We start from the raw sequence: 55,231 nt of genomic DNA on the forward strand, positions 1-55,231 counted from the left end.
CTGCCTGTCCGAATGAGCGTGGAACAGGTGTCCGGATCAGCGTGGGCTGAGTGTCCGAATGGCGTGGAATCCGCACTCAAAGTGACTTTCTGGACGAGCACCCGAACTATAATATCGTCTGGCACAGGATGCTCGTCGAGAATCCTGGCACCAAGGTTGTTGTAGAAGACCTCATTGACTTATCTCGCGTGGGTAACTCGTTCACCAGAAAGGACATTTTTCAATATATAACGATTGGAATGAACAGTTCTAAAATGTATCGGGCCACGGCAAGGGACATTGAACTGCCAGATTTTCCTTTGCTGGATTACTTTGCAAACGTCGAGCAGGTTGGACAAGGCTATGCAGGGTTCGTCAGCGCCAAGCCTTTGGGTGTTTATCGTACAGGTATCGGTATTGCCTCCTCGGGAAACAAGACAAAAGTTTTGCTGGTGAAGTCGTTTGATTACTTTTTGGAAAAGTACAAAGGTAGTGCCGCAGATATATCGGTGTCTATCAGCTTCTTGTTTATTGCCGCACTGAAAAACAGGCGTTTTGAAGACTGTAAACTGTTTTTCCCAATATTCGTTCGCGCTTTTAGACTGACGACTATACCCAAAGTATGGCGTGCCAGTAAGATGCTTTCAATGCTCAGAATCCCCGATGCGGTCAAGAGTAAATGAGGTTTTTATGTCGTTAACCTATTTGATCCAGGACCTACGCTCAATCGCAGGTAGTGAGCGGGCGTCCAGAGTGCTCAAGAGCGTAGTGTTTGATCACACCGCTCATTTGACCATCATGTTGCGACTGGGCCAAAGCCTGTTAAAAATTCCCGTTATCGGGCGTGTATTGAGCTTTCTGGTTGAGTATTTTATTCGCATTGTCTTTGGTAGCGATATCTCTTGCAGGGCACAAATTGGCCCAGGTCTCTGCATCATGCACGGTCATGACATAGTGATAGGTGCCGATGTAGTAATGGGGTCGAACTGCAAGATTTTTAATGGTGTGACTTTTGGGAACCAGGACCTATCGAAAACCAGCAAGGGCAATCAACCGACACTGGCAAATAATGTGGTTATTTGTACGGGTGCAAAAGTCCTCGGGCCGATTTTTCTGGGTGACAATGTGGTTGTGGGTGCGAACAGCGTTGTTGTTAAAAGCTTTCCACAGGATACGGTTGTTGTAGGTGTTCCTGGCAAGGCGCTCGTGAGAACGTAACTTCAACTTCGGTGGCAGGGTGAGCAAGGTGCGGTCGTGTTTTTTGGTGTTGGTTGTTTTTTTCTACGTGTTCAATTTTACGCTCAGCTTTCTGGGCGTGCCCTCTGTCGCGCTTCTCATTCCTGGGGCTTTGCTTCTGATTCTTGCTGATCCGTTGCTCCGCGGTTTTGTTGGTTATGCATTTGTCACCTGCCGCTTTGCCATCGTGGCGCTGTTGCTCGCGGGTTCCTTGGGCGTGATGCTGAGTGTTCTCTGGGGTAACGCTGAGACAATATTTCTGGAGATTTTCATAAAGTTTATTGTCGTTCTGCTGTTGGCGCTGGTTATAACTTATTATGCGGTTGGCCGGCGTGCGAATTCAGATGATGCACTCTATGGCTTTCATCGATGCTTCGAGTTGATCTATTGGGCGACTGTTCTTCAGGCGTTTTTCATTATGCTGTCGTTCGTGGAGCCCTCTTTTAGGGATTTGTTATCCGCGTCGTTGGCTAACCGTGGAAATATTGAAGTTGATAGTGTTCTGCGCTTTCGCGGTATTCACGATAGCGGCGGTTTTAACCTCAGCGCTATTCTTGCGCTGGCCGCTGTATACGGTGTTTACTCAGTATATTCCCGGGCCAATAATGCGACCATTTGGCGATTTCTAAGCATCTCCGTGATTGCTCTTTCAATTACACTGGTTGCACGTACCGGTGTGGTCGTGTTCCTTCTTGGCGTGGGGCTTCTCGCGATTCGATGGCCTCTGAAGTCCCTCATCGTAGGGGTGGCTTTTAGCGCCTTTGCTGCGCTGGCAATTTTGTTATTTCAGTATTTTTTTCCGGAAAGGTTCGAATTTTTTTCAACCTACGTTTTTGATTATGCGTTCGAGATTTTCATCAACTATTCGAAAGGTCAGGGCCTCACCTCTGCCTCTACGGATGATCTGAAAAGTATGCTTTTCGTCCCGGATCTGTTGAATATTATTGCAGGTAGTGGCTCGTTTGATGATCAAAGTGGTGGCGTCGCGCGGTCTGACTCCGGTTATCTGAAAACGCTGCTTGCCAGTGGCATCGTGGGATTTGTGCTGGTTTACGCGTCTTATGGTTGGATGTTCTTGAAAATCTGGACAGGGATGCGGCGATTTGCCGATGTGGGCTATTTTGTTTTGGTACTGTTGTGCCTGATTTTAGTTTTGGAAGTAAAGGCTCCTGTGTTTTATCAGAATGACGTGTCTCGCTTGTTTATATTGATATTTTCAAGCGCGCTATTGCACCGGTTTTATAATCGCTATGCGAGCGTGAACCCGAGTGCTCATCTGGCTTGACTCAGGCGGGCGAGAACGGCCCGACCAGTAAATTAATTGCGAGCTTTCCTGATGTGTGGTTTTTCCGGATATTTTACGAACAAGAAGTTTTCTACCGATGAGTCTTCGCTGCTTGAGGCAATGGGCCGCTCAATCATCAACCGTGGCCCGGACGGCGGCGGTTATTGGTTTGATTCAGCCGCTGGTATAGGCCTGTCCCACAGGAGGCTGGCGATTGTCGACCTGACTGCTGCCGGCCACCAGCCAATGCATTCATCAAGTGGGCGCTTCGTAATTGCGTTCAATGGCGAGATCTACAACCATGGCGAACTGCGTGCTCTTCTTGAGGAGAGTGGGCTTTCGCCTACCTGGAACGGGCACTCAGACACAGAAACGCTGCTTGAGTGCTTTGAGCACTGGGGAATCGAAAAGACCCTGCAGGCAACGGTTGGGATGTTCGCCATCGCGCTGTGGGATACGCGGCAAAATGAACTGGTATTGGCTCGGGATCGTCTTGGGGAGAAGCCGCTTTATTGGGGGTGGCAGAATGACGTGCTGTTGTTCGGTTCTGAACTCAAGGCGCTCAAGATCCATCCCGCGTTTTGCGCTGATATCGACCGTGACGCCTTGGCCCTTTATCTGCGCCACAACTACATTCCCGCGCCCTACAGCATCTATCAAGGGATAGAGAAGCTGAAGCCGGGGCATTATGTAAGGATCGCGATAGACCAGCGCCGATCGGATGTAAAAGCGCTTCCTTTTTGGTCTTTCAATCGGGCGGTTGAGGCGGGGCTTGCGTCTCCGCTGCAATCTGATGCCAACGCCGTAGTTGATACGCTTGAAGCACAGCTTAGCGAAAGCATCGGCATGCAAATGCTCGCGGACGTGCCCCTGGGCGCGTTTCTAAGTGGTGGCGTGGACAGCAGTCTTGTGGTTGGCCTGATGCAGAAACAAAGCCCGCGACCGGTCAAGACGTTCACCATTGGCTTCAGTGAGGCAGGGTTCAATGAGGCTGAACATGCTCTGGCCGTATCCCGCCATTTAGGTACTGAACATACTGAGATCTATGTTCAATCCAAAGACGCGTTGGACGTTATCCCGGATCTACCGAACATCTACTGCGAACCCTTTGCCGATAGTTCACAGATCCCGACTTTCCTGGTCAGTCGCCTTGCGCGACAACAAGTCACCGTCACGTTAAGCGGTGATGCGGGAGATGAGCTGTTTGGCGGCTATAACCCTTACCAATTTGCCCCACGTATCTGGGGGAAGATCAGCCAGGTGCCGTTACCCCTGCGACGTTTTGCATCCGCAACGCTCAGGGCATTGCCGATAAAAGGCAAGGTCGAGAAGTTGGTGGATATTCTTGATACTCCGAGTCGGGAGGACTTTTATCGGCAACTTGTCAGTCACTGGAAAACACCTTCCAGTGTCGTTATCGGCGCGAAAGAGCCGATTACGGTGCTTGACACCGCTTCAGCGTGGCCCGCTACGCAGCGGTATGAAGAGTGGATGATGGCGATGGATGCACAGACCTATATGGCTGACGACATCCTGGTAAAGGTCGACCGTGCGGCGATGGCCAGCAGCCTGGAAACTCGCGTGCCAATGCTCGATCACCGGGTTGTTGAATTGGCCTGGCGCATACCGTTGGATATGAAGATTCGAGGTGGTGTTGGCAAGTGGGTATTGAGGGAAGTGCTTTATCGTCATGTTCCTCGCGAGTTAATCGAGCGACCGAAAAAGGGCTTTTCCATACCTATCGCGACGTGGTTGCGCGGGCCCCTGCGCGATTGGTCGGAAAGCTTGCTGGATGAAGGCCGGTTGCGCCGGGAGGGTTTCTTCCATCCTGCACCGATCCGCCGTGCCTGGGAACAACACCTCAGTGGTCGGGCTGATCATTCAAGCAAGTTATGGGGTGTCCTGATGTTCCAGGCGTGGTTGGAGGAGCAAGGCCGTTGAAAGTTACCCATATTATTGTCGGTCTGCATATCGGCGGCGCGGAGTTGATGCTGCTTCGGCTCTGTGAGTCATTCAACTCAAGCGGCGATGATGAACACAGTGTTATCTCATTGACGGATTTGGGTGAAGTGGGCGCTCGGCTGCGTGCCTGCGGGGTGACTGTTGACACGTTGGGTATGCGGGGGGCCTGGGATGTCATGCCAACGTTTGCAAAGTTGGTTCGCCATCTTCGGCTGAACAAGCCTGATATCGTTCAGACCTGGATGTATCACTCTGACTTGTTGGGTGGCTTGGCAGCGCGTTGGGTGGGGATCAGGGGCGTGATCTGGGGGGTCAGGACCACTGACGTCAGCCGAGGTGGCGCAAAGGCCACAATTATTGTTCGCAAACTGTGTGCCTGGCTGTCGGCGACTGTCCCCAGCGTTATCGTGTGCGCTGCCCAGGCGTCACGAAAGACGCATGTGGCTGCGGGTTATTCCCCGAGCAGAATGGCTGTCATTCCCAACGGGTTTGATCTTGAGCGTCTGGTTGCATCGCCGCAAGAGCGTGAGGCCATAAGGTCGGCGCAAGGAATAAGCGCAGATGACTTCGTTGTAGGAAGCTTGGGGCGTTTTAACGAAGTCAAGGATCACGCCAGTTTTGTCGAGGCTGCCGGGCTCGTCGCTCCCAGGTTCCCGCACGTCAAGTTCCTGATGGTGGGACGTGATGTCGATGAGGCGAATAGCGTATTGATGGCGCAGATTGCATCAACCGGATTCGCTGATCGATTTGTGTTGCTGGGTGAACGAAAAGATGTGCCCGCCTGCTTTAAGGCGATGGACATGTTTTGCCTGCATTCATTTACCGAAGGTTTTCCTAATGTGCTGGGCGAGGCGATGAGCCTGGCGTTGCCTTGTGTGACGACCGATGCAGGAGACGCGGCATTCCTGCTGGGTGAAAATGGGTTTGTCGTACCCGTACAGGATCCACTCGCGTTGGCTGAAGCGCTGGCGAAGATGATTGCAGCGTCTCCTGCCGAGCGATCAATGATGGGGCAGGGTGCCTATACACGTATCGTCGAAAATTTCACGATGAAATGTACCGAGCATAAATTCAAAGAAATCTATGACCGGCTTTACTTAAATCAGGACGTTCATTGATGTGTGGTTTCAGCGGAATTTTCCAGGCCCGTAATAGTGATCTGGCATCGATCATTACCCGGATGAACGATGCCCTCGTGCACCGTGGCCCCGATGATCGTGGTGTATGGGTTGACGAAAATGCAGGCCTCGCGCTCGGGCATCGACGGTTGGCAATTGTCGATCTGTCGGAGGCCGGTCATCAGCCGATGCATTCCAGTTGTGGGCGATTTTTAATCGTCTTCAACGGTGAGATCTATAACCATACCGAACTCAGGCAGAAGCTGGACAATGAAGGATTGTCGCCACCCGCATGGCGAGGCCATTCTGATACCGAAGTCCTGCTCGCAGGTCTTGCAGGCTGGGGTGTCGAAAAGACCTTGCAGGCATCGGTTGGTATGTTTGCCTTCGCGCTGTGGGACAGGCAAGAGCAGGTATTGACGCTTGCACGCGATCGGATGGGCGAGAAGCCTTTGTATTACGGTTGGCAGGAAGACACGCTGCTGCTGGGGTCTGAGCTCAAGGCTATCAAGGCTTTCCCGCAGTTCACTGGCGAAGTGGATCGCAACGCGTTGACGCTATTGCTTCGGCACAACTGCATTCCTGCGCCTTACAGCATTTATAAAGGCATCGCCAAGCTCGAGCCCGGCCACTACGTAACGCTTGCGCTGAAGAATCTGCCCGCTGCAAAGGCCGCAGTCCCACAGGCTTACTGGCGTCTCAACGACGCAGTAGCAAAAGGCATTGCCGACCCCTTCAAGGGCACTCCCGCCCAAGCGACGGATTTGCTGGAGACGCAACTGAGCTCAAGCATTGGTCAGCAAATGCTCGCAGATGTGCCTTTGGGTGCATTCCTGAGCGGCGGCGTGGATAGCAGCACTATCGTGGCCTTGATGCAGGCCCAGAGCGCCCAGCCAATCCGCACATTCACCATCGGCTTCGACGAAGGCGGCTATGACGAGGCTGTTCATGCCAAGGCGGTTTCCAAGCATCTTGGCACGCAACACACCGAGTTGTACGTGCGCCCGGACGATGCCCTGGCTGTTATCCCGCGTCTACCGTCGATGTATTGTGAGCCGTTCAGCGACAGTTCGCAGATTCCCACATTCCTTGTCAGCCAATTGGCCAGCCAACAGCTCAAGGTTGTGTTGAGTGGTGACGGCGGCGACGAGCTCTTCGGCGGTTATAACCGCTACCTCAGCGCCAAGAAAGTCTGGTCAAAAATGCAGCAACTGCCGCCGTTTGCCCGACAGGCGAGCGCCGGGCTTTTACGCTCACTTTCACCGTCCACCTGGGACAGCCTGTTCCGTCTCTCCAAACCTTTGCTGCCCAAGCGGCTTCATCTCAGCACGCCTGGGGAAAAGGCTCATAAATTGGCTAGCGTCCTGGCGCTTGCGGATGGGCATGAGTTCTACCTGCAGCTCAACAGTCATTGGACTGACCCTGCCAGTGTCGTGATCGGTGGCAAGGAACCCGAAACCATTTTCACTGACCCTTCGCGCTGGCCCCAGACCGATAGTTTCGAACACTGGATGATGGCGATGGACGCCCAGACCTATATGTCAGATGACATCATGGTGAAACTGGATCGCGCTGCGATGGCCGCAAGCATTGAGGGTCGGGTCCCTATGCTTGACCACAGGATTGTCGAACTGGCCTGGCGCATGCCTCTGGACCTGAAGATTCGTAACGGCCAGGGCAAATGGCTGTTGCGAGAAGTGCTTTATCGTCATGTTCCCAAGGAGTTGATCGAAAGGCCCAAGCAAGGTTTTGGTATCCCGCTTGGGGCGTGGCTACGCGGTCCTTTACGGGAGTGGGCAGAGTCTTTGTTGGATGAAGCGCGCTTGCGCCAGGAGGGATACTTCCACCCTGAACGCATCAGGCACATGTGGCAGGAACATCTTGAGGGCCGCGGAAACTGGCAGCCTCACTTGTGGACCATCCTCATGTTCCAGGCATGGTTGGAAGAGCAGGCATGAGTAAAGTACTTTTGTTTATCGTCAACGACCCGGGTTTTTTTCTTTCGCACCGGCTGGCAGTTGCCAAGGGCGCGCAGGCAGAGGGCTATAGGGTTCATGTGGCGTGCATGCCTGGTCCGGCTGTTGCGGCTATTGCCGCTGAAGGTTTCGAGTTTCACCCGTTGCCGCTTTCACGTAGCGGCCGTAACCCCTTGGCCGAACTGGGACTGATGTTCGCGATCTGGCGGCTGCTCTGGCAATTGAAGCCGGACGTCTTGCACCTGGTGACCATCAAGCCGGTTTTGTATGGTGGCGTTGCCGCTCGGCTGGCACCGGTCAAAGGTGTGGTTACCGCTATTTCCGGACTGGGCTTTGTATTTCTCTCCAAGGGACTCAAGGCCACTATCACGAGAAAGGTTGTCAGCACCTTTTATCGGTTGGCATTGGGCAAGCGTAATCTGCGCTCGATTTTTCAGAACCCCGATGATCGTGACCTGCTCTTGAGCATGGGTGGACTTACCCAATCCAAGGTCGTGATGATTCGTGGTTCAGGCGTCGACCTGTCTCGTTACACCGCGTTGCCAGAACCGGAAGGGACCCCAGTGGTGTGCCTGGCGGCTCGACTGCTGCTGGACAAGGGCGTTGTCGAGTTCGTTGAGGCGGCAAAAATATTGACCGCGCGCGGTGTTAACGCGCGCTTTCAGTTAATTGGTGACATTGATCCCGGTAACCCGGCGACAGTTACCACCTCACAGTTGCAGCAGTGGCGAGAGGAAGGGGTGATTGAGCTGCTCGGTTACCGCGACGACATCGCAAATGTGTTCGCTGCGGCGAATATTGTGACCCTTCCTTCCTATCGTGAAGGCTTGCCCAAGGTACTGGTCGAAGCCGCAGCGTGCGGCCGCGCAGTGGTCACCACCGATGTGCCAGGTTGCCGGGATGCGATTGATGCCGATGTAACAGGGTTTCTGGTACCTGTTCGTGATGCACAGGCCCTGGCGAATCAATTGCAGGTGTTGATTGAGGCTCCTGCCTTGCGTGCCCGGATGGGGGCGGCTGGCCGTGAACTGGCTTTACGCGCATTTGCGATCGAGAAGATCGTGCAGCAGCATTTGGATGTGTACAGAGAGTTGGAGCGCGCGCTTTGAATCAGCACAAAACTATCTTCGTCACTGGAGCCAGTGGCTTTGTGGGGGGAGCACTGGTCAACCGGTTGGCGTCTGCAGGGGACTGTCGGGTGTTGGCGCTGGTACGTCGCGAGGGTGTGACACTGCCTGCGTCTGCTTTACCTGTGCGGGTCGGTGCCGATTATCTTGCGGGTGAGTCGCTTGTTCTTGAAGGGGTTGATGTTCTGGTTCACTGCGCCGCGCGCGTTCATGTGATGTCAGACGCCTCCAGTGATCCGTTAACCGAGTATCGCAAGGTCAACGTCGAAGGCACGTTGAAGCTGGCGGAGCAGGCAGCTCAGGCGGGCGTCAGGCGTTTCATCTTTATCAGCTCGATCAAGGTCAACGGTGAGGGAACCCAAATGGGCGCCCCTTACACGGCAGATGACGTGCCGGCGCCGTGCGACCCCTATGGTGTTTCCAAAATGGAGGCCGAGCAGCAACTCTTGTCGCTGGCGCAAAGAAGCGGGATGGAAGTTGTTATTATTCGTCCCGTCCTGGTGTACGGCCCTGGGGTCAAGGCAAACTTTCGCAGCATGATGAATTGGCTCAACAAAGGAGCTGTACTGCCGTTGGGCGCTATTCGTAACCAGCGCAGCCTGGTCGCGCTGGACAACCTCGTTGACTTGATTGTGACGTGCCTGGATCACCCGGCGGCGGCCAATCAGACGTTTCTGGCCAGCGATGGTGATGACATGTCGACCACTGATTTGTTGAGACGCATGGGGATTGCCTTGGGTAAACCGGCCCGGTTGATCCCCGTACCGGCAGCCCTACTGCAATTGGGCGCGACCGTGCTAGGCCGCAAGGCTATTGGCCAGCGCCTGTGTGGTTCGTTGCAGGTTGATATTGGCAAGACTCGCCAATTGCTGGGCTGGAATCCTCCATTGACGGTGGCCAGCGCATTACGCAAGACGGCTGAAAGTTTTCAGGGAAGCTTGAAGTAAATAGTGGTGCCCTATGAGGGACCTTAATTGGAGCTGTAGATGAATCGTTTACTGTGGCTGGCGCCTGCTGTTGCAGCCCTTGCTCTTCTTCTGACCTGGTGCCTGCGCCGTTATGCGCTGGCCCGAAGTCTGATTGATGTTCCCAATGCGCGCAGTTCTCATACTGTTCCGACGCCTCGTGGAGGCGGAGTGGCGATAGTCTTGAGCTTCTTGATTGCGTTGCCAGTATTGTTTATCGGTGATGAGATAACACGCTCGGTTACATGGGCGTTGCTGGGGGCTGGTGCGGCTGTGGCGGTGCTTGGGTTTCTCGACGACCATGGCCATATCGCCGCGCGCTGGCGTTTGCTGGGGCACTTCAGTGCCGCGGCCTGGGCTCTTTTCTGGTTGGGCGGCTTGCCCGCAATAACGCTGCCCTGGGTGGTCCTCGACCTGATCTGGGCGGGGCACATCCTTGCCGCGTTTTATCTGGTGTGGATGCTCAATCTGTACAACTTCATGGATGGTATCGATGGCTTGGCCAGCGTCGAAGCGCTCTGTGCATGCCTTGGCGCCTGTCTGATTTATTGGTTGGTTGGTTATCAGGCGCTTATCTGGGCACCACTGTTATTAAGCATGGCGGTGCTGGGGTTTCTCTATTGGAACTTTCCACCGGCACGAATCTTCATGGGGGATGCCGGTAGCGGTTTTCTCGGTATCGTCCTGGGCGTGCTATCCCTGCAGGCCGCCTGGCAGAACGCCGACTTGCTGTGGGTATGGTTGATCCTGCTCGGTGTCTTTATCGTCGATGCGACGTTTACTCTGGTCCGCCGCCTGATGAGGGGCGACAAGGTTTACGAAGCCCATCGCAGTCATGGCTATCAGTTTGCATCGCGTAAAGTTGGAGGCCACTTGCCAGTAACGCTTGGGGTGCTTGCGATCAACGTGATCTGGCTGCTGCCGATCGCACTTTGCGTTGCATTACTGGGTCTAAACGGCGTGCTGGGCGTTGTAATAGCGTACATCCCGCTGGTGATGCTGGCAGTCAAGTACAAGGCGGGTGAGCTGGAAAGGGCCGCGTGATTGTGTTTTTAGAGTCATTTCAGCGGTGATTGACTGGCCTAAAGTGTTTAAATTCGCAGAGCAGCAGCCGTATCAGGAGCAACAGAGGTGTTTAAAGGGTTTATGAGCATAATTCGATCATATTTGTTGGGTCTCCCTCGCCGACAGAAGCGCATCCTGCAGGTTATTGCGGACATTCTTCTTGTTTGGCTCGCCCTGTGGATGGCGTTTGTCGTTCGATTGGGGGTGGACGATATGATCAACCCTGCGTCTGCGCATCGCTGGCTGTTTCTGAGTGCTCCGGTCGTCGCTATTCCGCTGTTCATCCGTTTTGGCATGTACCGTGCTGTCATGCGCTATTTTGGCAATGACGCGCTTATCGCGATTATCAAGGCCGTCAGCCTTTCATCGTTGATTCTGGGCGTGGTGGTCTATTGGTACAGCGATCATCAAAACGTGGTACCTCGTTCCATCATTTTCAACTATTGGTGGTTAAGCCTCATCATGGTTGGCGGCCTACGCCTTGCTATGCGTCAATATTTCCTTGGCGACTGGTTTGCCGCCGCCCAGCACGTACCGTTCACCAATCGCGAAGATGGCTTGCCGCGCGTCGCCATCTACGGCGCGGGCGCTGCAGGCAATCAGTTGGTCGCTGCCCTGCGTATGGGCCGGGTCATGCGGCCTGTAGCCTTCATTGATGATGATGACAGTATTTCTGACCGGGTAATTTCCGGACTTCAGGTGTACAAGCCACGGCACATTCAGCGCATGATCGATGCCACCGGAGCCCAGGAAATCCTGCTGGCGATACCGTCTTCCAACCGTGCCCGGCGTCGTGAAATCCTGGGCTACCTTGAAGGGTTTCCTCTGCATGTGCGCAGTGTTCCAGGATTTATGGACCTGGCCAGTGGCCGGGTCAAGGTCGACGATATTCAGGAAGTGGATATCGCGGACTTGCTGGGACGTGACGCGGTGCCTGCCCAGGGCGAACTGCTGGAGCATTGCATCAAGGGGCGCAGCGTTCTGGTAACGGGGGCCGGTGGTTCCATTGGTTCAGAGCTGTGTCGTCAGATCCTTGCTTTGCGACCGACCATACTGCTGTTGTTTGAACACAGCGAATTCAACCTCTACAGCATTTTGTCGGAGCTTGAACAACGGATTACCCGAGAGTCGCTGCCAGTAAGGCTGCTGCCCATCCTCGGCTCAGTGCGCAATCAGAGCAAATTGCTGGGTGTCATGAAAACCTGGGGCGTCGACACGGTTTATCACGCCGCCGCTTATAAGCATGTGCCCATGGTTGAGCACAATATTGCGGAAGGCGTGCTGAATAACGTTATTGGTACGCTTAACACGGCCCAAGCGGCATTGCAGTCGGGGGTAGCCAACTTCGTGTTGATCTCTACCGATAAGGCTGTACGGCCCACCAATGTGATGGGAAGCACCAAGCGTCTCGCCGAGTTGACCCTCCAGGCGCTCAGTCGTGAGTTGGCACCTGTGCTGTTCGGTGACAAATCGAATATCTCGCGGGTCAATAAAACCCGCTTCACGATGGTTCGCTTTGGCAATGTATTAGGCTCCTCCGGCTCGGTGATTCCGCTTTTTCACAAGCAGATCAAATCCGGTGGACCTCTCACGGTTACCCACCCGAAAATCACCCGGTACTTCATGACGATTCCCGAGGCCGCCCAATTGGTGATTCAGGCGGGCTCCATGGGCCTTGGCGGTGACGTGTTCGTGCTGGACATGGGTGAGCCGGTGAAGATTGTCGAGTTGGCCGAGAAGATGATTCACCTGTCTGGTCTGAGTGTCAGGTCGGATAAAAATCCTCATGGCGATATTGCAATCGAATTCTCTGGCCTGCGCCCGGGTGAGAAGCTTTACGAAGAGTTGCTGATTGGTGACAACGTAGTCGCCACGCAGCACCCGATGATCATGAGTGCCAATGAAGATTACCTGTCTTGGGATGTGTTGAAGGACAAGCTGGCAGAGTTGCTGGCAGCAGTAGAACAGGACGATTACACGCGTGTTCGCCAGCTTTTGCGCGAAACCGTCAGTGGCTACACGCCTGATGGCGAGATCGTCGACTGGATCTACCAACAGCGTCGTCTCGAGCCCTGACTCATACCCTGTAACTCACCTGTTTTTGACACCCTCCAAACATCACCTAAGTTTGAAAAGCAGCTTCGGAAAAGCTGCTTTTCTCTTACAGATGTCATGGAGCGTCACCTATGAATAAAACATGTTTCTCGTCCCTCATTTTCGCCTTCCTCTCCAGCATTTCACTGGCTACCACCGCAGCGCCGTCTACCAAGCCTGAAACGCCCACGCCGATAGCTGTGCAAATGACCAAGGCCGAGCAATCCAGCAAGGTCAGCCTCAACTCCGCCGACGCTGAAACCTTGCGCCGCGATCTGTTCGAAATCGGAGCAGCCAAAGCCAAGGCGATCATTGCCTATCGAGAAAGCAACGGGCCATTTACCGCAGTCGATGAGTTGTTGGAGGTGAAAGGGATCGGTAAAGCGCTGTTGGAGAAAAACCGCGATCGGCTGGAGCTCAATTAAGGAATAACGAAGTAAGCCAGGAGGCCGGTCATTGACCGGCCTCTTCAATTTTGTGCGATCTGTTTTTTCAGATTGCCACGTACTACCTCCAGGATCTGCGCTGCCAGCTCGGCGCTCTCCACGCTGCGCGCCAGCACCAGTGCTCCCACCAGAGTCGACATCATCAGCAGGCCTTGCTCATTGGCATCCGGCCGCCTCAGTGCGGCTTGCACCTGCTTCAACCGTGCGCCAAGTACTGCATCAGTGGTCGGGCTTTGCTGACCCCGCAGTCCTAGCTCAGGGCACATGGTTGTCAACGGGCACCCTTCATGCGGTGAGGTCTGGTGCCACTGCGAAAGATAGTTGTCGATGAACGCTTCAAGGGGGCGTTCCTGGCTGAACAGCTGTTCGCAGTGTTCATCCAGTTGAGCGGCCGCAGCTTGCAGGGCCTTTTCCACCAGCTCATCTTTGGATTTGAAATGCGCATAGAATCCGCCATGCGTCAGACTCAAGGCTTTCATCAGCGGTTGCAGGCCGGTAGCCCCGATACCATCGCGGCGAAAACGTACGGAAGCCTCCTTGATGATGCGCTGATGGGTTTGAGCTTTGTGATTTGCCGAGTAGCGCATAGAACAGCCTCCGAAACATTGCGCCATATTAGCCAAGCTCATGCAGGCAAAGGGGCATCTCGTTACAAAATTGCTGACTGGCTGATCGAATGTCTTGGAGTCGTGCGCCGATATCGTCGGCAGTTATCTGCACCCTGGCATGTCGTTGATCGAAAAGTTCGACGCGCTGATTCGTACCGTGCATGCCTGGAAGGTCCAGGCTGGCCTGTTCGGTGTGGGATTTAGTGATCGCCACAGGCGTTGCTCGAATGCTGGAGCCAGCTTGAGCGTGCTGTCTATAGGGGAAAATACTGCTGCATATCGCCAAGGCGGGTTGGAAATAAAAAAGCCCTTCAGTGAAGGGCTTTCCTTGATCAGATCACGCTGAAAACTGCGCCACTCGCCAGTTTGTAGAGGTCTCCCGCCACCAAACCTGCGGCTTTTGCAGCCGTATTATCGTTGAATGTACGCAATGTCATGTTGACTTGGCCAGGCATCGCTACCGGCGTAGCGAACTCGACACGAGCGCCTGATTCGTTACCCAACAGTTGCAGCTTTTTCTGAGACGGCAGCCATTGGATGAAGAAGGAACCGGAACGATTACCGGATGCCGAGTGGAATGCCACTACAGAGCCCGTCGTATCGGCACTGATAAGCGCCATGATTGCAGTGCTGGCCTCTACCACTGCGGTGCAGTCGGACAAGCTCGAATAGTCGGTCCGCAACTTGCGCCCGCGTGCCCAGACCTTGACTTGACTGATGGTATTGGTCGGCTCGACACCGAACGTCGCATTGGTCGCGCGGAACGAACCGCCCAGTACGGTATTCCCGACAGCGACGTTACCGCCTACCGAGGAAGTTTCCGAGTCAAAAAGCTTGTTCAGTTGAGCACTGTTGTCGTTGCAGTCCACCAGAACGTTGTTACTGATCACGACACCTTCGAGCGGCGGAAACAGTCCCCAGAACAGTGCCTTGAAGCTCGTGGCAATGTTATCGCTGAAAATGATCCACTTATCCGGCATTGCTTCGCCGGAGGAAGGGCCAAAGCCCCCCAGCACGCTCTCATTGCCGTTTCTGAATTCGTTACCGGTGACAATCAGGCGCCCGGCGCCCCATGAAAACGTTACTGCACCCTCGGAGTGACCATTTGCCTGGTTACCCGCCAGGCACACGCTCTCAACATAGTTGTTGATGAACCAGGAGGCACTTCCAACTGCGTCTGTATCGTCGTGGCGGCTTGTATGAAAGGCCGAGCCCGAGAGGTTGCGAAACTCGCAACTTTCTACCCGCAGGCCATGACCGACGATGCATTCGCCTGTGGTGTTGGCAAACCGTACGCCACGGATCCCCGAAGAGCGGCCGTTGATATAGATCTCCATGGCGAAGCGCCAGGAGTTGTTGAGTTGATTGGCGCTGTTGCCATCGACGGAGCCGTTGATGATCTGCACGTTGTAGTTGATGCCCGGGCGCAGCTTGCCGCCTTCTTCGGTAGACGGACGGCCGAGGAAGCATTGGAAGCTTTTACCAACCCACGATCCAGCAGGGATGGTTTGGGTCGTGTTACCGAAGGGACCAAAGCCGGCAGCCAGGGTCACTGTATTCGTATTCGGGTCGATTGCAGTGATACGCATGGGGCTTCGGCTGGTGTCTTGATCCCCTGAGCCGACAAACGCTGTCACGGTATCGTTGACGTACCAACTGTCGGGCACGGCATCCAGCACGATTGTATTGCTGCTTACGCTGGTGTCTGTGGCTAGTCTGGCGGTGGTGACCGATGCATCTGCGCGCATGAGAGTCGCGCCGTTCAGATCGATAACCAGATTGTTGATGTAGTCAATTTCAGCCGTGCGGTCGTAAATATAGGTACGGCCGGTTTCGAAATACAAACGCGAACCCTGGCCGTCCGGCACGTTGGCGCTGATCCATGCGAGTGCAGCGCGGATAGTGCTCGAATCAGTACCGGTGTCATCGTCCTGGCGGAAGTCCTCCACAGCAACGTCGAAGCCTGAGTCGCTCGAATAGATGAGATTGGTTGCGGTTGCAGCTAGGTCGTTCATGTCAGTCATCGTGTCCCTCGATAGAAAAAAAACCGCGGAGTGCGGATTGTTTTGGGCAGCTATCCCCAAGCATTTGGTATGCCAATGGATTTCTGCATGCTCCATGCAGGTCATTCGCCGCAGAAAGTGCTTGGTTTCAAGCAAGAGGAAACGATAACAATGCACTGTATGAATAACCAGTACTTTTTTTGAGAAATTAAACTCTTTGTTGATTGTTTTGCTTCGCGCGCGGTTTTTCCAGACGTGATTGCCAGTCATGAAACGGGGTTTTCCAGTGCGCGCGGAGGTGCCGCGACGCCGTCTATTCAGCTTGAAAAGACGGGCGGCGTGAAGGGAGGGGGAAAGCGAAACAGAGGGTTTTTAAGCAGGCTGAGCGAATATTTACACGAAAGTGATCAGCGATCCTGCGCATCCTTGGCGTCCGCCTGGGCATTGCGTTCTGCCACGCGCTTACGTTGTTCATCAGTCAATTCAACCTTGTTGGCGCTGTCTCGCAGCATCAACAAACCACCGACGATCGAACCGATCGCGACCACTAAAATCAACCAGGCATACCACGGCATAGGGCTCTCCTTGAGGCAGCAAACCGTGGGGAAATTTCCCACGGTAATGACTGCTTTGAGTAACGGGCTTTCTTAGTAGTTCATTGTAGGCCCGTTCTGCCCCGGTAGCCTTACAGCCCGGTCAACATAGCGTCCGCCGGTGCATCGGCGCGGTCTTGCGCGGTCAGTTGGAAGTACACAAAACCCACCACCATGAAGCCCAGGAAGATCAGCCCGATCAGCGCGTTGAACCACGCCATCGCCACCAGGCAGACCACGGCCAGTACCAGCGCAATCCCCGGCACGATTGGATAGCCCGGGGCGCGGAAGGTCCGCTCCAGCAGCGGTTCGGTCTTGCGCAGTTTGAACAGGCTGAGCATGCTCATGATGTACATGACGATGGCACCGAACACCGCCATGGTGATCATCGCGGCGGTCAGGGTCATGCCGCCCAGGTTGATCAGCCCGTCGCTGTAGATGGCGGCGATGCCGACGATGCCGCCGGCGATGATTGCCCGGTGCGGCGTCTGGAAGCGCGACAGTTTGGCGAGGAAGGAGGGCAGGTAGCCCGCGCGCGCCAGGGCGAAGAATTGGCGGGAGTAACCCAGGATGATCCCGTGGAAGCTGGCCACCAGGCCGAACAGGCCGATCCACACCAGCATGTGCAGCCAGCCCGAGCTGTCGCCGACCACGGTTTTCATCGCCTGGGGCAGCGGGTCGTTGATGTTCGACAGGGTGCGCCAGTCACCCACGCCACCGGCAAAGAACATCACGCCCATGGCCAGAATCACCAGGGTGAGGATGCCGCTGATGTAGGCCTTTGGAATAGTGCGCTTGGGATCTTTCGCCTCTTCGGCCGCCATGGCGGCGCCTTCGATGGCGAGGAAGAACCAGATGGCAAAGGGTATGGCCGCAAACATTCCGGCGATCGCCGGTGCGCCGAAGGTGTCGGAGCCGGCCCAGCCGTTGAGGGCGAAGTTGCTGAAGCTGAAGGCGGGAGCGACCACGCCCATGAACACCAGCAACTCGGCCACGGCAAGCACGCAGACCACCAATTCAAAGGTGGCGGCGAGCTTCACCCCGAGGATGTTCAGGCCCATGAACACAATGTAGGCGCCGACGGCCGCATGTTTCGGATCGAGGGCCGGAAACTGCACGTTCAGGTACGCGCCGATGGCCAGGGCGATCGCGGGCGGGGCGAAGACGAACTCGATCAGCGTCGCCAGCCCGGCAATCAAGCCACCTTTCTCGCCAAACGCCCGGCAGCTGTAGGCAAACGGGCCGCCAGCGTGAGGAATCGCGGTGGTCAGCTCGGTGAAACTGAATATAAAGCAGGTGTACATGGCGGCGACCATTAACGAGGTCACCAGGAAGCCCAATGTTCCCGCCACGCCCCAGCCATAACTCCAGCCGAAATACTCTCCGGAAATCACCAGCCCGACTGCGATGCCCCACAAATGCAGAGTGCCCAAGGTGGGTTTGAGTTGTGTGTTCATCGTGTAGCTCTCCCTGAACGGTTTGGAATGTTTCAGGGCATTGCAGCGGACATGCCATTAACCAAAGCCGTGTCGTAAAGGCGCCGAACTGTCGCCGAGGGAACGGTTTGGCGTTTGAATCATTTCAAGCGCTGCACCAGATAAGGGCGTTGGTGTCTGGTCTGACGCTATCGCGGGCAAGCCCGGCTCCCACATTTGAAGTGCATACCCCCCGTAAACCCCGCATAAACCCACTCTTTACGCCGTCTTTACGCCCCACCCATACCGTCGCTCTCGTTCCTTTACGCCACTCCTGCGGACAATCCTCCTACACGCGGCAGTCGCCGCACGACGGAGAAACTTCCATGAGCGTTCTGGACGGGGTGTCACTGCTGTTGGCTGTGGCGCTGTTCATTTATCTGCTGGTTGCGCTGTTACGCGCGGATCGGAACTAGGAGCAGGCTATGCACAGTTATGACTATTGGCTGATCATCGCCTTCTTTGCCTTGGTGCTGATTCCGGCACCGGCCCTGGGGCGGTTCTACTACAAGGTAATGGAAGGGCAGCGAACCTGGCTCACGCCGGTGTTCGGCCCGGTCGAGCGCGTGTGCTATCGCCTTTCGGGTGTCGATGCGGACCAGGAACAGAGCTGGCAGAAATACGCGCTGGCGTTGCTGGCGTTCAACCTTGCCGGTTTCGTGCTGCTGTTCGCGATCCTGCTGTTCCAGGAATACCTGCCGCTGAACCCGCAGAAATTGCCGGGTCAGGAATGGACCCTGGCGTTCAACACCGCCATCAGTTTCATGACCAACACCAACTGGCAGAACTACAGCGGTGAAGCGTCCCTGAGCTACCTCAGTCAGATGGTCGGCCTCACCGTGCAGAACTTCGTCAGTGCCGCCACCGGCCTCGCCGTACTGGTCGCGTTGTGCCGTGGGATCGGTCGCAAATCCACCAAGACTTTGGGCAACTTCTGGGTCGACATGACTCGCGCCACGCTCTACGGCCTGTTGCCGTTGTGCCTGGTGTTCGCGTTGTTCCTGGTCTGGCAGGGCGTGCCACAAACCTTCGCTCACTATGTGAACGCGGTCACCATGCAGGGCGTTGACCAGGTCATCCCACTGGGCCCGGCTGCCAGCCAGATTGCGATCAAGCAACTGGGCACCAACGGTGGTGGCTTCTTCGGCGTCAACTCGGCGCATCCGTTCGAAGACCCGACTGCCTGGGCCAACCTGTTTGAGCTGGGCGCGATCATCCTGATTCCGGTGGCGCTGGTGTTCACCTTTGGCCACTACGTGAAAGACCTGCGTCAGAGCCGGGCGATCCTCGGTTGCATGCTGGCCCTGTTCATCATCGGCGGTGCTACCGCGATGTGGGCCGAGTACCAACCCAACCCGGCGCTGAACAACCCGGCGGTTGAGCAGGCGGCACCGCAGGAAGGTAAAGAAGCGCGCTTCGGCACCACTGGCACCGTGTTGTGGTCGGTGGCGACCACCGCCGCGTCCAACGGTTCGGTCAACGGTATGCAAGACAGCCTCAACCCCCTGAGCGGGATGGTGTCGCTGGTCAACATGATGGTCGGCGAAGTGATCTTCGGCGGCGTCGGCGCCGGCATGTACGGCATGTTGCTCAACGTGTTGATTGCGGTGTTCCTCGCCGGTTTGATGATTGGCCGTACACCGGAATACCTCGGCAAGAAACTCCAGGCCAAGGAAGTGCAGTTGCTGGTGGTGACCTTGCTGGTCATGCCGGTGGGCACCCTGGTACTGGGCGCCATCGCTGCGACCCTGCCGGGCCCGGCCGGTGCCATCAGTAACCCTGGCCCCCACGGTTTCAGCCAGTTGCTGTACGCCTACACCTCGGCCAGTGCCAACAACGGTTCGGCGTTCGGCGGCTTCAGTGCCAACACCGCGTTCCACAACCTGATGTTGAGCCTGTCGATGTTGCTTGGTCGCTTCGGTTACATCCTCCCGGTACTGGCCCTGGCCGGCAGCCTGGCGATGAAGAAGACCGCACCGATTGGCCAGAACAGCTTCCCGACCCACGGCCCGCTGTTCGTGACCCTGTTGACCGTGACCATTTTGCTGGTGGGCGGCCTGACCTTCCTGCCGACGCTGGCACTTGGGCCTATCGCTGAACATCTGAGCATGGGCTTCTAAGGGGATATGAAAATGAATATGCCTGCAAAAAACGCGGCTCCCGTGAAAACCCAGGAGCCAGCCAAGACCGCAATGTCGGCCCTGTGGCGCCCGGCGCTGGTCCAGGCGTTCGTCAAGCTGGACCCGCGCCAGCTGCAACGCTCGCCGGTGATGCTGGTGGTCGAACTGACCGCGATCCTCACCACCATCCTGTGCTTCGTGCCGGAGGTGGCCGTACCGACCTACGTCTCCGTGCAAATCGCCGTGTGGCTGTGGTTCACCGTGCTGTTTGCCAACTTCGCCGAAGCCTTGGCTGAAGGCCGCGGCAAGGCCCGCGCCGACAGCCTCAAGGCCGGCAGCGAGGGCCTCAGCGCCCGCCGCAAGGAAGCCGACGGCAGCTTCAAGGTCGTGCCGGCCACCAGCCTGCGCAAAGGTGATGTGGTACGCGTGGTCGCCGGGGAAATGATCCCGGGTGACGGCGAAGTCATCGAAGGGATTGCCGCGGTCAACGAAGCGGCCATCACCGGTGAATCGGCCCCGGTTATCCGTGAATCCGGCGGCGACCGCTCGGCCGTCACCGGCAATACCCGCCTGGTCTCGGACTGGTTGATGATTCGCATCACCGCCAACCCGGGCGAGTCGACCCTGGACCGCATGATCGCCCTGGTGGAAGGCGCCAAGCGCCAGAAAACCCCCAACGAAATCGCGCTGGACATCCTGCTGATCGGCCTGACGCTGATCTTCCTGCTGGTGGTGGTGACCCTGCAGCCGTTCGCCCACTTCGCCAATGGCAACCTGCCGCTGGTGTTCCTGGTGGCGCTGCTGGTCACGCTGATTCCGACCACCATCGGCGGCCTGTTGTCGGCCATTGGTATTGCCGGCATGGACCGCCTGGTGCGCCTCAACGTGATCGCCAAGTCCGGTCGCGCGGTGGAAGCGGCGGGGGACGTGCACGTGCTGTTGCTGGACAAGACCGGCACCATCACCTTCGGTAACCGTCGTTGCACCAACGTGATCGCCGCGCCGGGTGTCAGCGGCAAGGAACTGGCCGAGGGCGCGCTGCTGGCATCCCTGGCGGACGACACGGCCGAAGGTAAGTCCATCGTCGAATACCTGCGCGGCCAGCACCCGCAAGCCGAGCCGTCGACGGATGAGCTGACCTCGGTACCGTTCAGCGCGGAAACCCGCCTGTCCGGCGTCGACTACCAGGGCCGTGTGTTCCGTAAGGGCGCCGTGGATTCGCTGCTGGCGTTCATTGGCCTGCAACGCCGCGACCTGCAACCGGCGCTGTCGCGGGAAATCGACAAGATCGCCCAGAGCGGCGGCACGCCATTGCTGGTGTGTGCCGACGGCAAGTTGCTCGGCGCGATTCACCTCAAGGACGTGGTCAAGCCCGGCATCCGCGAACGGTTTGCCGAGCTGCGCAAGCTGGGGATCCGCACGGTGATGGTGACTGGCGACAACCCGCTGACCGCCGCCGCGATTGCTGCTGAAGCCGGTGTGGATGACGTGCTCGCCGAAGCCACCCCAGAGAAAAAACTCGCGCGCATTCGTCACGAACAGAACGATGGTCGCCTGGTTGCGATGTGCGGCGACGGCGCCAACGACGCCCCGGCGCTGGCCCAGGCTGACGTCGGCATGGCAATGAACGACGGCACGCAAGCCGCCCGTGAAGCGGCCAACATGGTCGACCTCGACAGCGACCCGACCAAGCTGCTGGACGTGGTGCAGATCGGCAAGGAATTGCTGGTAACCCGTGGTGCGCTGACCACCTTTTCCATTGCCAACGACGTGGCCAAGTACTTCGCGATCCTGCCGGCGCTGTTCGCCTCGATCTACCCGCAACTGGGTGTGCTCAACGTGATGCACCTGCAAAGCCCGCAGAGCGCGATCCTCTCGGCCATCGTGTTCAACGCGCTGATCATCGTGGTGCTGATCCCGCTGGCGCTGCGCGGTGTGCGCGTACAGGCGGCGAGTGCGGCGGCATTGCTGCGTCGCAACCTGCTGATCTACGGCCTGGGCGGGATCGTGGTGCCGTTCGTGGGTATCAAGGCGATCGACATGCTGTTGACCGCGCTGCACCTGGTTTGACTCGATGCCCGCAGGTACCGGCAAACCGGTGCCTGCAGGTTGCAATGACCGAATTGAGGAATTTGAAATGTCCAACATTATCCGCCCGGCCCTGAGCCTGCTGGTGTTGATGAGCCTGATCACCGGCGTGGCCTATCCACTGGTTGTCACCGGTGTGGCGCAAGTCGCGTTCCCTGACCAGGCCAACGGCAGCCTGGTGCACGATGCCAGCGGCAAGGTTCGCGGTTCGAGCCTGATTGCCCAGGATTTCACCGGTGACGGCTGGTTCCACCCACGGCCATCTGCCGGTGCGTTTGCTACGGTTTCCAGCAGCGCCAGCAACCTCGGCCCAAGCAACCCAGCACTGGCCACTCGTGTATTTGACGATGCCAAGAAAATGCTGGTGCCAGACCAGGGACCGGTGCCGATGGCGTTGCTGACTACCTCCGGCAGCGGTCTTGATCCACACTTGCCACCGCAGGCAATTGCCTATCAACTGGCCCGGGTAGCCGCCGCACGTAATCTGCCGGTGGCGACCCTGCAGCGCTTGATGGACGAGCACATCGAAAGCCCGCTGGTGGGGCCGCCGGTGGTGAACGTGCTGGCGTTGAACATGGCCTTGGAAAAACTGTAAGCCGTGGCGCCGCTTTCGCGAGCAAGCCCGCTCCCACATTCGACTGAGTTTCACCTTTGGAATGCGGTCAAATGTGGGAGCGGGCTTGCTCGCGAAGGCGGACTCAAGAAACCCACATCAACACCTGAAGGAAGACCGCCCGCATGAGCGACTCCGGCCGCGCCGATGCCCTGTTAGCCGATCTACCCCGGGACGGCCGTGGCCGGCTCAAAGTCTTCCTCGGCGCCGCGCCCGGCGTGGGCAAGACCTACGCCATGCTCCAGGCTGCCCACACCCAGCTGCGCCAGGGCGTGCGGCTGATCGCCGGCGTGGTGGAAACCCACGGCCGCGCCGAGACCGAAGCCTTGCTCAGCGGCTTGCCACAACAGCCGCTGCTGCGTTCCGAATACCGCGGCGTGATGCTGGAGGAAATGGACCTCGACGGCCTGCTCGCCGCCAAGCCCAAACTGGTGCTGGTGGACGAACTGGCCCACAGCAACGCCCCCGGCAGCCGCCACGAAAAACGCTGGCAAGACATTCAGGAATTGCTCTCGGCGGGCATCAACGTCTTCACCACGGTCAACGTCCAGCACCTGGAAAGCCTCAACGACCAGGTGCGCGGCATTACCGGCGTGCAAGTGCGCGAGACCTTGCCCGACTGGGTCTTGCAGGAAGCCGATGAACTGCTGCTGATCGACCTGCCATCCCGGGAACTGCTGGAGCGCCTGCGGGACGGCAAGGTCTACGTGCCGGAACAGGCCCGTGCTGCCATCGATGCCTTCTTCACCCAGACCAACCTCATGGCCCTGCGCGAGCTGGCGATGCAAACCGCCGCGGCCCATGTCGACGATGACCTGGCCCAGGGTTATCGCCAATTGGGCCAGGCCGCACCGGCTGTGCGTGGCCGCTTGCTGGTGGGCGTGGACGGCGATGCCCAGGCCGAACGCCTGGTGCGTCATGCCAGCCGCGTAGCCCAGCGTCGGCATTTGCCGTGGAGCCTGGTGCATGTGGATAACGGCCGGGTGCGCGATGAACAATCGCGCCTGCGCCTGCAAAACGCCCAGCAACTGGCCGAGCGTCTTGGCGGTGAAGTGGTGTTGCTGCGAGCGGGGGAGGTGGCCAAGACCCTGATCCAGCACGCCGCCGAGCGTCGTGCCAGCTTGATCCTGGTGGGGCAATCCCGGCCGCGCTGGCATCGCACCGTGTTTGGTGGTGGCCTGGCGTCGCGTTTGTTGCGCAATGCCCGGGGCCTGGAAATCAACGTCCTCGACAGTGACGAAGTGCCGGCTCCGCCACGCCTGCCGGATGTACGCGGGTTGGTGTGGTTTGACTATGCTCTCGCCGTGGTGGCAACCGTGATTGCGGCGGCGGTCGCTTGGGGCGTCGCCAGTGTTTTGCCTTTACCGAATATCTCGCTGGTGTTCCTCGCCGCCGTATTGCTGGTGGCGGTGCGCAGTAGCCTGGGGCCGGCGCTGGCGTGTGCGGCGCTGTCATTCCTGAGCTACGACTTCCTGTTCATCCCGCCGAATTTCTCCTTCGCGATCCAGCGTGAAGAAGACGTGCTGACGCTGTTGTTCTTCCTGCTGATGGCGGCGCTCACCGGTAATCTCGCTGCACGCCAGCGCCGGCAGTTGCAGGCGCTGCGCGATACCCAGGAAGAAACCACCGAGCTGCTCGACCTGTCCCGCAAACTCACCGCCGCCACCGATCGCCAGGCAGTGATCAGTGCCGCCGCGCATCACCTGGAAGGCTGGAGCGACCTGCAATTGTGCCTGCTCAACCGCGACGGGCAGGGCGACTGGAAGGTCGAGACCGGTGGCCCGATCACCTTTACCGAAGCCGAACGCGCCGCCGCCGACTGGGCCTGGCAGCACGATCAGCCGGCCGGCATGGGCACCGGCACCTTGCCGTTCGGGCGCTGGTGGTGGTGGCCGTTGTCCGGCGAAGAAGGCCCGTTGGGTCTGCTGGGGGTCAGCCCGAAGGCCGGGCTTGAACTGAGCGGCCAGCGCCGTCGCCTGCTCACGGCCTTGAGCCAGCCCTTGGCCCAGGCCCTGGCCCGTGCACAACTCGGCCAGGAGCTGGAAGCCGCGCGCCTGCACGGCGAAACCGAGCAATTGCGCAGCGCCTTGCTGGCTTCGGTGTCTCACGATTTGCGCACACCGCTGACCTCCATGCGTGGCAGCATCGACAGCCTGCTGGCCCTCGGCGAGGCGATTCCCCTGGAAGATCGCCGGGAGCTGCTGGAAGGCACTCGCGATGAGGCTGAGCGCCTGGATCGCTACATCCAGAACCTGCTGGACATGACTCGCCTGGGCCACGGCGCCCTGAAGCTGGCGCGGGACTGGGTGTCACCCGGCGATATCGTCGGCAGCTCCCTGGGCCGCTTGCGTGCGGTATTGGCGCCGCTGCAGGTGATCACCGACGTGCCGCCCGAGCTGCCGCTGCTCTACGTGCATGCCGCGTTGATCGAGCAAGCACTGGTCAACGTACTGGAAAATGCCGCACGCTTCTCGCCGCCACAAGGCCGGCTGAAACTCAGCGCGGGCGTGCAGGATAACCAGTTGTTTTTTGCTGTTGCCGATGAGGGACCGGGGATTCCCGAGGAGGAGCGGGCGAAGATTTTCGATATGTTCTACACCGCCGCCAGGGGGGATCGCGGCGGGCAGGGCACCGGGCTCGGCCTGGCGATCTGCCAGGGCATGGTCGGCGCCCACGGCGGGCATATCAGCGTGGCCGACGGCATTGAGGGCCGTGGCACCTGCATCACTTTATTCCTGCCATTGCAGGCCCAGCCTGGCCTGGAAAGCGAACCTTGAGCTACCCTCTTTTCTTCACGGATTTTGATTGGACACCATGAGCCAGACTGCGACGATTTTGGTCATTGACGACGAACCGCAGATCCGCAAGTTCTTGCGTATCAGCCTGGCCTCCCAGGGCTACAAAGTGATCGAGGCCGGCACCGGCAACGAAGGCCTGGCGCAGGCCGCCTTGAGTAAACCGGACCTGCTGGTGCTTGACCTCGGCCTGCCGGACATGGACGGCCAGCAGGTGCTGCGCGAGTTTCGTGAGTGGTCCACGGTACCGGTACTGGTGTTGTCGGTGCGAGCCAGTGAAGTGCAAAAAGTCGAGGCGCTGGACAACGGCGCCAATGACTATGTGACCAAGCCATTTGGCATCCAGGAGTTTCTTGCACGGGTGCGGGCGTTGTTGCGCCAGGCGCCGGCGGGGGAGGCCCAGGAAGCGGCACTACGTTTTGGCCCGCTGACGGTAGACCTGGCTTATCGGCGGGTGCTGCTGGACGGTGTCGAAGTGGCGCTGACCCGCAAGGAATACGCGGTACTGGCGCAACTGGCGCGGCATCCCGGGCGGGTGATCACCCAGCAGCAACTGCTCAAGGATATCTGGGGCCCGACCCATACCGAAGACAGCCATTACCTGCGGATTGTGGTGGGGCATCTGCGCCAGAAACTGGCGGATGATCCGACCCAACCACGGTTTATCGTGACTGAGGCCGGTGTTGGGTATCGGCTATTGAACACCGAAGCCTGAAGCGTTAGCTCACCTGTGGCGAGGGAGCTTGCTCCCGCTGGGCTGCGCAGCAGCCCCAGAATCCTGGGAGCGCTTCGCACTCCAGCGGGAGCAAGCTCCCTCGCCACACAAGCCCTGCTTATCAAACCTCAGTGTTGCTCGCTCTCGTAACGATCCAGCGTATCGCTCGCGATCTCCCGCCCCAGCGCGATCAACTCCGGCGCTTTGTAAAACTCGAAAAACCGGCACACGCGCTTCGGCACGTTGATCAGAATATCCGGCGGATACCCGGCGATCTTGTACTGCGCCAATGACGTCTGCATCACCTCAAAGCTCTGGTTGATCAAATCCAGCAGCGATGCAGGCCCCACGTTATCGATGATGAACGAGCCGGTCGCCGACTTTGGCGCCCCGGCCTTTTCCGGTGCCGCCGCCGGTTGTTGCGCCTCGGGTTCGGCAGAGTCCAGCCACGGGTTGATGTCGGCAGCCTGGGCCAGCAGCGCTTCCTGTTCCAGCATCAACAACTGCTCGGCCTGCTTGCGCCGAAACGGCAAGTGCGAACCCAGTGAACGCACCAGGTTGTCGAAGCGGCTCCTGAACGCCGGCGGACGCTGGATCACCGGAAGCTTGTAGTGCTTCTGGTTGGTGGAGTTGAGGTTGACCGCAATGATCAGGTCGCAGTGGCTCGACACCACCGGCACGATCGGCAGAGGGTTCAGCAAGCCGCCGTCCACCAGCATGCGATTGCCCTGCATCACCGGGGTGAACAGGCTGGGAATCGCCGCCGAGGCCCGCATGGCCTGGTGCAGGCAGCCTTCCTGGAACCAGATTTCCTGCTGGTTGGTCAGGTCCGTGGCCACGGCGGTGTAGGGAATGCGCAGGTCTTCGATATTGATCTCGCCGACGATCTTGCGGATCTGCCCGAACACCTTCTCGCCACGGATCGCCCCCAGGCGAAAGCTCACGTCTACCAGGCGCAGTACGTCCAGGTAGTCGAGGCTTTCGATCCAGTTTCGGTACTCTTCCAGCTTGCCCGCGGCATAGATCCCACCCACCACGGCGCCCATGGAGCAACCGGCAATGCAGGCGATGTCGTAGCCGCGTTTTTCGATTTCCTCGATCACGCCGATATGGGCGTAGCCCCGGGCGCCGCCGGAGCCCAGCACCAATGCAACACGTTTCTTCATGACCTGATCCTTCGCAAAACAGGTGACCACAATGCACCCATCGAGGGGCGCGCTTCAATCATCACTGTCACAACCGATTATTTTCGCGAGCGGGCCACCACGCTCGGGTATGCTCTGGCAATCGGGACTGCGGATTCAGGCAGTCGGATAAGGCACTTTTCGGTGTAGGCAACGTCTACACCTGTGACTGTTTTTTCTTTTCTTGAGGTGTCATTTGATGAAAGCCTGGATGTGTGTGCCTGTGATCGTGTTGGCCCTGGCCGGTTGTGCCGGGAAAACCGCTTATCGCGACAGCTGCGGCACGCAACTGGATGCTGCGTGGCACGAGCTGGACCTGGCCAAGGCCGAAGGTTTCGCCGGCACCGTGAGTTACTCCAAGGCTCTGTCGTTGTTGACTGGCGCCAAGACCCAGCAGCAGTTCGAAGCCTTCGAAGGCTGCTCGACCAAGGCCGAGAAAGCCCGCTTCTATATTCGTGAGTCGCGCGCAGGGCGCTAACCCCGCGTAGCAGCTGTCGAGTGCAACGAGGCTGCGTCGGCGGCCTCAAGCCCGAAGGTTTAATCATTGAGGAGGAAAGGATGTCAGCCTTGGTCGATCAGCTAGTCGCTCAGGTCATCGGCCTGGAAGTTGGGTTACTGAGCTGCCAGGCGCGCCTCGCCGCCGTCACGGACGACGAGGCCCTGCATGATCTGCGCACCACGGTGCGGCGCTTGCGCAGCCTGTTGCGGCCATTGCGCGGGTTGCCCGGTGTCGAGCAGCTCGAGGCGGCCGCCAGTGCCGTCGGCCAACTGACCACGCCATTTCGCGACCGCGAAGTGCTGGCGGCGTACCTCCACCAACACGGCCATCATGAGGCGGCCGAGCGGCGTATCCGGCAGCAGCCGGCCACCTACCGCTCGGTTGCACAAGGGCCTGATCTGGCGCAACTGCTGTTGATCCTCGAAGCATTCCCCCGCTTTATCCGCGCCTCCCAACGGCAGAAATTGCTCAAGGGCCTGCGCACGCGCATTGAAAAACGCCTGGCCAAGCAATGGAAGAAGCTCGGCGAAGCGCTGCACGACCCCAACCACGACCGTCATCGCCTGCGCCTGTTGATCAAGCGCGTGCGTTATGCGGCCGAGGCTTATCCCGAGCTGAACAAGCTACCGCCCAAAGCCATATCGCGTCTCAAGGCGGCCCAGGGCGCCCTGGGTGATTGGCACGATTGCTGGCAATGGCTGGCGCAAGCCGGGCACGAGCCCGATTTGCAGCCGTGCGTGCCTGGTTGGCACCGCACCATGGCCGAGGCGGAAGGGCAGGCGGATCGGGTTTTGGATAAGTTGAACGCCGACTGCTTCGCTTGACCCTGCGACCTATCTGTCCGGGATTTTGGCCGGAATAGGCGCTGCATGGTGTAGGCCGGCTGGTTAAGATCCCTCAACTCCTTTTTCAAGTTGAGACCGCCATGCGCTTTAGTGATTTGCTCGACGCTGCCCGCAGCCACCCGTTGGACGTTTCGATCCCGGCCGAATGGGCCCAGGGCCGCGCCAGCTTTGGCGGGCTGGTTGCGGCGTTGGAGTACGAGGCCTTGCGGGCGAAAGTCCCGGCGGATCGCCCGTTGCGCTCACTGGCGATCACCTTTGTGGGCCCGGTGGCGCCGGACCTGCCGGCCCGCTACGAAGTCGAAGTGCTGCGCGAAGGCAAGGCCGTCAGCCAAGTGCTGGGACGTGTGGTGCAGAACGGTGAAACGATGACCCTGGTGCAGGCCAGTTTTGGCGCATCACGGCCTTCGCAGATTGACGTCGCCGCCGAACCGGCGCCCACCTTCAAGCATTGGGATGAATGCCAGGAGTTGCCCTACATCAAAGGCGTGACGCCGGAGTTCATGCGCCACCTGGCGATGCGCTGGAGCGTCGGTGGCCTGCCGTTCACCGGCAATACATCCCGGGAGATGGGCGGCTGGGTGCGCTTGCGTGGCGATGTAAAGGAAGAGCCGCTGACCGAAGCGCACATCCTCGCGCTGGTGGATGCGTGGCCACCGTCGGTGTTGCCGCACCTGAAACAACCGGCGGCCGGCAGCACCCTGACCTGGACCATCGAATTTGTCCAACCGCTGCAAAACCTGAGCACCCTGGACTGGTGCCAATACCTGGTCCACATCGAGCACGCCCGCGATGGCTATGGCCATGCGGCTGCGCAGTTGTGGAGCCCCGACGGCCAGTTGATCGCTATCAGCCGCCAGTCGGTGGTGGTGTTCGCCTGAGTCCTCAGACCAGCAAGTGTTGATCGCCGGAGGCGTCGCTGCCGCGTGCCTCCAGGCGACGACCGGGATGCTGCAATGCAAGGGCTGCCAGAATGCCGACGATACCGATGGCGGCACTCGCCAGGTTCTCGCTGAACACGCCCGATGCTATCAACAGAAAACCGATGACCAGGAGTGGCAGCGCTAGCAGCTGCAACACTTGATTGGTCCCGTGCTGGTGATTTTGCGGGTGGGTGCGCCATTGCCAGGCGGGGATATTTGGATGACGTTTGCCCATGATCGTGATTCCTCTGTCCGTTGAAACATCTTGAGCAGAGTTTAGGTCGGGCAGGGTGGGGCCGCGAATCAAGGATGGCTATGGGGGCCATAGCCACCCCTTTAGGGTTTAGAGCCGCAACTGGCCGATGGCTTTGCTCAGTTCCCCGGCCAGGGTCGCCAGCTCATTGCTGGTGGTCGCCGAGTCTACTGTCTGCTGCACGGTGTTTTCGGTGACGTCCCGAATGCTCACCACCGCTCGGTTCATTTCCTCGGCCACATGGCTTTGCTGCTCGGCAGCCACGGCAATCTGCGTGTTGCTCTCGCGCATCTGCGCCACCGCGCCGGTGATCTCGGCGAGTGCAATCCCGGCTTCTTGAGCCTGTTGCACACAGTCGTCGGCCTTGAACGAGCTTTCCTGCATGAAATCCACCGCGTCCCGGGTGCCGGCTTGCAGGGCGGACACCATGCGGGTGATTTCATCGGTAGAGCTTTGCACCCGCTTGGCCAGGTTGCGCACTTCGTCGGCGACCACGGCAAAACCCCGGCCCATTTCGCCGGCGCGGGCGGCTTCGATGGCGGCGTTGAGGGCCAGCAGGTTGGTCTGTTCGGCGATGCTGTGAATCACCCCGACCACGCCATTGATTTTCTGGCTGTCCTCGGCCAGCTTCTGGATCATTTCGGCGGTCTGCTGCACGCCGGTGGACAGCCCGGCAATCGAGCGCTGTACCCGGCTGACCACTTCCTGACCGCTGCCGGCGAGAGTGTCGGCCGTCTGGGACAGGTCGCGGGTGGCGCCGGCGTGCTGGGCGATGTGGTAGACGGTGGCGGTCATCTCGTTGATCGCCGTGGCGGCCTGGTCGGTTTCGCTTTGCTGGCCGAGCATGCCGTGCTGCACCTCGTTCATGCTGCTGGCCAGGCGTGCGGCGCCGTCGTCCAGTTGCCTGGCGGTGCGCGCAACCGTGTTGACCACCCGTTGATAACCCGCCTGCATCGCGTTGAACGCGCTGGCCATCTGCCCGACTTCATCCTTGCAGGCCAGGGGGACGCGGGCCGAGAGGTCGCCGGTTTTCTCGACGTGCAGCATCACGTCTTTCAAGGTGTTGAGCTGGCTGAGGAGAAAGCGGATCAGCAGCTGTGAGGCGCCGAGCATGGCCAGCATCAGAATCATCACCGCTACGGCGTAGTTGGCGAAGCGTTCTTCGAACACTTGGCTCAAGCTGGGCCCGTAGGCCAGCACGGCGACCTGTTGACCGTCGGCACGGCTGATTACTTCGGCGCCCATCAGCGGGTTTTCGCCGAGCAGTGGCATGTGATTGAAATCCACCCAGCCACTGGCGTTGGCCAGGGCTGACAGATCTTCGTCGCCCAGTTGTGGGACTTTGCCCCTGGCAAACGTCAGCCAGTGCTCGCCCTTGGGCAGTGGCTGGCCGGCGGGCCAGGCACCGAGCAAGCGCCCCTGGGCTTGCGCCGACGCCTGTGAGGCCTGGCTGCGGGCCTGTTGTTCGAGCTGCACGGCGTACAACACCAGCAGCAGGGTGGTGATGAAGGCGACCGCGTTCACGGCCCAGAATTTGTACTTCAGCGAGATGTTGCTAAGCCAGGCACCCATGGAAGGTTTTCTCTGATAGCGGAAACAGCATTGGCAAGGTGCCATTATTTTGCCGCTATCGGGATGCCGGGTTTTGATATGGGTCAATGCGCCGCGTCAATCCGGCACAGGCAATCCAAAAAAGGCGCGGGCACAGGCGGTGCTGTGTTGCGCCAGGTCTTCCACGGTTTCTTCGCGGTGCAACGCGACCTCCCGTAGGACTTCCGGTAAATAGGCGGGTTCGTTGCGACCGTTTTTCGGCTTGGGCCGCAGGGTGCGAGGCAGCAGGTAGGGCGCGTCGCTTTCCAGCATCAGGCGGCCCCGGGGGATTTCCCTGACCAGCGGATGCAGGTGCGTCCCACGGCGCTCGTCACAGATCCAGCCGGTGATACCGATATGCAGGTCCAGGTCGAGGTAGCTGAACAGCGCCCGCTGCTCGCCGGTGAAGCAGTGCACCACGGCGGCCGACAGGTGATCGCGGTAGTCCCGCAGGATTTCCAGCAGGCGCTGGTTGGCGTCACGTTCGTGGAGGAATACCGGGAGCTTCAACTCCACGGCCAGGGCCAGGTGTTCTTCGAGGACTTTTTCCTGCTGGGGGCGCGGCGAGAAATCCCGGTTGAAATCCAGCCCGCATTCACCCACCGCACGCACGCGACTTTCCTTGAGCAGGCCGCGCAGGCGCCTGGCGCTTTCGGCGTTCCAGTCACTGGCAGAGTGGGGGTGAATGCCGGCGGTGGCGAACAGGCGTTGGCCACTTTCGTCCAGTTGCTGGCACAGCTCCAGGGCCTGTTCGCTGCCGTCGACACTGGTACCGGTGAGCACCAATTGGCTCACCCCGGCGGCGTAGGCACGGTCGAGAACGGCCTGGTGCTTTTCGTCGAAACTTGGGTTGGTCAGGTTGACGCCGATATCAATGAGTTGCATGGTGCTACCTCCGCCTGCGGTCGGAAAGCATATCAGAGCTGTAGATTTATAAGAAAAGCCAAGAACTACAACGAGTTAAAGCTGTCTTTGAAAGTCGCAAGTAACACCGTGTTTGGTTTGTCGCCATCTGCCGTGCCACCCTTGCGCCCAAAGCCTGCGCTCATGGCGCTCTGTTTCTGTCCCCCAACGCCTCATTTTTCGCGAAGCAATGGGCAGTATTCTTTCTTCCGGAGAGCGGATGATCCGACCCTCGGCGTTGCTTGTGTTGTGCCTGACGTTACTGCTGCCCATGGCGGCGGTTGCGCGTCTGGACGGGCCGCTGGAAGTGACCCGGCCCGGCAAGGTCCGCGACCTTGCGGAAATCCGCAGCAGCCGCACCTTGCGGGTATTGGTCAACCAGAGCCGCAACAGTTCCGGCGAAGTCCAGGGCCAGGCCATCGGTGTTGAATACCATCGCCTGCGCGCTTTCGAGCAATACCTCAACGGTCACGCCCGTGACGGCGAGGAAATCAACCTCAAGATTATTCCCAAGGCCAAGGATCAACTGATTGGCGCATTGGCCCGTGGCGAGGGCGACCTGGTGGCACCCGGCGAATTGCTGGATGTGAAGGCCGCCCACAAGATTGCCACCAGCGACCCGATCGCCAGCGACGTGCCGTTATGGCTGGTGGGGCTGAAGGGCGAGCGGCGGTTTACCCGGCTGGAGCAACTGTCCGGGCGCACGCTGGCCTTGACCACGGGCAGTGCCGCGTCGGATGCGATCAGCCAGGTCAACCAGAAGCTGGCGCTGCACAAATTGCCGCCGGTGAAGGTGGAGTGGGTGGATCCGAGCCTCGCGGTAGAGGACGTGCTGGAGATGGTCCAGGCCGGGATTTTCCACCTGACCATTGTCGAGCGGCCGATTGCCGAACGCTGGGCGAAGATCCTGCCCAAGCTGCGTTTCGACCGGCAAGTGACCATCAGCGAGCCGGGCGAAGAGTATTGGTTTGTGCGCCAGGATGCCTCGATGCTGCGGGCCAGTATTGATCGCTTCCTCAAGACCTACCGCACGCCGTCCGATCAGGATGTGGCGTTCCAGCGCATCTACCGCCGCCTCTACCAGGTACGTTATCCACTGGCTCGCGTCGACCGCCAGCGCCTGGAAAAACTGCGCCCGGTGTTGCAAAAGCATGCCCGCGAGCAGGGCATGGACTGGCTGAACCTGGCCGCGCTGGCGTTCAAGGAGTCTGCCCTGGACCCTGGCGCTCGCAGCAGCGGCGGCCCCACCGGGCTGATGCAGATCACGCCATCGGCGGCGCAGCGGGTCGGGGTGAACAACATCGAAAGCCTGGACAACAATGTGCAGGCGGGCGCGCGGTACCTGGCGATGATCCGGCGCAAGTTCTTCTCAAGCCCCAAGCTCAACGAGCGCGAGCGCATGGCGTTTGTGCTGGCGGCCTACAACATGGGGCCCGAGCGGGTCCAGGGAATGCGTGCCGAGGCGCGGCGGCGGGGGCTTAACCCAAACCAATGGTTTTTCCAGGTCGAGCGAATTGCCATGGAGCAGGTGGGAATGAGCGGCGTCAGCTATGTTAATAGCGTGAACAAGTATTACCTGGCGTTTGATCGTGAGCGGGAGTCGTTGGAGCCGGCAGCGCCACGGGTTGCCTCACGTAAATAATCTATTAATTCGATAATTATGAGCCGCTTTATCGGCTTTTATCATTGTTTAAACTGATTAATATAGCGGCCAACCCAACCCCTACCTTGAAAAGGATTATCAGCATGAGCCCATTGATCACCCGCATCCTCTCCACCCGCGCCGGCTACGGCCTGACTGTCCTGCGGATTTTTGTCGGGATCATCTTCGCCGCCCACGGTTCGCAAAAACTCTTTGGCTGGTTTGGCGGCGGCGGCCTGGCGGGCACTGCCCAGTGGATGGAAAGTATCGGCCTGGCCCCAGGTACCCTGATGGCGGTGCTGTCCGGTGGTACCGAGTTCTTCGCCGGGCTGGCGCTGATCATTGGCTTGCTGGCACGGCCGGCGGCACTCGGCCTGTCGATCATTTCCCTGGTGGCGATTTTCTCGGTGCATATCCATAACGGTTTGTTCATGGCCAACAACGGCTACGAGTTCGCCCTGGCGCTGCTGGGCGGTACGCTGGCCGTGTTGTTGGAAGGTGCGGGCAAATTGTCCGCAGACCGCGCCATCACTCACTGATACCGCGAACCCCCCTTAAAAGGCCCGCCCAGTGCGGGCCTTTTCGTTGCTCGGGATTCTTGACACCGCCCTACAGGCTTCTCTAGGATGTTGCCCATGCGCCGATTTAAACAGCTAATTGCGGGGCGCCACCGGTGACTGATCACAGTCCCGACAGAAGCCAGAGCCATGGGCCAGCTTCGAAATTCCGCTAAAGCGCTGGTTCGGTGTTGCCTCTCACCTGCCCGCAGACTTTTGAGGCAGAGACACGACACAATGAATGCACTACGCCCCCTCATACGCCTGGCCCCGATCACCGCGGACCTGACCCAACGCAATCCTAAAATCCTCTTGGGCGGCAAGCATCAGCCGACGTTGCTGCGCTATCTTGATGGCTGGCCGCGCCGCACGGGGCGGCCTTCGGCCTTTCTGATCCAGTTTGTCGAAGACGGCGACTCCCTTGCGCGCTTTGCGTCCAACAGCTTCGACCTGGCCGTCATTCAGGCACCCAGTGCCAGCGACGCGGGCGAAGTGATACGCCAACTGACCCGCATTGCCCGGCAAGGGCTGATCGCCCGGCGTTGAGCCCTCAGTAGAATGCTGCTGAAGGCAGGTGCCGGTGACGGCGACGCAACAGGAAAATACCCCCCGCAATCAGGCACAGTATCAGCGGTACAGGCACGATATTGAGCAGCTTCACTTTGCGTTCCAGGGCGTGAACCTCGGCGTATGACTGGACCTTCAACGCGTGAATTTCCATGGGGATTCGCAACCGCTCCTTGTTGAGCGCTTGCAGCAGTGTGTTGGAGGTTGCAGCCTGAGGGCCCGGGGAAATTGTCGGGGGGTTGAGCAGTTGCCATTCCTTTTCCGTTTGTTCCAGGCGTTGCGCCAGTTCGGCGGATTTCTCACCGTAGGCCAGTGCCGCGTCTTCGCGCATTGCCTGCAGCACCTGCAGTGATCGAGCACCGCCTGCGCGGGGGCGAATGTTCATCAGTGCATCGGGCGCCGCCAGGTTGTCCAGGGTGTTCAATACAAACATCGCGTTATCTGACAACGGGCTACCCGCCGCGCGATGCTTCTGGAGCATTCCAGACACACGATCGCTGAGCAGGTCAGTGTCGGCGACCACGACCACATGGATGTTCGCAGCCTTTTGCAAGCCGGTGTTACGCCCACTGATGCCGTCAGGAAAGGCGGAATAGGCGGGCCCTTCGACGCGGGCGGCGATCACTTGTTGTTGAGCGCGAGTGGCTGTTTCATTGATCAGTGAATTGAGCTGCGCTGGCAGGGCGAAGCGCTCTGCCTCAAACAGCTCGGCGTGCGCGGAGCTTTGCAGCAACGGGGTGAAGGTCATGCGGCTTCTCTTGGCAGGGGCCAGGGCGCCGCTGCTCAAGACGTTGACGTTGTGAAGTTTCCAGGCGCTGATGTCATCCTGTGCCATCGCCTGGCGGGGCAAGGTCAGTGCCGCGGGATGGCGCACAGGCGGCTGGCCTGTGGTCAGGATCACCGAAGTGGCATAGTCGCGATCGGCAATCACCTTGTTCGCGGGCATCTGGATGCCCCAGGCGGACAGCAATGCTTCCAGCTTGGGGTTTTCCGGGGCCGTGACGCTGGTGTCCAGCCCGACAAGCGGGTCGATAAACATCATCAACTTGCCTGCGCCCAATACAAACTGGTCTATTGCGTAGAGGGTTTGGTCAGGCAGGTTGCCGGGATGAATCACCATCAGGGTTTTGACGTGTTCAGGAATTTGCGCGATACCCGGCTCCAGGCTCACCACGTTGAACTGGCGACGGATCTCCTGCAACACCTGCCAGGGAGGCATATTAACGCCGGTGCGTTCATCTCGCTCACCGTTTATTGGCAGCCGGGAGATCACGCCCACAATGGGTTGCTCGGGGTGGATCACCTTATGAATCAAATGGCTGATTTCATACTCCAGCAGTGACTCCCGGTCCGGGCTGAATGACGGGATGCTATGGGGCGCATGGCCCGCGCTGGTACCCACCAGGCCGAAGAATCCGTGTTGTTCGTCAAGTCCCAGTAACCTGGCTTTGTATTCATCTTCAGAAAAAGGGGTGGGTTCGATGAGGTGCAGGTTGATTTTGCCCTTTGCCGCTTTTTCATATTCCTTGAGCAACAGCTCTACCCGTTTAGCGTAGCTTTCAACGGCGTTGGCTTTGTGTGCACGGTTGCTTGAATTGAAGAAGTACAGATCCACCGGTCTTTCCAGTGAACCGAGCATAGTCTGTACAGGATCGGAAAGTGTATGGATGTTCTGTTCCGAAAAATCCAGCCGTGGATTTGGAAGTTTCAGTGCCCAGACCAGGTTAAAAGCGAGAAACAGTAACAGGAGCGTGATAATTGTGAGGCTGGCACTTAGTCGCGTTTTCATCGTGATGTGTCCTTCTCAACCGTTTCTTACATTCAGGACAATGACCGTCGCGCCAAGAAAGGCGATGATCATACTGATGAAGTACAAACTGTCTTGAAGAGCCAGTACCCCTTGGTCAATGGCGTCAAAACGCGCAGACGGGCTCAGGGAAAGAAGGCGGTCAATCAGCCATACCGGAACTTGATGTTCAATCGCATCAAGAATGGATGACAGGCCACTGGCGGTCAGCAGCAAGCACAGGGTTACGGTGAATATAATCGCGCGATGGTGTGTCAGTGCGCAGATAAAACAACCCACGGATAGATAACATCCGGCCAATACCCAACTTCCCAGGTATTGTGACGCAATGACTGTATTGTCCGGATTGCCAAAATAGTTGACGGTGATAACTATCGGGAAGGTCAACAGCAGGGCCACGCCAGAAACAATCCAGGCCGCCAGAAACTTTCCGACCACTATCTCGAAACGTGTGACGGGCAGGGTTTTCAGGAACTCCATGGAACCGGTGGTGGGCTCGTCGGCCCAAAGCCGAGTGCATAGGACAGGTGTCAACAGTAAGTAGAGCCAGGGGTGCAACTGGAAGAAGCCCTGCAAGTCGGCACTGCCGACTTCCAGTAACCGGGTTGAGTGGAAGCCAAATACAGCAGCGGCGGTCAGGAAAACCGCAGTGCTCAGGTAAGTGACGGGAGCCGAAAGATAACTGACCAGTTGACGCTTGAATATGACCGGGAGAAGTTTCAAATCGATGCCTCCTGGCTCATATGGTGCACAACGTCATCCAGGCGCCCGGCTTCCAGGTTCAGGGCATTGAGCTTCCAGCGGCGCTGGGTGACCAGTGCATTGATGTGGGGGTAGATGATTTGCCCCGGCAGGGCGAGTACGGTCACTGTGCCGGGAGTCTCGCGGTCTTCCTCGATGCCGGCGACCCCGGGCAATACCGCCAGGGCCAACAGGTCCAGCGGTGTGTCGGCTGCAAGGGTGACCGCCTGGTGATGACGGGAGCTGCGCTGCAGTTCGGGCACCGAAGTGTCTGCCACCAATCGGCCGTCGGCTATCACCAGTGCGCGGGTACAAATACCGGTCAGTTCTTCCGGCGCACGGGACGCGACGATGACCGTCATCTCGTCGCTGAGCGACTTGATGAGCATTCTGACTTTGTGTTTCTGGTCGGCATTCAGACCTTCTGTTGGCTCATCGAGCAACAGCAGGCTGGGGTCATGCAGGATTGCCTGGGCGATGGCTACCTTGCGTTTCAACCCGTCCGTGAGGGTTTCCACCGGGCTTTTGAGTATCCGCCACAACTCAAGCCGTGCAACTGCCCGGTCAATCATCTTGCGTTTTTCCGCGCCGCGGAATCCGCGTATTTCGGCAATGAAACCGAGAAAGGCCTTTACACTCATTGCACCATGGCTCAAGAGTCGCTCTGGCTGGTAGCCGGTGACTTTTTTTGCCTGGAATGCATTCAGGGCGATATCGTTACCGAATATTTTTATATGGCCTGAAGAGGGTGTAGTCGAGCCTGAGATCATTTTGATAATAGTTGTTTTTCCCGCACCATCATTTCCAAACAGCCCGAGGCATTCCTGGGGTTGGGCGTTGAATGAGAAGTCATGAATAATGTTTTTTCCGCCCATGGTTTTTGTCAGGCTCGTTATCTCGATCATTATGCTTTTCTACTGAATGGATATGGCAAGGCTGGATTAACCTGGGTGAACAGCAGGTTGTGAATGTTCGAAATTCAATGCTTGAAATCTTTTTATGTTGAAGCTTTTCCGACGTCGCACTGTTAAAAAATGGTACGTTCAATAAACGCTCTTGGAAATGCTGAGGGGGCTGAATAAGATAAGTCCTACATGCCAGACTATGACTCGCTGAAACAATTGTTTTGCTTTTGATGATTTAATTACAGTCGTTGTTTATTTGGTGTTTATTTAAAGTTTATGCCAATTTGAAATGGAGCCTGATGTCATGCTGCTTCTACGTACCCTTGTTCTTGAACAGTCCGGGCATGATGCACCGGTCAATGGTGCACTGCTTTGTGGTTTTGCGGTGGCGCAGATCTCTTCAAACTTTCTTGCCTACAGTCTGGATGAAGAAACAGAGCCCGGTAGTTCACGGGTGTACATCGCAGCGTTGCGCAAAAAGTCCGAACGTTACTTTCTGGGGGCGATAGACTCCAAGGAAGACCTGCAAATAGCGACCCATGTCTTCAAGCAAATCCTGACGCTCGCGGCTGCTCCCGGGGCAAAATCTGCAAGCAGCGGCGAAACTCAGATTCCCTTTCATTTTGTTGATTTGAAAGGCTGCAAATTGCCCCCGGCCAGGCCTGAAGATCATCACTCGTTGACGATCAAGAAATCCCTGGTGATGAAGGTGATTACCCTGGGAACGTCGGCGCCCGGTTTGCCCGCCATTGAAAGCAACACGTTGATCGTGCCGTCGATTCGTTTCTCCTCAAGAATGGTGTCTGCTCCCAGGTCCCCCGATCCTTCAGAGCCTGCGCGGTCATTGCCCGAGCCGGTGACGCAGGCGCCCGAGGCTGAGCTCGAGGTATCCGAGCCGCTCGTTGAGGCGCCACTACAGGCACCGATCGAGGCGCCTGCTGTCGCTGCGGCAGTGCCGGCGCCCATAGTCCAACAACCTGAACCGGTCCCCCAGGCGCCGCCGCCCATGCCTGCCCGGAATGAGTCATCCTCGTTGTTTGAAGTGGACGATACGCTGGCCAATCTTTCCCGATTGTCACAGGAGCTGACGCAGCAAAAGCTCAGCGTGCTCAAGCAGGAAGAAGCGCTTGATCAGTTGCGTCTCGAACTGCGCCAGGAAAGGGCTGACCTTGAGCAGGAGAGTCAGCGGAGTGCCGACAGGATTGCCGAAAAGGAAACGTCCCTGGAACAGTTGGCCCGCACGCTGGCCCTCCGGGAGGAGCATCTGGCTGGCAGCTCGGCGCTGAACCAGACAGAGCAGCGACGAATGGACGAGCGTGCGCGCTACCTGGAGAGCCAGGAAGCCCAGTTGCATGACCGTGACCTTGCGGTGCGCCTCAAGGAGCAACAGCTGACGGCTGCGCTGTTCCAGTTGCCTGTCCTGCGGGACAACCTGAGGGTTACGCTTCAATCCCTGGATGAGTCACTTGCATGGCTTGGCGAGAACGGGCGCGGCCAGCCTGAATGCGGCCCGACCCAGACGGAGGCTGACTGATACGCGTCGTTGCCGGAATCCGCCGGTGGGTCTGGCTACTTTCCCGAGTTCATTTATCATCGACCCCCACAGCCGACATCGGGCGTTAAATGCGTTGTGCCTGATGCGGCAGCGGGTCTGAAAAATGCAAACTTCCAGGGGATGTAGAGCTTTTGAGCACCAAGCTGATTACCAAAGAAGGTCATGAAGCCCTGAAAAAGGAGCTTGATTACCTGTGGCGAGAAAAGCGCCCTGATACCACCCGCAAAGTGACGTGGGCGGCCTCCCTGGGGGACAGGAGCGAAAACGCCGACTACCAGTACAACAAGAAGCTGCTGCGGGAAATTGATCGCCGGGTGCGTTATTTGCGCAAGCGCCTGGAAGACATGCGCGTGGTCGAGTACATGCCCGAGCAGGAAGGGAAGGTGTTTTTCGGCGCCTGGGTGGAGATTGAAAACGAACAGGGCGAGACCAAGCGGTTTCGCATCGTGGGGTACGACGAGATCTATGAGCGTATGGACTACATCTCCATCGACTCACCCATGGCCCGGGCACTGTTGCGCAAGGAAGTGGATGACGAGGCGCTCGTGCAGACCCCCAGTGGCGAAGTGTGCTGGTGGATCACCGCTATCGAATATGTGAAGTGACAACGGATGGCCCGTACGCATGAACGCGTGCGGGCCATTTGCGTTTTCAGCCCTCGCGCAGCACCGTCAACGGGCTGGCATTCAGTGCGCGGCGGGTGCCGAACACGCCGGCACCGCCGATCAGCACGGCGCCGATCACCGGCAGCAGCAATAGCCACGGATGCGGGTGCCAGGTCAGGTCGAACGCGTAGCGGTACAGCACCAGTGTCACCAGTTCGGTGCCCAGCGCTGCCAACAGCCCGCTGACTGCGCCCAACAACCCGAACTCGATACGCCGGGCCTTGACCAGCAACTTGCGCTCAGCCCCCAGCGCCCGCAGCAGGGCGCCCTGGCGAATCCGCTCATCGAGGGTTGCCTGGAGCCCGGAGAACAACACGGCCATCCCCGCCGCCAGGACAAACAACAGCACGTACTCCACCGCCAGGGTGACTTGGGCGAGGATGCTGCGCAGCTGTTCAAGCAGCGCCTCCACCTGCAGGATGGTCACCGCCGGGAAGGCCCGGGACAGGTCGACGATCTGCTGGTCATGACCGGGTGCTAGGTAGAAGCTGGTCAGGTAGGTGGCCGGCAGGTCCTTCAGGGTGCCGGGCTGGAAGATCATGAAGAAGTTGGGCTGGAAGTTGTCCCAGTTGATTTCCCGCAGGCTGGTGACCCGCGCTTCGCGGTTTTCCCCGCCGACGGTAAACACCAGGTGATCGTTGAGCTTGAGTTTCAGGCTGTCGGCGACCTTGGCCTCCACCGAGACGCCTGGAATCTCGTCGGTCGGTTGCGCCGTCCACCAGGAGCCCGCCGTCAGCTTGTTGCCCGGTGGTAGGTCGGCGGCCCAGGTCAGGCTCAAGTCTCGCTGTACTGCACGATCGCCGCTGGAGTCCTTGCTGACAATCTCCTGCACCGGGGCGCCATTGATGCTGATCAAGCGTCCCGGCACCACCGGATACAACGGAGCAGACTGTGCCTGCAATTCCAGCAGGCGTGCGCCGAAGGTGTCTTTGTCGGCAGGCAGGATGTTCAGGGCGAAATAGTTGGGGGCGTCCTTGGGCAACTGGTTCTGCCAGGTGTCCAGCAATTCGCCGCGCAACAACGCGATCAAGCCCATGGATAACAGGATCAGCCCGAACGCCAGTGACTGCCCCGCGGCCGCCAGGGGATGACGCAGCAACTGGCCCAGCCCCAGGCGCCAGGGCAGGGAGGCCCGGGCCAGCAGGCGTCGCAGGCTTTGCAGCAACAGGAGCAGCAGGCCGCCGAGAACCAGCGCGGCAATCACGCCGCCGCCCAGTAGGGCGAAGGTCAGCACCAGGTCGAGGCTCAAGCGCCACATGATCAGGCCCAGGGCGAAGAGTGCGGCGCCGTAGACCATCCAGGTGCTGGAAGGGATTGGCAGCAAGTCGCGGCGCAATACCCGCAGTGGCGGCACCCGCCCCAGGGCGGCCAGCGGCGGCAGGGCGAAACCGGCGAGGGCTACCAGCCCGGTGCCAATCCCGGCAACGGCCGGCAGCAGCCCGCCGGGTGGAACGTCCGCCGGCAGCAGGTCATGCAACAGCGCAAACAGGCCCAATTGCGCCAGCCAGCCGAGCAGGGCGCCGGTCAGGCTGGCCAGCAACCCCAGCACGGCCAATTGCAGGCTGAACAGCAACATGGTTTCGCGTCGCGACAACCCGAGGCAGCGCAGCAAGGCGCTGGCATCAAAGCGTCGGCTGGCGAAGCGATTGGCCGAGAGCGCCACGGCCACGCCGGAGAGCAGCACCGCCACCAGGCTGGCCATGTTCAAGTAACGTTCGGCCTTGCCCAGCGCGCCGCCGATCTGCTGGTTGCCGTCGCGCGCATCCTGCAGCCGCTGGTTGGCAGCCAGGCCGGGCTTGACCAGGTCGCGATAGGTTTGCAGCACGGTGCCGCCCTGTGGCGCGCGCCACAGGTCGCGATAACTCACGCGACTGCCGGGCTGCACCACGCCGGTGGCGTCAAGGTCGGCCAGGTTGATCATCACCCTGGGCGTCAGGCTATAGAAGTTGCCGGCGCGATCCGGCTCATAGGTCAGCACGCGGGAAAGGCGCAGGGTCTTCATGCCGACGTCGATGCTGTCGCCGATTTTCAGGTTCAGTGCCGTCAACAGCCGTGCTTCCACCCAGGCTTCACCGGGTTTGGGGCCACCTCCGGCAGTTTCTTCGGCGAAGGGTTCGGCGGCGCTCTTCAGCTCGCCGCGCAACGGATACGCCTCGTTGACCGCCTTGATGCTGGACAGCTGGATGCCAGCGTCAGTGGCGATCACGCTGGAGAATTCCACCACCCTGGCGTGCTGCAGGCCCAGCTCGGTGCCACTCTGGATTTGCTCGGTGCGGGCGGGTGAACTGCCTTCCAGCACCAGGTCGGCCGCCAGGAACTCGGTGGCGCGCAACATCATCGCGCCGTTCAGGCGGGCACCGAAGTAACCGATGGCGGTGCTGGCGGCCACGGCCACCAGCAGGGCGAAGAACAGCACACGCAGTTCGCCGGCGCGGGCATCGCGCAGCAACTGGCGAAGGGCAAGGCTGAACAGGCGCAACAAGGGCAAGCGTGCCATCAAGGCTCCAGGGGCGCGACCATCAGGCCGGCTTCAAGACGGATCAGGCGACGGCAACGGTGGGCCAGGCGCTCGTCATGGGTCACCAGCACCAGGGTCGTGCCGCTCTCTTTGTTGAGTTCGAACAGCAGGTCGCTGATGCGCTCGCCGGTATGGCTGTCGAGGTTGCCGGTGGGTTCATCGGCAAACAGCACGTCCGGTTCGGCAGCAAACGCCCGGGCAATCGCTACCCGTTGCTGCTCACCCCCCGAAAGTTGGCGCGGCGAGTGGGTGAGACGCTGGCCCAGGCCGACACGCTCCAGCAGGTGTTTGGCGCGCTCGCGGGCGTCCTTGCGACCGTCCAGCTCCAGGGGCAGCATCACGTTTTCCAGCGCGTTGAGGCTGTCGAGCAACTGGAAGGACTGGAACACAAACCCCACGTGCTCGGCGCGGATGCGTGCACGCTGGTCTTCGTCGAGGGTACTCAGGGCCTGGCCGGCGAGGGTGACTTCGCCACTGCTGGGCAGGTCGAGGCCGGCCAGCAGGCCGAGGAGGGTGGATTTGCCGGAACCGGAGGCGCCGACGATAGCCAGGCTATCGCCCTTGTTCAGTTCCAGGCTCAGTTCGTGCAGGATAGTCAGTTCACCTTCCGCGCTGGGAACCACTTTGCTAAGGTTTCGCGCGGTGAGAATGCTTGCGCCCATGGAGAATCCAATGCGAATGTGGTTTTTGAGTGCTGGCCTGGCCTTGATGTGCATGGCCCAGAACGCAGCGGCGGGTACAGTCCTGATCGTTGGCGATAGTATCAGTGCCGGTTTCGGGCTGGATACCAGCAAAGGGTGGGTAGCGTTGTTGGGACAACGGCTCAAGAGCGAAGGTTTCGACGATAAAGTGGTCAACGCCTCCATCAGCGGCGACACCAGTGCCGGAGGCCGGGCGCGGCTGCCGGCGGCGCTTGCAGAGCATAAGCCGGACCTGGTGATCATCGAGCTGGGCGGCAATGACGGCCTGCGTGGGCAGCCACCCGAGCAATTGAAACAAAATCTTGCATCGATGATTGAACAGTCCAAGGCCAGCGGTGCCAAGGTGCTGCTGCTGGGCATGCAGTTGCCGCCTAATTACGGGCCGAAATACACCACCGCGTTTGCTAATGTCTACCCGGCCCTGGCCAAGGAAAAAAGCGTCCCGCTGGTGCCGTTTTTCCTTGAAGGCGTCGGTGGTCATCCGGACCTGATGCAGGCTGACCAATTGCACCCGGCGGTTGGCGCGCAGGGCAAGTTGCTGGAAAATGTCTGGCCAACGCTAAAACCACTGCTATGACGCTTTTCTAGCAGCGGTCTTTCGGCTAAGGTGGCGCCCCCCCGATTTGGAGCCCCCGATGTCGCGTCCTGCCTGGTCACTGTTTGCCTACCAACTGATCGAGCCTGACGAACAGCTGGATCTGTTCGCCTGCCAGGAAGTCCGGGTGCATCTGGTGACGCGTCAATTGGAGTTGGGCGGGTCCATCGACCGCACCCTCTGCGGCACGTTGTTGCCTGCCCAGCCGCGCTGGTCATCGGTGGATCGCTCGATCTTCCAGGACCAGCGTTTGTGCCCCCTGTGCCGGGCGATCCTCGAGTCGCAAAAACGCGGCACACCGCCGATCTGGCCGGAGCTGCGCTTCGAGCTTTGAATATGGGTGCCCGCCGGGCAGCCGTGTACAATCCATTTTCTACTACCCGTCGATCTGCGAAGGAATTCCCGGATGTTGTCGCGCCTTTCCGCCGTCACCTGTTGCCTGTCTCTCGCTGCGCTCTGCGCGGCCGGTCCTGCTGCAGCCTTGCAGTTGCCTTTGCCGCCACCGGGTGAAGATATCGTTGGCCAGGTCCAGGTGATCAAGGCCAAGTACGAAGATACCTTCGCGGACCTCGGCACCACCTACGACCTGGGTTATTCGGAGATGGTCGCGGCCAACCCGGGCGTGGATGCCTGGCTGCCGGGAGCGGGTACCGAGATCGTGTTGCCGACGCGCTTCATCCTGCCGCCCGGCCCGCGTGAAGGCATCGTGATCAACCTGGCGGAGTACCGGCTCTACTACTACCCCAAGGGCCAGAACGTGGTGTACACGTTCCCGTTGGGGATTGGCCGTGAAGGCTGGGGCTCGCCAGTGGCCCACACCACCATCACGGGCAAGATCCCGAACCCGACCTGGACCCCGCCAGCCTCGATCAAGGCAGAACACGCCGCCAATGGCGACCCGTTGCCCAACGTCGTGCCGGCCGGCCCGGACAACCCGCTGGGGCCGTTCAAGTTCACCCTCGGCACGCCGGGCTACCTGATCCACGGTTCCAACATGAAGTTCGGCATCGGTACCCGTACCAGCCACGGTTGCTTCCGCATGTTCAACAACAACGTGCTGGAAATGGCCGACATGGTGCCGGTGGGCACGTCGGTGCGGATTATCAACGACGCCTACAAGTTCGGCGCGGCCGGGGGCAAGGTCTACCTGGAAGCCCATACGCCGCTGAACGACGATGGCACCCCATCGGTCGTCGACAAGCACACCGCCGTCATCAACGCCTTGCTCAAGCGTGAAGACCTGTCCAGCAACCTGCGGGTCAACTGGGACCAGGTGCGTGACGTGGTTGCGGCTGAAGACGGTTTGCCGACGGAAATCGGTGTACCCGGCGGGGCGCCGATGGTATCGAGTACGCCGGTCGATCTGCAGCAGTAAGCCTGCACGATCCATAACCCGTTATCGCCTCGCGCGGTGACGGGTTTTTTATTGTCTGGAATCCAGCCAAATCACAGGCAAAAAAAAGCCGATCCAAGAATGGATCGGCTTGATAACAACCCCGGAGGATTATTACTTGCGGCTTGCTTTTTCAAGCATGCGCAGAGCGCGCTCGTTAGCTTCGTCAGCAGTCTGTTGTGCTTTTTGAGCAGCAGCCAGAGCTTCATCAGCTTTACGGTAGGCTTCGTCTGCACGAGCCTGGGAGCGTGCTGCTGCGTCTTCAGTTGCAGTCAGACGAGCTTCGGTTTCTTTGGAGACGCTGCTGCAACCGGTAGCCAGAACTGCGGCCAGAGCCAGAGCAGAGAATTTCAGAACGTTGTTCATCGTGTTCCCCTTCAAGGACTTTCTATTAAATGGCTACTTTCTCAGAGTGAGCTAATAGCCGGCGTACATACTACCCATTACTTGTAGTAAGTAAACTGACGTAGCGCAAGAAGCAAAAAAAATTCTCGCGTCCAATCTATTTTGGCTAATCTTTCGAGAGTCTGTATAAAAAATATGCAGATTTTTGCACTCGGCCGAGGATTGGATCCAGCCTGAAAGGGCCGGCTGGCATGTGTTAAGCCATGTAAACATAAGTCATTTTATATATCGTCCCTGACACTATTGTTCAGATTGTCTTTTCGCCATTCGGTATCTTTTGTGCATGTTGAGGTGACTTTAAGAGCGCGTGTTCGTCTCAAGCTTCAACTGCCGGCAATGTTCAGGCCATCGACGTAAGGAATCTCGATTGGCCCTTTCTATGTCCGCCAGCGCAACGGAAGACGAGCGCGTCTTGAGCAATTGAGCGATTGGCGCCTACTATTTCCCTGTGCTGGTTGTGAGCGCTAGTGCAAGGCACTGGCCGCTTTTCTCGTTGTCGAAACCGGCACCGGGTGGCGTAGATGTTCCTTCGCCGGAAAAACATCGGTAAGGTAGGGGTCAGAAACCAAGACCCGCGAGGAGTAGTGATGAGCGAGGCGTTGTCCATCCACCATGACCAGGCTGGTCATCAGTTCGAGACCAATGTGGACGGTCATCGTGCCTATCTGACCTATATGGATCTCGGGAAGCAGACCCTGGATATCTATCGCACCTTCGTGCCCAACGCATTGCGCGGCCGTGGCATTGCTGCCGCGCTGACCGAGGAAGCGTTGAAGTTCGCCGAAGAGGCAGGTTATACGGTGATCCCGTCCTGCTCCTACGTTGAGCGCTACATGGAGCGCCACCAGCGCCATGCCGCGAAGCTTTGAGCATTGAGTAGGGCGGTACGCAGAGCATCCCAGGATGCATTCCCACGCAGGGCGGGGGAACGATCAAAAAAAACGCCGGGTTTAGCCCGGCGTTTTTGTGTCCGCAGTCTGTGCTCAGCCGCGCTGGCGCTTGGGCAACACGTCCTTGAGCTTGGCGTGCATGCTGCGCAAGGTGGTCTCGGTGGCAGACCAGTCGATGCACGCATCGGTGATCGACACGCCGTATTGCAGGTCGGCCAGGTCCTTTGGAATCGCCTGGCAGCCCCAGTTCAGGTGGCTTTCGACCATCAGGCCGATGATCGACTGGTTGCCTTCCAGAATCTGGTTGGCCACGTTCTCCATCACCAGCGGTTGCAGGGCCGGGTCCTTGTTGGAGTTGGCGTGGCTGCAATCGACCATGATGTTCGGCTTGATCTTCGCCTTGTTCAGCGCCTGTTCGCACAAGGCCACGCTGACCGAATCATAGTTGGGCTTGCCATTGCCGCCACGCAGTACCACGTGACCGTAGGCGTTGCCCTTTGTGGTGACGATGGACACGCCACCTTCCTGGTTGATGCCCAGGAAGCGGTGCGGGCTGGAGACCGACTGCAGGGCGTTGATCGCCACGGTCAGGCCGCCATCGGTACCGTTCTTGAAACCCACGGCCGAGGACAGGCCGGAAGCCATTTCGCGGTGAGTCTGGGATTCGGTGGTGCGTGCACCAATTGCCGACCAGCTGATCAGGTCTTGCAGGTACTGCGGGGAAATCGGGTCCAGGGCTTCGGTTGCCGTCGGCAGGCCCATTTCCGCCAGGTCCAGCAGCAATTGACGACCGATGTGCAGGCCATCCTGGATCTTGAACGAGTCGTCCAGGTACGGGTCGTTGATCAAGCCTTTCCAGCCGACTGTGGTACGCGGCTTCTCGAAATAGACACGCATCACCAGGTACAAGGTGTCGGACACTTCCGCCGCCAGCACCTTCAGGCGCTCGGCGTATTCGTGGGCAGCCTTGAGGTCATGGATCGAGCACGGCCCGATGACCACGAACAGGCGGTGGTCGGTGCCGTCGAGAATCTCACGGATGACTTCGCGGCCCTTGGTGACGGTCTGCAGGGCAGCGTCGCTCAGGGGGATTTCGCGCTTGAGCTGATCGGGCGTGATCAGGGTCTCGTTGGATTCGACGTTAAGGTCGTTGATCGGTAAATCAGCCATCGTGTTACTCGTCAGGGTCACGGGTGCCGGCCGCCAGCGATCCCCGTGCGGCGGAGCACAGCATGATTTAAGTGCAGCGGGGAGCGGAACCTTAGCGCGTTACAAGGCTGCGAGACAATGGGCAACGTCCGCTTTAATCCAGCGCTGGCAGCACAAAAGCCTCATGGGAGAACTCGCCGGCATGGCGCGTGACCCATTCCCGGGCCAGCGCTTCGCTCTGCCCGGGTGTGGGCTCGACGCCTTCGTGGAGGCGGCAGTACCGTTCGATCTGGCACACTTGCTCACCCATCCGCGCACCGAACAAGGCCTGCTCATCGGTAAAGGCAATGTCGACGCGGTAGCCGTTTTCGGCCTTGCGGCACCATGCCACATAGCCCGGATAGCGGGCCGTCTGGCCCAGTGAGGGGATGTGCAACTCGATGGCCGCGCCCTGGTGCCAGGCGCGTGGGCAATTGCATGCGACGCCGCCCAGGCCGATAGTGTGCAGCCGTTGGCGGGAAATGCCGGAAATGGGGCGTTGGGTTATTTCGACAGCGACATCATCAGGGTGAGGAAAGAAACGACCCATGCACACGGACTCCGAGCACCGTCCAGTTGACGGCGGTGGCAGCAGTATAGTGAAAGAACTGCAACTTACCGACCTGGATATCGACCAGCAATTACTGGGGCTTCCCGGCACGTCCCTGGTGGTGTTTACCGGTGACGGCTGCTCGCGTTGCCGCTTCCTGCACCAGCAACTGCCGGGTTGGGACTTGCCGGTGGACCGGGTGTGCTGGGTGGATGCGGGTCACAATGGCGGGGCAGTGGAGCGCTACGAGATCTTTCACCTGCCGGCGTTGTTTGTGGTGTGTAACGGGAAATTCCATGGAATATTAGCGTCACTGACGCGTCTGACCGCCAGCGACCTGACTCAAGGTGTGCAGCAGGCGCTCAAACGAATACCAGAGGAGTTGCCATGACCGAAGTAACAAAACAGTCGCCACGGATCGGGATCATCGGCACCGGGGCCATTGGTGGCTACTACGGTGTGATGCTCGCGCGCGCCGGCTTCGATGTGCATTTCCTGCTGCGCAGCGAGTACGCGGCGGTCAGCGAGCGCGGCCTGCAACTCAACAGCACGATCCACGGAACCGTGCACCTTCACCCGGTACAGGCTTATGCCCGCGCCGCCGACATGCCGCCGTGCGACTGGCTGCTGGTGGGCACCAAATCGACCGGGAATGTCGAACTGGCCCCGACCATCGCTCAGGTTGCCGCCCCGGACGCCAGGATAATCCTGTTGCAAAATGGCCTCGACGTAGAGGACAGCCTGCGTGAACACCTGCCGCCGTCGCTGCACCTGCTGGGTGGCCTGTGCTACATCGGCGTGCACCGTTCCGGTCCCGGGATCGTCGAGCATCAGGCGCTGGGCCGGGTCAACCTGGGTTACCACAGTGGCCCCGCGGCCAACGATGACAGCGGTCGGCAAGCCATCGTCGAAGAAGGCGCCGCGCTGTTTCACCAGGCCGGTATCGATTCCCAGGCCATGGCCAATGTGCACCAGGCGCGCTGGCATAAACTGGTGTGGAACGTGCCTTACAACGGTCTCTCGGTAGTGTTCGGCACGGGCACCACGGCGATGATGGCGGATGAGTCCAGCCGCGAACTGATCCAGGCGCTGATGGCCGAAGTGGTGCAGGGCGCCCACGCCTGCGGGCATGAGATTCCCGCCAGTTACGCCGGGCAGATGTTCACCATGACCGAGAGCATGGATGACTACTTGCCCAGCATGTATCACGATTACGTGCACAAGCGCCCGCTGGAACTGGCGGCGATCTACGCGCGCCCCTTGGCCGCGGCCAACGCGGCGGGTTGTGAATTGCCACGCATGCAGGCGCTGTATCAGGCCTTGAGTTTTATGGATCGGCATAACCGCTGATTGGGGGGAACACCATGGCGAAGGGATTGGGCGACAAACTGGTGCTGGCGATTTCCTCGCGAGCGCTGTTCGACCTGAGCGAGAGCCACAAGGTCTACCTGGCCCAAGGCGTCGAGGCGTACCGCAAGTACCAGATCGACCACGAGGAAGAAACCCTCGAGCCCGGTGACGCCTACCCGCTGGTGAAGAAACTCCTGAGCCTCAACGCCAGCCTCGGCCGCGCCCGGGTCGAGGTGGTGCTGGTGTCGCGCAACAGTGCCGACACCGGCTTGCGTGTATTCAATTCGATCCAGCATTACGGGCTCGACATCTCCCGCGCGGCGTTTGTCGGCGGGCGCAGCCCTTATCCTTATCTGGCGGCGTTTGGCTGCCACCTGTTTCTGTCCACCCATGCCGAGGATGTGCGCAGCGCCCTGGATGCCGGGTTTGCCGCAGCGACGATTCTGTCGGGCGGCGCAGGTCGGGCCTCCAGTGCTGAATTGCGGATCGCCTTCGATGGCGACGCGGTGCTGTTTTCCGACGAGTCCGAGCGCGTTTATCAGTCGGGCGGCCTTGAAGCCTTCCAGGCCAGCGAGCGCGAATCCGCCCACGAGCCGTTGCGCGGCGGCCCATTCAAGGGCTTCCTGGCGGCACTCAACCTGTTGCAGCGCGAGTTCCCCGACGAGTCCTGCCCTATCCGCACTGCGCTGGTGACCGCCCGTTCGGCGCCTTCCCACGAGCGGGTGATTCGCACGCTGCGCGAGTGGGATATCCGTCTCGACGAGTCGCTGTTTCTTGGTGGCCTGGAGAAGTCGGCGTTCCTCGAAGCCTTCGCCGCCGATGTGTTTTTCGATGACCAGGAAGGGCATTGCGAGAAGGCCCGGGAGTTCGTGGCCACCGGTCACGTCCCCCATGGCATCAGTAACGAGTTGAAAATTCAGACCGAGGGCTGAGCACTGCCAAAGGCGCTGCTAAGCTGAATCAATCCCCGCCATCCTGGCTGCCCAGGAGGTTCTATGATTCGTTCGATGCTGTACGCCACTGACCTCGGTCTGTATGCCCCCTATGTGATGCAACATGCCCTGGCGCTGGCGCGAACGTTCAAGGCTGATCTGTATGTGATTCACGTGGTCGAGCCCATCGGGCTGTTCGCCGAATCGGTGTTGCAGAGCTACCTTGATGAGAAGGCCTTGAGTGAATGGCAAAGCCAGGGCCTGACGACGGTGATGGCGACCATCGAACAACGGGTGCTCGACAGTTTTCGCGAGGAGCTGGGGGACGGGGAGCAGGACCTCAAGTTGATCCGTTCGGTGCGGGTGATCCAGGGTGATCCTTGTGAAGTGATTCTCGACCAGTCGCAGAAACTCTCTGTGGATTTGTTGATCGTAGGTAGTCACAGCCAGGCGGTCGGGGTGGCAACACCTCTGGGGAGAACCGCCGCACGGGTGCTGCAGCTGTCCCAGGTGCCGGTGTACCTGGTGCCGCTGTTGCAGCGTCGACGCAGTGACGACGTGTGATTGGTAGAAAACGATAAAAAGTTCTAGATTTATCCGTCTAACCTTTAATATAGTTATATACCGTCGCTGATACCCGTGGCGTCTATCCGCTTTGAGGGACACATATGAAGCTTCAACAACTGCGCTACATCTGGGAAGTGGCGCACCACGACCTCAACGTTTCCGCTACTGCTCAAAGCCTTTACACCTCGCAACCCGGTATCAGCAAGCAGATCCGCCTGCTCGAAGATGAGTTGGGCGTTGAAGTGTTCGCACGCAGCGGCAAGCACCTGACCCGTGTCACCCCGGCCGGTGAGCGCATCATCACCACCGCCGGCGAGATCCTGCGCAAGGTCGAAAGCATCAAGCAGATCGCCCAGGAATTCTCCAACGAGAAAAAGGGCACCCTGTCGATCGCCACCACCCACACCCAGGCGCGTTATGCGCTGCCGCCGGTGATCAGCAGCTTTATCAAGCAGTACCCGGACGTGGCCTTGCACATGCACCAGGGCTCGCCGATGCAGATCGCCGAGATGGCCGCCGACGGCACCGTCGATTTCGCGATTGCCACCGAAGCGCTGGAATTGTTCGGCGACCTGGTGATGATGCCGTGCTACCGCTGGAACCGTTGCGTCGTGGTCCCACAAGGCCACCCACTGGCCAAGCTGCCGAAGCTGACCCTGGAAGCCCTGGCTGAATACCCGATCGTGACTTACGTGTTCGGTTTCACCGGCCGTTCGAAACTCGATGAAGCCTTCAGCCATCGTGGCCTGACGCCGAAAGTGGTGTTCACCGCGGCTGATGCCGACGTCATCAAGACTTATGTGCGCCTGGGCCTGGGTGTCGGTATCGTCGCCAAGATGGCGGTCGACACCAAGCTCGACAACGACCTGGTGGTGCTCGATGCCAGCGAGCTGTTCGAGTCCAGCGTGACCAAGATCGGTTTCCGTCGTGGCACCTTCCTGCGTGGTTTCATGTGCGACTTCATTGAAAAATTCGCGCCGCACCTGACGCGCGAAGTGATGGCCAAGGCCATCCAGTGCCACAACAAGCAGGAACTGGAAGAGCTGTTCGACGGCGTTGAACTACCGGTTCACTGATCGGCTTACTTCACCTCGGTAACAGCAAACTGTTGCCGAGCGCCCCCCACCAGAATCTCCACCTCATCCCCTTCGAACTTGCCCAACAGGCTTTTGCCCAAGGGCGAGCGTGGGGTGATGACGGTCACCGGTTGCCCCACCACATCGACCTTCAAGCCTGCGCCGTCCGGCGCCAGGAATAGCCACTGCTGGCGATCGTTTTCATCTGCCAACCCCAGTAATGCGCCCACTTCGATGCCGCGCTGGTCATCGTAGGCCCGCAGTTGCATGTTCTGGCAGAGCGTCAGCGCCTGCCGGATCTCCTCGACGCGTCGGGCCTGGCCGGCTGCCAGGTAAGAAGCCTCCAGGCCCAGGGTGTCGTACTTGTTCTCGGCGATGTTTTCTTCGTGGGTCGCGGTTTCGTACGCGGTTTGCGCAGCGCGCTGGGCGATATCGAGATCGACCGCGAGTTTGTCCAAAACCAACTGGTGAATGGCGTGTTTATTCATGGGCGGCTTTCGTGATCAATCGCAAAATTGCAGGACGTTGGCCCGGCTCTTGTCGTTGGGGGCGTTCTGGTCCTGTTGCAGCCAGAACTGGCATTTGGGGTTGGACAGGTTACGCGGGTTGTTGCGGGCCTGGTCCAGGGTTTGCTGTTGCTCCTGCTTGCGCAGGTTCTCCTGGTACTGCTCGAACATCCGGTTCGGCGGCTCCGGTGCAACCACCTCTGGCTTGCCCAGTTGCTGCACCACTCGGGCCACCGGCGCCACGGTTTGCTCGGGCAGGTAGCGGGAAGCCAGCCACACGCTCAGCACAATGGCGATAAACCCCAGCCACAGGCCGAAGGCCACGGCGATACTGAGTTTGAACAGCGAGAACGAACGATCAGACATGGTGGCCTCCTGGCAGGCACGTGCGGCATGGCGCCGATTGTCCCACAGCCGCGCGCAGAATAATCGCGATCAACCCTTCTGTATCGAGGCATTTATACGGACAATCGAGCCTTTGAGCGTTGGAGCCCGGAATGAAAGCCCGCTGGGATATTTTTTGCAGCGTCGTCGATAACTACGGCGACATCGGCGTGACCTGGCGCCTGGCCCGGCAATTGGTGGCGGAACAAGGGTGTGCGGTGCGCTTGTGGGTCGATGACCTGCGGGCGTTCGAACGCATGTGCCCCGAGATTGATGTGCAGGTGCACCAGCAATGGCAAGAGGGCGTCGACGTGCGCTACTGGCCCTCCGACTGGCCGGCGACCGACGCGGCAGACGTGGTGATCGCTGCGTTCGCCTGTCAATTGCCGCCTGACTACATGGAGGCGATGGCCGCACGCGACCGCACGCCGCTGTGGATGAACCTGGATTACCTGAGCGCCGAAGACTGGGTGGTCGGCTGCCACGGTTTGCCCTCGGTGAAATTCAAGGGCGTGCAAAAGTACTTCTTCTTTCCCGGATTCCGTCCCGGCACCGGCGGTTTATTGCGTGAGGCGGGGCTGCTGGAACAGCGCGATGCCTTCCAGCAAGACGCCGCCGCCCGGCAGCAGTTTCTGCAGGCGCTTGGGGTTTTCCCGGTGGACGGTGCGCGGATGATGTCGTTGTTCGCCTATGAAAACGCCGGGCTGGCCAGTTGGCTCGACGTGCTGGCGGCCGATGGGCGCGCCACTCATCTGCTGGTGCCGGAAGGGCGGATCCTCGGAGATGTGCAGGGCTGGCTGGGGGTCGAGTCATTGGAAGTAGGTGATGTGCACCGGCGCGACGGGTTGACCGTGCAAGTGCTGCCGTTTGTGCGCCAGGAGCAATACGACCGGCTGTTGTGGTGCTGCGACTTCAACGCCGTGCGCGGCGAAGACTCGTTCGTGCGGGCGCAATGGGCCGGGCGGCCACTGTTGTGGCATATCTATCGCCAGGACGAAGACATTCACCTGGACAAGCTCGATGCGTTCCTTGAGTTGTATACCGAAGGTCTGTCTCCGGCTGCGAAAGTCGCGTTGGTCGGCCTTTGGCAGGCCTGGAACGCTGATGGCGATATGGCACTTTGCTGGAAAATGCTGCTGGAACACTGGCCGGAAGTGACCGCGAACGCCGAGAAATGGGCTCTGGAACAAGCCTCGCGGACCGATCTTGCGACGGCGCTGGTACAGTTTTATGTAAATTGGATATGATACGCGACCTTGATTTTTGTAAATCCCATCCAA

53 protein-coding genes and 1 pseudogene are annotated in these 55,231 nt (G+C 59.2%); 36 read left to right on the top strand and 18 right to left on the bottom strand.

What is annotated here, in order from left to right; all coding sequences use genetic code 11:
- Positions 1-50 precede the first annotated feature (50 nt).
- The 11 genes from AC3WKX_RS21255 (at position 51) to AC3WKX_RS21305 (ending at position 13,232) form a co-directional block, all read left to right on the top strand.
- Positions 51-662, top strand: a complete 612-nt coding sequence (locus tag AC3WKX_RS21255) for a hypothetical protein (RefSeq protein WP_256579800.1) — start codon at positions 51-53, stop codon at positions 660-662.
- Between the two features lie 7 nt (positions 663-669).
- The gene (locus AC3WKX_RS21260; protein ID WP_003218783.1) at positions 670-1,197 is read left to right on the top strand and encodes a serine O-acetyltransferase; all 528 of its coding nucleotides are present in this window, start codon (positions 670-672) and stop codon (positions 1,195-1,197) included.
- 19 nt (positions 1,198-1,216) lie between these two features.
- Positions 1,217-2,500 carry a hypothetical protein gene (locus tag AC3WKX_RS21265; protein WP_173883060.1) on the top strand — a complete coding sequence of 428 codons (1,284 nt, stop codon included), beginning with the start codon at positions 1,217-1,219 and terminating at the stop codon, positions 2,498-2,500.
- 51 nt (positions 2,501-2,551) lie between these two features.
- Entirely contained in the window at positions 2,552-4,441 is a 1,890-nt protein-coding gene (gene asnB, locus AC3WKX_RS21270) for an asparagine synthase (glutamine-hydrolyzing) (RefSeq protein WP_102605093.1), read from the top strand.
- Positions 4,438-5,580 carry a glycosyltransferase family 4 protein gene (locus AC3WKX_RS21275; RefSeq protein ID WP_102605092.1) on the top strand — a complete coding sequence of 381 codons (1,143 nt, stop codon included), beginning with the start codon at positions 4,438-4,440 and terminating at the stop codon, positions 5,578-5,580. The genes asnB (AC3WKX_RS21270) and AC3WKX_RS21275 overlap by 4 nt, the downstream gene beginning before the upstream one ends.
- Positions 5,580-7,538: an asparagine synthase (glutamine-hydrolyzing) gene (gene asnB, locus AC3WKX_RS21280; RefSeq protein WP_003218773.1), complete on the top strand. Its 1,959-nt coding sequence runs from the start codon at positions 5,580-5,582 to the stop codon at positions 7,536-7,538. The genes AC3WKX_RS21275 and asnB (AC3WKX_RS21280) overlap by 1 nt, the downstream gene beginning before the upstream one ends.
- Complete coding sequence (locus tag AC3WKX_RS21285) at positions 7,535-8,665, top strand: glycosyltransferase family 4 protein (RefSeq protein ID WP_102605091.1); 1,131 nt, start codon at positions 7,535-7,537, stop codon at positions 8,663-8,665. The genes asnB (AC3WKX_RS21280) and AC3WKX_RS21285 overlap by 4 nt, the downstream gene beginning before the upstream one ends.
- Positions 8,662-9,630, top strand: a complete 969-nt coding sequence (locus AC3WKX_RS21290) for a UDP-glucose 4-epimerase family protein (RefSeq protein ID WP_102605090.1) — start codon at positions 8,662-8,664, stop codon at positions 9,628-9,630. Before AC3WKX_RS21285 ends, AC3WKX_RS21290 begins: the two co-directional genes overlap by 4 nt.
- Positions 9,631-9,669: 39 nt before the next feature.
- On the top strand, positions 9,670-10,692 hold the full coding sequence (locus tag AC3WKX_RS21295; RefSeq protein WP_102605089.1) for an MraY family glycosyltransferase: 1,023 nt from the start codon (positions 9,670-9,672) through the stop codon (positions 10,690-10,692).
- A 102-nt stretch (positions 10,693-10,794) separates the two neighbouring features.
- Entirely contained in the window at positions 10,795-12,789 is a 1,995-nt protein-coding gene (locus AC3WKX_RS21300) for a polysaccharide biosynthesis protein (protein WP_003218766.1), read from the top strand.
- Positions 12,790-12,899: 110 nt separating this feature from the next.
- On the top strand, positions 12,900-13,232 hold the full coding sequence (locus AC3WKX_RS21305; protein WP_102605088.1) for a ComEA family DNA-binding protein: 333 nt from the start codon (positions 12,900-12,902) through the stop codon (positions 13,230-13,232).
- Positions 13,233-13,276: 44 nt separating this feature from the next.
- On the opposite strand, the gene AC3WKX_RS21310 is transcribed toward AC3WKX_RS21305, so the two are convergent.
- A complete protein-coding gene (locus AC3WKX_RS21310; protein WP_102605087.1) occupies positions 13,277-13,840 on the bottom strand; it encodes a TetR/AcrR family transcriptional regulator in 564 nt (187 codons plus the stop codon).
- A gap of 139 nt (positions 13,841-13,979) precedes the next feature.
- Between AC3WKX_RS21310 and AC3WKX_RS21315 the strand changes: the two genes are divergently transcribed.
- A complete protein-coding gene (locus AC3WKX_RS21315; protein WP_134325983.1) occupies positions 13,980-14,207 on the top strand; it encodes a hypothetical protein in 228 nt (75 codons plus the stop codon).
- On the opposite strand, the gene AC3WKX_RS21320 is transcribed toward AC3WKX_RS21315, so the two are convergent.
- The 3 genes from AC3WKX_RS21320 to eat form a co-directional block, all read right to left on the bottom strand.
- On the bottom strand, positions 14,194-16,134 hold the full coding sequence (locus tag AC3WKX_RS21320) for a hypothetical protein (RefSeq protein ID WP_256579799.1): 1,941 nt from the start codon (positions 16,132-16,134) through the stop codon (positions 14,194-14,196). The two genes, AC3WKX_RS21315 and AC3WKX_RS21320, sit on opposite strands and share 14 nt — an antisense overlap.
- Positions 16,135-16,271: 137 nt before the next feature.
- Positions 16,272-16,439, bottom strand: a complete 168-nt coding sequence (locus AC3WKX_RS21325) for a DUF2897 family protein (protein ID WP_008437727.1) — start codon at positions 16,437-16,439, stop codon at positions 16,272-16,274.
- A gap of 110 nt (positions 16,440-16,549) precedes the next feature.
- A complete protein-coding gene (gene eat, locus AC3WKX_RS21330) occupies positions 16,550-17,914 on the bottom strand; it encodes an ethanolamine permease (RefSeq protein ID WP_102605086.1) in 1,365 nt (454 codons plus the stop codon).
- 344 nt (positions 17,915-18,258) lie between these two features.
- Between eat and kdpF the strand changes: the two genes are divergently transcribed.
- From kdpF to AC3WKX_RS21360, 6 genes are all read left to right on the top strand, one after another.
- Positions 18,259-18,348 (top strand): K(+)-transporting ATPase subunit F, encoded by a 90-nt coding sequence (gene kdpF / locus AC3WKX_RS21335; protein WP_003218754.1) that lies wholly within the window; start codon positions 18,259-18,261, stop codon positions 18,346-18,348.
- A gap of 9 nt (positions 18,349-18,357) precedes the next feature.
- Positions 18,358-20,052, top strand: a complete 1,695-nt coding sequence (gene kdpA, locus AC3WKX_RS21340; RefSeq protein WP_102605085.1) for a potassium-transporting ATPase subunit KdpA — start codon at positions 18,358-18,360, stop codon at positions 20,050-20,052.
- Between the two features lie 12 nt (positions 20,053-20,064).
- Positions 20,065-22,122: a potassium-transporting ATPase subunit KdpB gene (gene kdpB / locus AC3WKX_RS21345; RefSeq protein ID WP_003218752.1), complete on the top strand. Its 2,058-nt coding sequence runs from the start codon at positions 20,065-20,067 to the stop codon at positions 22,120-22,122.
- A gap of 67 nt (positions 22,123-22,189) precedes the next feature.
- Positions 22,190-22,735, top strand: a complete 546-nt coding sequence (gene kdpC / locus AC3WKX_RS21350; protein WP_003218751.1) for a potassium-transporting ATPase subunit KdpC — start codon at positions 22,190-22,192, stop codon at positions 22,733-22,735.
- A gap of 143 nt (positions 22,736-22,878) precedes the next feature.
- Complete coding sequence (locus AC3WKX_RS21355) at positions 22,879-25,530, top strand: DUF4118 domain-containing protein (RefSeq protein WP_102605084.1); 2,652 nt, start codon at positions 22,879-22,881, stop codon at positions 25,528-25,530.
- A gap of 37 nt (positions 25,531-25,567) precedes the next feature.
- Entirely contained in the window at positions 25,568-26,263 is a 696-nt protein-coding gene (locus AC3WKX_RS21360) for a response regulator (protein WP_003218747.1), read from the top strand.
- Positions 26,264-26,391: 128 nt separating this feature from the next.
- Here the strand turns inward: AC3WKX_RS21360 and AC3WKX_RS21365 are convergent, their stop codons facing one another.
- On the bottom strand, positions 26,392-27,429 hold the full coding sequence (locus AC3WKX_RS21365; protein ID WP_087693690.1) for a patatin-like phospholipase family protein: 1,038 nt from the start codon (positions 27,427-27,429) through the stop codon (positions 26,392-26,394).
- Between the two features lie 217 nt (positions 27,430-27,646).
- Here AC3WKX_RS21365 and AC3WKX_RS21370 point away from each other — a divergent pair, with 217 nt between their 5' ends.
- From AC3WKX_RS21370 to AC3WKX_RS21380, 3 genes are all read left to right on the top strand, one after another.
- Positions 27,647-27,925: a hypothetical protein gene (locus AC3WKX_RS21370; RefSeq protein ID WP_003218744.1), complete on the top strand. Its 279-nt coding sequence runs from the start codon at positions 27,647-27,649 to the stop codon at positions 27,923-27,925.
- 80 nt (positions 27,926-28,005) lie between these two features.
- Positions 28,006-28,770: a CHAD domain-containing protein gene (locus tag AC3WKX_RS21375; protein WP_102368434.1), complete on the top strand. Its 765-nt coding sequence runs from the start codon at positions 28,006-28,008 to the stop codon at positions 28,768-28,770.
- A gap of 101 nt (positions 28,771-28,871) precedes the next feature.
- Positions 28,872-29,669: an acyl-CoA thioesterase gene (locus AC3WKX_RS21380; protein ID WP_102605083.1), complete on the top strand. Its 798-nt coding sequence runs from the start codon at positions 28,872-28,874 to the stop codon at positions 29,667-29,669.
- A 19-nt stretch (positions 29,670-29,688) separates the two neighbouring features.
- Here the strand turns inward: AC3WKX_RS21380 and AC3WKX_RS21385 are convergent.
- The 3 genes and pseudogenes from AC3WKX_RS21385 to AC3WKX_RS21395 form a co-directional block, all read right to left on the bottom strand.
- Positions 29,689-29,946: pseudogene (locus AC3WKX_RS21385) on the bottom strand (terminase); the annotation flags it as partial.
- 108 nt (positions 29,947-30,054) lie between these two features.
- Positions 30,055-31,536: a methyl-accepting chemotaxis protein gene (locus tag AC3WKX_RS21390; protein WP_102605081.1), complete on the bottom strand. Its 1,482-nt coding sequence runs from the start codon at positions 31,534-31,536 to the stop codon at positions 30,055-30,057.
- 96 nt (positions 31,537-31,632) lie between these two features.
- Positions 31,633-32,439: a TatD family hydrolase gene (locus AC3WKX_RS21395; RefSeq protein ID WP_003218739.1), complete on the bottom strand. Its 807-nt coding sequence runs from the start codon at positions 32,437-32,439 to the stop codon at positions 31,633-31,635.
- Positions 32,440-32,677: 238 nt separating this feature from the next.
- On the opposite strand from AC3WKX_RS21395, the gene AC3WKX_RS21400 reads away from it, so the two are divergent.
- From AC3WKX_RS21400 to AC3WKX_RS21410, 3 genes are all read left to right on the top strand, one after another.
- On the top strand, positions 32,678-34,099 hold the full coding sequence (locus AC3WKX_RS21400; protein ID WP_102368437.1) for an MltF family protein: 1,422 nt from the start codon (positions 32,678-32,680) through the stop codon (positions 34,097-34,099).
- 104 nt (positions 34,100-34,203) lie between these two features.
- Positions 34,204-34,638 (top strand): DoxX family protein, encoded by a 435-nt coding sequence (locus tag AC3WKX_RS21405; protein ID WP_003218737.1) that lies wholly within the window; start codon positions 34,204-34,206, stop codon positions 34,636-34,638.
- Between the two features lie 255 nt (positions 34,639-34,893).
- On the top strand, positions 34,894-35,202 hold the full coding sequence (locus AC3WKX_RS21410; protein WP_003218736.1) for a hypothetical protein: 309 nt from the start codon (positions 34,894-34,896) through the stop codon (positions 35,200-35,202).
- A gap of 4 nt (positions 35,203-35,206) precedes the next feature.
- Here AC3WKX_RS21410 and AC3WKX_RS21415 read toward each other — a convergent pair whose 3' ends face one another.
- Genes AC3WKX_RS21415 through AC3WKX_RS21425 form a run of 3 tightly spaced genes read right to left on the bottom strand, consistent with a single transcriptional unit; the run spans position 35,207 to position 38,676 of the window.
- Complete coding sequence (locus AC3WKX_RS21415; RefSeq protein WP_102605080.1) at positions 35,207-37,012, bottom strand: Gldg family protein; 1,806 nt, start codon at positions 37,010-37,012, stop codon at positions 35,207-35,209.
- 15 nt (positions 37,013-37,027) lie between these two features.
- On the bottom strand, positions 37,028-37,753 hold the full coding sequence (locus AC3WKX_RS21420) for an ABC transporter permease (protein WP_102605079.1): 726 nt from the start codon (positions 37,751-37,753) through the stop codon (positions 37,028-37,030).
- On the bottom strand, positions 37,750-38,676 hold the full coding sequence (locus AC3WKX_RS21425; RefSeq protein WP_023659064.1) for an ABC transporter ATP-binding protein: 927 nt from the start codon (positions 38,674-38,676) through the stop codon (positions 37,750-37,752). Before AC3WKX_RS21425 ends, AC3WKX_RS21420 begins: the two co-directional genes overlap by 4 nt.
- A gap of 304 nt (positions 38,677-38,980) precedes the next feature.
- Here AC3WKX_RS21425 and AC3WKX_RS21430 point away from each other — a divergent pair, with 304 nt between their 5' ends.
- Positions 38,981-40,210 carry a hypothetical protein gene (locus AC3WKX_RS21430; RefSeq protein WP_102605078.1) on the top strand — a complete coding sequence of 410 codons (1,230 nt, stop codon included), beginning with the start codon at positions 38,981-38,983 and terminating at the stop codon, positions 40,208-40,210.
- A gap of 152 nt (positions 40,211-40,362) precedes the next feature.
- Positions 40,363-40,836 (top strand): transcription elongation factor GreB, encoded by a 474-nt coding sequence (gene greB / locus AC3WKX_RS21435; RefSeq protein WP_008437752.1) that lies wholly within the window; start codon positions 40,363-40,365, stop codon positions 40,834-40,836.
- Positions 40,837-40,882: 46 nt separating this feature from the next.
- Here the strand turns inward: greB and AC3WKX_RS21440 are convergent, their stop codons facing one another.
- Complete coding sequence (locus AC3WKX_RS21440; protein ID WP_102605077.1) at positions 40,883-43,393, bottom strand: ABC transporter permease; 2,511 nt, start codon at positions 43,391-43,393, stop codon at positions 40,883-40,885.
- On the bottom strand, positions 43,393-44,076 hold the full coding sequence (locus AC3WKX_RS21445) for an ABC transporter ATP-binding protein (protein WP_003218726.1): 684 nt from the start codon (positions 44,074-44,076) through the stop codon (positions 43,393-43,395). Before AC3WKX_RS21445 ends, AC3WKX_RS21440 begins: the two co-directional genes overlap by 1 nt.
- Positions 44,077-44,086: 10 nt before the next feature.
- Between AC3WKX_RS21445 and AC3WKX_RS21450 the strand changes: the two genes are divergently transcribed.
- The 3 genes from AC3WKX_RS21450 to AC3WKX_RS21460 all read left to right on the top strand — a co-directional run bounded on the left by AC3WKX_RS21450 (position 44,087) and on the right by AC3WKX_RS21460 (position 46,085).
- Positions 44,087-44,692 carry an arylesterase gene (locus AC3WKX_RS21450; RefSeq protein WP_003218725.1) on the top strand — a complete coding sequence of 202 codons (606 nt, stop codon included), beginning with the start codon at positions 44,087-44,089 and terminating at the stop codon, positions 44,690-44,692.
- 58 nt (positions 44,693-44,750) lie between these two features.
- Positions 44,751-45,044, top strand: a complete 294-nt coding sequence (locus AC3WKX_RS21455) for a hypothetical protein (protein WP_003218723.1) — start codon at positions 44,751-44,753, stop codon at positions 45,042-45,044.
- 72 nt (positions 45,045-45,116) lie between these two features.
- On the top strand, positions 45,117-46,085 hold the full coding sequence (locus tag AC3WKX_RS21460) for a L,D-transpeptidase family protein (protein ID WP_008437756.1): 969 nt from the start codon (positions 45,117-45,119) through the stop codon (positions 46,083-46,085).
- Positions 46,086-46,217: 132 nt separating this feature from the next.
- Here AC3WKX_RS21460 and oprI read toward each other — a convergent pair whose 3' ends face one another.
- Positions 46,218-46,469 carry an outer membrane lipoprotei OprI gene (oprI, locus tag AC3WKX_RS21465; protein WP_003172710.1) on the bottom strand — a complete coding sequence of 84 codons (252 nt, stop codon included), beginning with the start codon at positions 46,467-46,469 and terminating at the stop codon, positions 46,218-46,220.
- Positions 46,470-47,095: 626 nt separating this feature from the next.
- On the opposite strand from oprI, the gene AC3WKX_RS21470 reads away from it, so the two are divergent.
- The gene (locus AC3WKX_RS21470; protein WP_003189869.1) at positions 47,096-47,377 is read left to right on the top strand and encodes a GNAT family N-acetyltransferase; all 282 of its coding nucleotides are present in this window, start codon (positions 47,096-47,098) and stop codon (positions 47,375-47,377) included.
- Between the two features lie 114 nt (positions 47,378-47,491).
- Here the strand turns inward: AC3WKX_RS21470 and AC3WKX_RS21475 are convergent, their stop codons facing one another.
- Both AC3WKX_RS21475 and AC3WKX_RS21480 read right to left on the bottom strand, forming a co-directional pair.
- Complete coding sequence (locus AC3WKX_RS21475; RefSeq protein ID WP_003218719.1) at positions 47,492-48,568, bottom strand: 3-deoxy-7-phosphoheptulonate synthase; 1,077 nt, start codon at positions 48,566-48,568, stop codon at positions 47,492-47,494.
- A gap of 133 nt (positions 48,569-48,701) precedes the next feature.
- Positions 48,702-49,136 carry a PilZ domain-containing protein gene (locus AC3WKX_RS21480; RefSeq protein ID WP_102605076.1) on the bottom strand — a complete coding sequence of 145 codons (435 nt, stop codon included), beginning with the start codon at positions 49,134-49,136 and terminating at the stop codon, positions 48,702-48,704.
- On the opposite strand from AC3WKX_RS21480, the gene AC3WKX_RS21485 reads away from it, so the two are divergent.
- The 5 genes from AC3WKX_RS21485 (at position 49,135) to cysB (ending at position 53,061) form a co-directional block, all read left to right on the top strand.
- The gene (locus AC3WKX_RS21485; RefSeq protein ID WP_102605075.1) at positions 49,135-49,527 is read left to right on the top strand and encodes a YbbN family protein; all 393 of its coding nucleotides are present in this window, start codon (positions 49,135-49,137) and stop codon (positions 49,525-49,527) included. The genes AC3WKX_RS21480 and AC3WKX_RS21485 overlap by 2 nt on opposite strands.
- The gene (locus tag AC3WKX_RS21490) at positions 49,524-50,486 is read left to right on the top strand and encodes a putative 2-dehydropantoate 2-reductase (RefSeq protein WP_003218713.1); all 963 of its coding nucleotides are present in this window, start codon (positions 49,524-49,526) and stop codon (positions 50,484-50,486) included. The genes AC3WKX_RS21485 and AC3WKX_RS21490 overlap by 4 nt, the downstream gene beginning before the upstream one ends.
- A 14-nt stretch (positions 50,487-50,500) precedes the next feature.
- Positions 50,501-51,418, top strand: a complete 918-nt coding sequence (locus tag AC3WKX_RS21495; RefSeq protein ID WP_102605074.1) for a 5'-nucleotidase — start codon at positions 50,501-50,503, stop codon at positions 51,416-51,418.
- Positions 51,419-51,481: 63 nt separating this feature from the next.
- Positions 51,482-51,982, top strand: coding sequence for a universal stress protein (locus tag AC3WKX_RS21500; RefSeq protein WP_003218709.1), 501 nt, complete (start codon positions 51,482-51,484; stop codon positions 51,980-51,982).
- Positions 51,983-52,086: 104 nt separating this feature from the next.
- Complete coding sequence (gene cysB, locus AC3WKX_RS21505; RefSeq protein ID WP_003218707.1) at positions 52,087-53,061, top strand: HTH-type transcriptional regulator CysB; 975 nt, start codon at positions 52,087-52,089, stop codon at positions 53,059-53,061.
- A 5-nt stretch (positions 53,062-53,066) separates the two neighbouring features.
- On the opposite strand, the gene AC3WKX_RS21510 is transcribed toward cysB, so the two are convergent.
- Together AC3WKX_RS21510 and AC3WKX_RS21515 are read right to left on the bottom strand one after the other, a co-directional pair.
- A complete protein-coding gene (locus AC3WKX_RS21510) occupies positions 53,067-53,549 on the bottom strand; it encodes a GreA/GreB family elongation factor (protein WP_008437765.1) in 483 nt (160 codons plus the stop codon).
- Positions 53,550-53,564: 15 nt separating this feature from the next.
- A complete protein-coding gene (locus AC3WKX_RS21515; RefSeq protein ID WP_003218702.1) occupies positions 53,565-53,933 on the bottom strand; it encodes a hypothetical protein in 369 nt (122 codons plus the stop codon).
- A gap of 131 nt (positions 53,934-54,064) precedes the next feature.
- On the opposite strand from AC3WKX_RS21515, the gene earP reads away from it, so the two are divergent.
- Complete coding sequence (earP, locus tag AC3WKX_RS21520) at positions 54,065-55,198, top strand: elongation factor P maturation arginine rhamnosyltransferase EarP (RefSeq protein ID WP_008437768.1); 1,134 nt, start codon at positions 54,065-54,067, stop codon at positions 55,196-55,198.
- Positions 55,199-55,231: the final 33 nt, after the last annotated feature.

This window comes from Pseudomonas sp. GP01-A4, from assembly GCF_058780865.1.

What these genes read in the sequence shown, in the direction of transcription:
- AC3WKX_RS21260 (WP_003218783.1), top strand. Translation starts at nt 670, where the DNA reads ATGTCGTTAACCTATTTGATCCAGGACCTACGCTCAATCGCAGGTAGT.
- asnB (WP_102605093.1), top strand. Translation starts at nt 2,552, where the DNA reads ATGTGTGGTTTTTCCGGATATTTTACGAACAAGAAGTTTTCTACCGAT.
- asnB (WP_003218773.1), top strand. Translation starts at nt 5,580, where the DNA reads ATGTGTGGTTTCAGCGGAATTTTCCAGGCCCGTAATAGTGATCTGGCA.
- AC3WKX_RS21285 (WP_102605091.1), top strand. Translation starts at nt 7,535, where the DNA reads ATGAGTAAAGTACTTTTGTTTATCGTCAACGACCCGGGTTTTTTTCTT.
- AC3WKX_RS21295 (WP_102605089.1), top strand. Translation starts at nt 9,670, where the DNA reads ATGAATCGTTTACTGTGGCTGGCGCCTGCTGTTGCAGCCCTTGCTCTT.
- AC3WKX_RS21300 (WP_003218766.1), top strand. Translation starts at nt 10,795, where the DNA reads ATGAGCATAATTCGATCATATTTGTTGGGTCTCCCTCGCCGACAGAAG.
- AC3WKX_RS21305 (WP_102605088.1), top strand. Translation starts at nt 12,900, where the DNA reads ATGAATAAAACATGTTTCTCGTCCCTCATTTTCGCCTTCCTCTCCAGC.
- AC3WKX_RS21310 (WP_102605087.1), bottom strand. Translation starts at nt 13,840, where the DNA reads ATGCGCTACTCGGCAAATCACAAAGCTCAAACCCATCAGCGCATCATC.
- AC3WKX_RS21315 (WP_134325983.1), top strand. Translation starts at nt 13,980, where the DNA reads ATGTCGTTGATCGAAAAGTTCGACGCGCTGATTCGTACCGTGCATGCC.
- AC3WKX_RS21320 (WP_256579799.1), bottom strand. Translation starts at nt 16,134, where the DNA reads ATGACTGGCAATCACGTCTGGAAAAACCGCGCGCGAAGCAAAACAATC.
- AC3WKX_RS21325 (WP_008437727.1), bottom strand. Translation starts at nt 16,439, where the DNA reads ATGCCGTGGTATGCCTGGTTGATTTTAGTGGTCGCGATCGGTTCGATC.
- eat (WP_102605086.1), bottom strand. Translation starts at nt 17,914, where the DNA reads ATGAACACACAACTCAAACCCACCTTGGGCACTCTGCATTTGTGGGGC.
- kdpF (WP_003218754.1), top strand. Translation starts at nt 18,259, where the DNA reads ATGAGCGTTCTGGACGGGGTGTCACTGCTGTTGGCTGTGGCGCTGTTC.
- kdpA (WP_102605085.1), top strand. Translation starts at nt 18,358, where the DNA reads ATGCACAGTTATGACTATTGGCTGATCATCGCCTTCTTTGCCTTGGTG.
- kdpB (WP_003218752.1), top strand. Translation starts at nt 20,065, where the DNA reads ATGAATATGCCTGCAAAAAACGCGGCTCCCGTGAAAACCCAGGAGCCA.
- kdpC (WP_003218751.1), top strand. Translation starts at nt 22,190, where the DNA reads ATGTCCAACATTATCCGCCCGGCCCTGAGCCTGCTGGTGTTGATGAGC.
- AC3WKX_RS21355 (WP_102605084.1), top strand. Translation starts at nt 22,879, where the DNA reads ATGAGCGACTCCGGCCGCGCCGATGCCCTGTTAGCCGATCTACCCCGG.
- AC3WKX_RS21360 (WP_003218747.1), top strand. Translation starts at nt 25,568, where the DNA reads ATGAGCCAGACTGCGACGATTTTGGTCATTGACGACGAACCGCAGATC.
- AC3WKX_RS21365 (WP_087693690.1), bottom strand. Translation starts at nt 27,429, where the DNA reads ATGAAGAAACGTGTTGCATTGGTGCTGGGCTCCGGCGGCGCCCGGGGC.
- AC3WKX_RS21370 (WP_003218744.1), top strand. Translation starts at nt 27,647, where the DNA reads ATGAAAGCCTGGATGTGTGTGCCTGTGATCGTGTTGGCCCTGGCCGGT.
- AC3WKX_RS21375 (WP_102368434.1), top strand. Translation starts at nt 28,006, where the DNA reads ATGTCAGCCTTGGTCGATCAGCTAGTCGCTCAGGTCATCGGCCTGGAA.
- AC3WKX_RS21380 (WP_102605083.1), top strand. Translation starts at nt 28,872, where the DNA reads ATGCGCTTTAGTGATTTGCTCGACGCTGCCCGCAGCCACCCGTTGGAC.
- AC3WKX_RS21390 (WP_102605081.1), bottom strand. Translation starts at nt 31,536, where the DNA reads ATGGGTGCCTGGCTTAGCAACATCTCGCTGAAGTACAAATTCTGGGCC.
- AC3WKX_RS21395 (WP_003218739.1), bottom strand. Translation starts at nt 32,439, where the DNA reads ATGCAACTCATTGATATCGGCGTCAACCTGACCAACCCAAGTTTCGAC.
- AC3WKX_RS21400 (WP_102368437.1), top strand. Translation starts at nt 32,678, where the DNA reads ATGATCCGACCCTCGGCGTTGCTTGTGTTGTGCCTGACGTTACTGCTG.
- AC3WKX_RS21405 (WP_003218737.1), top strand. Translation starts at nt 34,204, where the DNA reads ATGAGCCCATTGATCACCCGCATCCTCTCCACCCGCGCCGGCTACGGC.
- AC3WKX_RS21410 (WP_003218736.1), top strand. Translation starts at nt 34,894, where the DNA reads ATGAATGCACTACGCCCCCTCATACGCCTGGCCCCGATCACCGCGGAC.
- AC3WKX_RS21415 (WP_102605080.1), bottom strand. Translation starts at nt 37,012, where the DNA reads ATGAAAACGCGACTAAGTGCCAGCCTCACAATTATCACGCTCCTGTTA.
- AC3WKX_RS21425 (WP_023659064.1), bottom strand. Translation starts at nt 38,676, where the DNA reads ATGATCGAGATAACGAGCCTGACAAAAACCATGGGCGGAAAAAACATT.
- AC3WKX_RS21430 (WP_102605078.1), top strand. Translation starts at nt 38,981, where the DNA reads ATGCTGCTTCTACGTACCCTTGTTCTTGAACAGTCCGGGCATGATGCA.
- AC3WKX_RS21440 (WP_102605077.1), bottom strand. Translation starts at nt 43,393, where the DNA reads ATGGCACGCTTGCCCTTGTTGCGCCTGTTCAGCCTTGCCCTTCGCCAG.
- AC3WKX_RS21445 (WP_003218726.1), bottom strand. Translation starts at nt 44,076, where the DNA reads ATGGGCGCAAGCATTCTCACCGCGCGAAACCTTAGCAAAGTGGTTCCC.
- AC3WKX_RS21450 (WP_003218725.1), top strand. Translation starts at nt 44,087, where the DNA reads ATGCGAATGTGGTTTTTGAGTGCTGGCCTGGCCTTGATGTGCATGGCC.
- AC3WKX_RS21455 (WP_003218723.1), top strand. Translation starts at nt 44,751, where the DNA reads ATGTCGCGTCCTGCCTGGTCACTGTTTGCCTACCAACTGATCGAGCCT.
- AC3WKX_RS21460 (WP_008437756.1), top strand. Translation starts at nt 45,117, where the DNA reads ATGTTGTCGCGCCTTTCCGCCGTCACCTGTTGCCTGTCTCTCGCTGCG.
- oprI (WP_003172710.1), bottom strand. Translation starts at nt 46,469, where the DNA reads ATGAACAACGTTCTGAAATTCTCTGCTCTGGCTCTGGCCGCAGTTCTG.
- AC3WKX_RS21470 (WP_003189869.1), top strand. Translation starts at nt 47,096, where the DNA reads ATGAGCGAGGCGTTGTCCATCCACCATGACCAGGCTGGTCATCAGTTC.
- AC3WKX_RS21475 (WP_003218719.1), bottom strand. Translation starts at nt 48,568, where the DNA reads ATGGCTGATTTACCGATCAACGACCTTAACGTCGAATCCAACGAGACC.
- AC3WKX_RS21485 (WP_102605075.1), top strand. Translation starts at nt 49,135, where the DNA reads ATGCACACGGACTCCGAGCACCGTCCAGTTGACGGCGGTGGCAGCAGT.
- AC3WKX_RS21480 (WP_102605076.1), bottom strand. Translation starts at nt 49,136, where the DNA reads ATGGGTCGTTTCTTTCCTCACCCTGATGATGTCGCTGTCGAAATAACC.
- AC3WKX_RS21490 (WP_003218713.1), top strand. Translation starts at nt 49,524, where the DNA reads ATGACCGAAGTAACAAAACAGTCGCCACGGATCGGGATCATCGGCACC.
- AC3WKX_RS21495 (WP_102605074.1), top strand. Translation starts at nt 50,501, where the DNA reads ATGGCGAAGGGATTGGGCGACAAACTGGTGCTGGCGATTTCCTCGCGA.
- AC3WKX_RS21500 (WP_003218709.1), top strand. Translation starts at nt 51,482, where the DNA reads ATGATTCGTTCGATGCTGTACGCCACTGACCTCGGTCTGTATGCCCCC.
- cysB (WP_003218707.1), top strand. Translation starts at nt 52,087, where the DNA reads ATGAAGCTTCAACAACTGCGCTACATCTGGGAAGTGGCGCACCACGAC.
- AC3WKX_RS21510 (WP_008437765.1), bottom strand. Translation starts at nt 53,549, where the DNA reads ATGAATAAACACGCCATTCACCAGTTGGTTTTGGACAAACTCGCGGTC.
- AC3WKX_RS21515 (WP_003218702.1), bottom strand. Translation starts at nt 53,933, where the DNA reads ATGTCTGATCGTTCGTTCTCGCTGTTCAAACTCAGTATCGCCGTGGCC.
- earP (WP_008437768.1), top strand. Translation starts at nt 54,065, where the DNA reads ATGAAAGCCCGCTGGGATATTTTTTGCAGCGTCGTCGATAACTACGGC.